Here is a 54,738-nt window from a genome sequence, read left to right on the forward strand (position 1 = left end):
GGGGCGAGCGCGCCACCCGGTCTGGCGCGGTTGGCGGCCGGACAAGTCACCGGGCGAGGTGGTGCGGGTTTAATGGCGGTGCGGGTTCAGAGGCGGGCGAGTAGGGCCGGCCAGCTGGTGGCGAAGCCCGGATGCAGCGGCAGCGCGTCGACCTCGTGGCGCGGTACCCAGCGCAACGCGATGCTCTCCTGGTCGCTGATCACGGGTTCGAAGCGCTTCGTGGCGCGCACCACGACCGTCGTGTACGACCAGAAACCGAGGTCGAGCACGGAGCTGAACTGCACGGAGACCAGCTCCGGGGGCACGCCGGCCTCTTCGCGGGCCTCCCGCAGAGCCGCTTCGAGCGCACTCTCGTGTTCGTGGCGCGCCCCGCCGGGCAGCCCCCAGGTGTCACCCTGGTGGCTCCAAAGCGCGCGGTGCTGCAGCAGCACCCCCAGCTCCTCGTGGTGCACGAGCAGGCCGGCCGCCCCGAAAAGACCCCAAAACTTGCGGCCGTCGGGCCCGTACACCCACCCGTCACCGTTTGTGCTCATGGCTCAAGCATGCGCCACGGTCCCGTGAATACGCACCGTGTTGAGTTGCATTCGACTCGCGGCGCAGGCTTTGGATGGTGGCGCACGGTAGGACGTGTGCCGGCTTTCGAAGGGTGCGCCACGACGAGCGAGCCGCGCCGAGTGGGTACCTGGGCGGGCTAGAGGGCGACGATGGCGTGCACAGGAGCGTCGCCGAGGCGCGTTCGGCCGACCAGTTCGGTCAGCTCCAGCACGACGCCGACGCCGGTCAGGCGGTAGCCGGCGCGCTCGATGAGCCGGGCGGTCGCGGCGATCGTGCCGCCGGTGGCCAGCACGTCGTCGACGACCAGCACGCGGGAACCCGGCGCGAGCTGGCCGATCTCGAGCTCGAGGCAGGCCGAGCCGTACTCGAGGTCGTACTCCTCGCTCAGCACCGATCCGGGGAGCTTGCCACCTTTGCGCACGACGAGCACGGCGACATCCGCCGCGTAGCCGATCGCCGCGGCCAGCAGGAAGCCGCGGGCCTCAATGCCGGCCACCGCGTCGAATTCACCCTGGAACCGGCCGGCGAGCTCGTCGATCAGCGCTCGAAAAGCGGCGGCGTCGGCGAACACCGGGTTGAGGTCGCGGAAGAGGATGCCCACTTGCGGAAAATCCTGGTACGAGGCGAGAAGGGCGTTGACATGGTCTGCAGCGGGGGTGGGCACCCCACGAGTTTAAGCGTGCGGCCGACGGATGCCGTGCGGGCCTCCCGACGCCCCTCAATGGACGGTTCGGACAGGGCCCCGTGCTAGCCTCGCATTTGGCTAATCAGATTAGGTATTTTTCCGGTATCTTGACTGAATCACCCGAAGGGATGGCTAATGCGGCCGGTCGAAGTGCTCGAAGAACTCGTGGTCCTGCTGGACGAGTCCGGCCGCGAAATCGGCACGGCCCCGAAGCTCAGTGTGCACGACACAGACACCGCGCTCCACCTCGCTTTCTCCTGCCACGTGCTCAATCCGGCCGGCGAGGTTCTCGTCACCCGACGCGCCCTGTCGAAGAGAACCTGGCCGGGCGTCTGGACCAATTCCTTTTGCGGCCATCCGCTCCCGGGCGAGGAATTTCCCGCTGCCATCGAGCGGCGCGCGCTATTCGAGCTCGGACTCTCGATTGCGCACCTGACGGTCACCCTGCCTGACTTCCGCTACCGCGCCGTCGACAGCAGCGGCATCGTCGAGAACGAGATCTGCCCCGTCTACCTGGCCCGCGCCACCGGCGAACCCGTACCCAACCCGGACGAGGTCATGGAATTTGCCTGGGTGGAGCCGGCCGCCCTGCAGCGCTCGGTGCGGGACGCCCCGTGGGCGTTCAGCCCCTGGTTGGGGCTGCAGCTCCAGGAATTGACCAGTTTCGATGCATGAAATCCAGGCGCTCGGGGTAGGGACGGAGTTGCAGCGTTTTTTCGCCGCCGCCCGCCTGCGTGCCAGCGACTACGGCGAACACTATGTCGCGCTCTGGGACTCTCTCGAGCAGGCCAGCAGCGGCGGCAAGCGTGTGCGCCCCGCACTGGTGCTGGCTGCGTTCACCGGCCTCGGCGGCACCGACCTCACACTGGCCACTCCGGTCGCGGTCAGCTTCGAACTGTTGCACACGGCCTTCGTGATCCACGACGACGTGATCGACCACGACCTCGCCCGCCGCGGCGTGGCCAACATCGCCGGGCAGTTCACCGAGCGCGCCCTCGCCCACGGAGCCGGCGACCAGGCCGGGGCGTGGGCCGCGACGGCCGCGATCCTGGCCGGCGACCTGGCGCTGAGCGAGGCCCACCGCGCCCTCGCGATGCTGCCGGTCGAGCTCGAACTGCGCGGCCGCCTGCTCGACCTGCTCGATCGAGCGGTGTTCGTCTCCGCTGCCGGGGAACTGGCGGACGTCACCAACGCCGCGTCGAAGCATCCGCTCACGGTGGCCCAGGTCATCTCCACCCTGGAGCAGAAGACGGCGGTCTACTCGTTCGAGGCTCCCCTGCAGGCCGGCGCCATCCTGGCCGGCGGCTCGGCCGAGGCGATCGACGTGCTCGGCGCCTACGGCCGCCTGATCGGCGTGGCCTTCCAGCTGACCGACGACGTTCTCGGGGTCTTCGGCAACCCGGAGAAGACCGGCAAAAGCGTGCTCACCGACCTGCGGGAAGGCAAGCAGACGACCCTGATCGCCCACGCGGGCACCACCCGCGGCTGGCCAGAGATCGCCCCCTTCATCGGCAAGGCCGACCTCACCGAGGCGGAAGCGGACACCGTGCGCGGCCTGCTTCGTGACTGCGGTGCCCTGCAGGCAACGGATGAGCTGGCCACCGACCACTGCACTCGCGCCGTGGCCGCGCTCGACACGGCCGCCGTACCGGCGCCCCTGCGCGCGCTGCTCACCACCCTGGCAGGCACCGCCGTGAATCGCAGCCGATGAAACGTGACAGCCCCGAAGACCACACCGGCATCGCGAAGTACAACGCCGCGGCCCGGGCCAGCTCCGCCACGGTCATCGGCCACTATTCCACCTCGTTCGGCCTCGCGGCCCGTCTCCTCGAGCCGCGCGTGCGCAGCCAGGTGCGCACCATCTACGCCCTGGTCCGGGTCGCCGATGAGATCGTGGACGGCGCCGCAAGCCAGGCCGGCGTGAACGTGGACGGCCAGCGCGACCTGCTGGACGCGCTCGAACGGGAGACCAGCCAGGCGATGGGGTCGGGCTTCAGCACCAATCTGGTCGTGCACGCCTTCGCGGCGACCGCCCGGGAAGCCGGAATCGACACCAGCCTGACCACACCCTTCTTCGCCTCGATGCGCCGGGACCTCGACCCGTCGCCGTTCGACGCGGCCGGAGTGGCCGAGTACATCTACGGTTCGGCCGAGGTGATCGGGCTGATGTGTCTGCGCTGCTTCGTGCAGGACACGCGGTGCACGACCGATGAGCTCCAGGTTCTCGAGGCCGGTGCCCGGAGCCTCGGCGCGGCCTTCCAGAAGGTCAACTTCCTGCGCGACCTCGCCGCCGACCGGGACGCCCTCGGCCGCAACTACTTTCCCGGTGTGAACCTGCTGACCATGACCGAAACACAGAAGAACGAACTCCTCGACGACATGGACGCCGACCTCGACGCGGCGGCCCGCGTGTTGCCCATGCTCCCGGTGGGGAGCCGCCGCGCGGTCACCGCTGCACACCACCTCTTCGCCCGCTTGTCGGCGAAGCTGCGAGTCACCCCCGCGCGAGAACTGATGAGCGCCCGGGTACGGGTGCCGGATCCGGAGAAAATCATGATTGCACTCACCGCATCGTTCGGACCGGGAGCGTGGAAGCGATGAGCGCACCGACCAGGCACACCGTTGTCATCGGCGGCGGCATCGCCGGACTGGCCAGCGCCGCGCTGCTGGCCCGGGACGGCCACCAGGTCACCCTGCTCGAGGCGCAGGCCACCCTCGGCGGCCGGGCCGGCTTCTGGGACGTCGACGGCTTCCGGTTCGAGACCGGGCCGTCCTGGTACCTGATGCCGCAGGTGTTCGACCACTTCTACCGGCTGTTCGGCACATCCTCCGCGGAACAGCTCGACCTGACCCGCCTCGACCCGGGCTACCGGGTCTTCTTCGAGGGCACGACGGAGCCGGTGGACATCGCGACCGAGCGGGCCGACAACATCCGTCTGTTCGAAAGCCTCGAACCCGGTGCGGGCGCGGCCCTCGACCGCTACCTCGTCTCGGCCAAAGAGACATATGACATGGCAGTCAAACGGTTCCTGTATACAAGCTTCGCCTCCTTCACACCCCTGCTGGTTCCGGATGTCCTGAAGCGGCTCGGTCGGTTGGCCCGACTGCTGCTGCAGCCGCTGGACAAGTTCGTGGCCGGCTATGTGAAGGACCACCGTTTGCGCCAGATCCTCGGCTACCCAGCCGTGTTTCTCGGCTCCTCGCCCGACCAGACCCCGTCGATGTACCACCTGATGAGCCACCTCGACATGGCCGACGGCGTGCTCTACCCGCAGGGTGGGTTCACTCGGCTGATCGACAGCATCGCCGACATCGCGAAAGCTCAGGGCGTGACCGTGATCACCGAGGCGACTGTGACGGCGATCCACACCACCCCGGGCGCCGCAACCGCCGTCGCCGGGGTCAGCTATCGCACGGGCGACGGCACCAGTGTCACCCTCGACGCCGACACGGTCGTCTCGGCCGCCGACCTGCACCACACGGAGACCGAGCTGCTGCCGGCATCCGCGCAGACCTACCCCGAGCGCTGGTGGCGGAAACGCGTCTCCGGTCCGGGCGCCGTGCTCGTGATGCTCGGCGTCAAGGGAGACCTGCCCGAGCTGAAACATCACAGCCTGTTCTTCACCAGGGACTGGGCCGAGAACTTCGGCCGTATCTTCGGCAAGAAGACCAGCGTGCCCTCGCCGGCCTCCTTCTACGCCTGTATGCCCAGTGCCACCGACCCGGGAGTCGCCCCTGAGGGCTACACGAACATGTTCCTGCTGGTGCCGATCCCCGCCGACCCGGGCCTCGGCCACGGCGGGATCAACGGCCAAGGCTCGGCCGCGATCGAGAAGATCGCGGATGACACCGTCAAACAGCTCAGCGACTGGGCCGGCATTCCCGACCTGGCGGAGCGGATCGTGGTGCGCCGCACGGTGGGACCCGGCGACTTCGCCGACGACCTCAACTCCTGGCGCGGCGGGGCCCTCGGCCCGGCGCACACCCTGCGGCAGAGCGCATTCCTGCGCGGCTCCAACGCCTCCGCGAAGGTCGACGGTCTGTTCTACGCCGGCGGAACCACTATCCCGGGCATCGGACTTCCGATGTGCTTGATCAGCGCTGAAATTCTCCTCAAGCGGATCAACTCGGACACGAGCACGGGACCGCTCCCGGAACCGCTGCCGAACTCCGTGCGGGCGCCGCTGCCGGAAGCCCAGTGACTTCGGCAGCACAGTGAATCCGGTAGTGCTGTGACGTTCGCGTACCTGCTGACCCTGCTTCTCAGCCTGGGGGCGATGGTGCTGCTCGACCGTCGCTTCCGGCTGTTCTTCTGGCGGAACCCGGTGCGAGCTGCCATCGTGCTCGGCGTCGGGTTGGTGTACTTCCTCGTCTGGGACCTCTTCGGAATCGGCCTGGGCATCTTCTACCGGGGCGAGACGACCCTGATGACCGGTCTGCAGCTGGCCCCGGAGCTGCCCGTGGAGGAGTTCTTCTTCCTCACCTTCCTCTGCTACCTCACCATGAACGCCGTGCAGGGGGCGCGCCTGCTGCTCGCCTCCCGGGCCGAACGGGCCGGCGTCGACGAGGGGAGCGACGGGTGACCTACCTGCTCCTGAACACCGTCTTCCTTCTGCTCGCCACGGCTGTGTTCCTCACGGCCGTGCGCCGCGGCAGGCTCTCCCGGCACAGCATCCGTGCCGCCGGGATCGCCATGGCCGCCGTGCTCGTGCTCACGGCCGTTTTCGACAGCATTATGATCGGGGTCGGACTGGTCGACTACGATCCCAGCCGCATCTTTGGATTGCGGATCGGCCTGGCCCCGATCGAAGACTTCGCCTATCCCGTTGCGGCAGCACTCCTGCTGCCCGCGCTCTGGGCTCTGCTGGAAAGAAAACCGAATGACTGAGACTCGCACCCCACCGCTCTGGAAGACCCGGCAGGTGCTGCTCTCGTCACGGCCGCTGAGCTGGATCAACACGGCGTTCCCGTTTGCCGCCGCGTATGTGGTGACGACCGGCCGGGTGGACGCCTTGCTGCTGGTGGGCACCCTCTTCTTCCTCATTCCGTACAACCTGCTGATGTACGGAATCAACGACGTCTTCGACTACGAGTCCGACCTGCGCAACCCGCGCAAGGGCGGCGTCGAGGGAGCCATGCTGGACCCGGTCCTTCACCGCACGGTGCTCGTCTCCGGAATCGTGACGGCTGTGCCCATGCTGGTGGCGATGCTCGTCCTGGCCGGCGCGGAGCATCCATGGTCATGGTTCATTCTGGCCGTGAGCCTGTTCGCGGTGGCCGCGTACTCCGTTCCGGGACTGCGGTTCAAGGAGCGCCCGATGGTGGACTCGATCACCTCGAGCACCCACTTCGTCAGCCCCGCCGTCTACGGTCTCGTGGTGGCCGGCGCCGTCGTGACGCCCGGCCTGGTTGCCCTGCTCGCCGCGTTCTTCCTTTGGGGCATGGCCAGCCACGCGTTCGGCGCCGTGCAGGACGTCGTGCCCGACCGGGAAGGCGGCATCGCCTCGATCGCAACCGCGCTCGGCGCCGCGCGGACCGTGCGCCTCGCGATCGCATTCTGGGCCCTGGCCGGACTGCTCATGCTTGTGACCGGCTGGCCCGGGCTGCTGGCCTCGGTGCTCGCGGTGCCCTACATTCTCGCGGCCTGGCCGTTCCGGTCAGTGTCGGACGAGCGGTCCGAGACCGCGAACGCCGGCTGGACGCGTTTTCTCTGGCTCAACTTCCTGACCGGATTCCTGGTGACCATGCTGCTGATCGCCTGGGGGAAGCTCGGGCCTTTCTAGGGTGCGGGCCGTTCGGGCCTGCGCGCCGTAGAGTCGAGGGATGGAGCCTCTGACCACCGCCCGTGTCGACAGCTGGACCTGGGCCGTGCGGATGTTCAAGACCCGTTCCCAGGCCACGGCCGCCTGCCGAGCCGGTCACGTCAAGGTGAACGGCGAGCGGGCCAAGTCCGCGCAGACCGTGCGGATCGGCGACGAGGTGCGGGTGCGCATCAGCGGTTTCGACCGCATCCTGGTCGTGTCGAAGATCATGGTCAAACGGGTCAGCGCGCCAGTCGCGGCGGAGTGCTTCGTCGACCAGACTCCCCCGCCGCCCCCGCGCGAGGAGGTGGCGCTCCTCCCGATGCGGGACCGGGGCGCCGGCCGTCCCACCAAGCGCGAACGCCGCGAGATCGACAAGCTTCGGGCGCCCGAGGTGCTGCCGCCTGGCCCCGACGACGAGTAGCAGCGTCCCGGCTCAGTCGTGGGTCAGGCCCGGCCGAGCTCGCGTGTCGCCGGATGTGCCAGATCACCGCCGGTGCAGCCGGGCGGTGCGGTTCGGACATTCACCCCTCGTTCTGGCTCTCCGCCGAAACGACGGTGGAATCGCAGCCAGACGGGCGCGACCAGGGTGGCGGCCTACCTGCCGTTCATGCCGCGCACGGCCGGGCCCGGCGGGGTGGAGGCCGAGCAGAGGTAGAGCCAAGGAACCGGCGTCTTCCAAGATGCCGTCGACGATGCTCAGCTTCTCCGTGCGCTGGGCGCCGGCGGGCCGGCTTTCCCGCTCGGTGACGTGCACGCTCAGCCCGGTCCGGGCCAGGACGAGCGCCGCCTCCGGCCCGTGGGCCCGGCTCCAACCACGTCGACGTCAGGCACGGGACCTCCAGGCCAGGGTGATGGGGGCCACGAGCAGGCCGACCTCCGAGCGCACCCACCACTCTCGGGTCTCTCGGCGTTCGTCCGGAGTGGAGTAGCGGTAGCGGTAGACCCGGGCGCGCACGTAGCGGGGCGGGGCCTGCGGGAACGGGTTGACCCGCACCATCCGCAGCGTGGGTCGGTCGCCCTCGAGGAGGCGGGCCAGGAACATCTCGAACCAGCGGGTGCCCGGGTCGCCGAGCGCCAGGAACCACATCAGCCAGTCCAGGCGCAGGTGGTACGGCGCGAACTGGCGGGGCCGGTGCTCGGGGTCGCCGGGCTTGCCGCGGAATTCGTAGGCGCGCCAGCCCGTCTCGTCAGTCGGGTCGGCGGCGTCGCTGCCCTCGACGACCACCTCGTGGCGCTGCCGGGTGACCGTGCCGAACGCACCGTAGGCGTTCACCAGGTGGTACCGGTTGAAGCTCGCATTCATCAGTTGCCGGCGGGCGACCAGGTTGCGAAGCGGCCAGTAGCTGAGCACCAGGAGCAGGGAGGTGGCCAGGCTGACCACGATCACGAACCAGAGCGGGCCATCCGGTGCGGCCTCCCCGGCCGGCAGCCACGGCAGCACCGCGCGCAGCGTGGCGTCGTCGACGGCAGAGAAGGCCAGCACGATGGTGATCCAGTTCAGCCAGGCGAAGTTGCCGGTGAGCACCAGCCAGAACTGGCTGAGGATCACGATCAGGGCCGCGACGGATGCGACGGGCTGGGGCGCAAAGAGGAAGAACGGCACGACCAGCTGCGCGAAGTGGTTGCCAATCACCTCCCCGCGGTGGAACCACGGGGGCAGATGGTGTGCGAACCAACTGAGCGGGTTCGGCATCGGCTGCGTTTCATGGTGGTAGTAGAGGGCGGTCAGGTCTCGCCACTCCCGGCCGCCGCGGATCTTAATCAGGCCGGCGCCGAATTCCAGCCGGAAGAGCAGCCAGCGGCAGAACAGGATCACGAAGAGCGGAGGGGCCACCTGCTCGGAGCCGAGGAAGGCCACCACGAAACCGGCCTCCAGCAGCAGACTCTCCCAGCCGAACGAGTAGAAGGATTGGCCGACGTTGACGATCGACAGGTAGCCCACGAAGAGCAGGAGGAAAGCGACCATCGGCAGCCAGGGCGGCCCGAGCTGCGGCAGGCCGGCCACGAGCGTGGCCGCCACGGCGGCGCCGGACCAGGCGAGGGAACGCAGCATCCGGTCGGAGTAATGCCAGTGGAAAATACTCGGCGACGCGCTGAACCTCACGCGGGCCACAAAACGGGCCACCGGGAGCAGGCCATGGTCGCCGAGCAGCGCGGGGAATTGGTTGACGGCCGAAACGAAGGCGATCAGGTAGCAGGCAGCCACCCCGCGCTGCAGCACCTGCCGCGCGATCTCGTATTCTCCGGCCCCGAACCAGTCCATTTGCGCACAATCTAGGCCTTCCCCGGCCTGGGTTCAATCGGACCGGCTGTAATCGGAGCCGCCCCCTTGACGGGGGAAACTAAACCGGTATAGCCTTTCTAAACCGGTTCAGGTTGGGTCGGCTGTCAATGAGGAGGCCCAGAAACGTGCCTGCGAACATTCCTGCCACCACCACCGTGAAGCCCACCGCTCAGTCCACCACGAAGTCCGCCGCGAAGTCGGTCGCGAACCCCCCAAAGGTCACCATCGAGGTGGTCGCCAAGCGGGCCGGCGTCAGCAAGGGCCTCGTCTCCTTCGCCCTCAACAACCGGCCCGGAGTCGCCCCCGAGACCCGGGTGCGCATCCTTCAGGTCGCCAAGGAGCTGGGCTGGAAGCCGTCCCTCCGCGCCCGGTCGCTCTCCACGCAGCGGTCCTACGCGCTCGGCCTCGTGATCGCCCGCAACCCGGACGTGCTTGCCTCCGACCCGTTCTTTCCCTCCTTCATCGCGGGCGTCGAGAGCATCCTTGCCCCGGAAGGTCGTGCCCTCGTGCTCAGCGTCGTTCCCGACGAGGAGACCGAGTTGAAGACCTACCGCTCACTCGTGGCAGACGGGCGCGTCGACGGGGTCTTCCTCAGCGACCTCCGCCACGGCGACCCGCGCATCCCGCTCCTCGCCGAGCTGGGTCTGCCGGCGGTCACGCTCGGACGCCCCGACGGGCCCAGCCCCTTCCCCGCGGTGACCGTGGACGACACACCGGGTGTGATGGCATCCGTCGCTCACCTCGCCACCCTCGGCCACCGCCGCATCGCGCACGTCGCAGGCAGCTCGACGCTGCTGCACGGCAGCCGCCGGCGCGCGGCCTTCGCCGCCGCCCTGCGCGAGGCGGGCCTGCCGGAGGGGCAGACCGTCGAGACCGATTTCTCCGTGGGCGCCGGGTCAGATGCCACTCGGCGCCTCCTGACCCAGGACACGCCCCCGACTGCGATCGTCTACGCCAACGACCCGATGGCCATCGCCGGTCTCGGCATGGCGCACGAGCTGGGCGTGCGGGTCCCCGACGACCTCTCGATCACGGGCTACGACGACATCGACTTCTGCCGTTACGTGTACCCGCCCCTGACCACCGTCAGCGCAGCACCGATGGCGTGGGGGCGCGCGGCGGCGAGCACGCTTTTGGCCCTGATGGAGAACGGCTCGGCGGACGACGTGGACCTCCCGGCGGCCCGGCTCGTGGTGCGCGGGTCGACCGCCCCGCCCCACGGCTGACCCACAGCGCTGACACATGTTTACCGCAGCAAGGCTGCTGCGGGTTTCGAGAAATGGAGCACCACATGCACAGCAATGGAATGGCCAAGCGGATTCTCACCGTTACGGCGGCATCCGCCACAGTGGCCCTGGCACTGAGCGCTTGCGCGTCCGGGGGGACGACGGGTGACGCGGCCACCAGCCGCGGGCCGATCACGATCTGGTACTCGAACAACGAAACCGAGATCGCCTGGGGCAAGCAGATGGTGGAGGCCTGGAACGCCGAGAACCCGGATGAAAAGGTGAAGGCGCAGGAAATCCCGGCCGGTAAGAGCAGCGAGGAGGTCATCGGTGCCGCCATCACGGCCGGCAACGCCCCCTGCCTCGTATTCAATACGGCCCCGGTCGCGGTGCCGCAGTTCGAGAAGCAGGGTGGTCTCGTCGACCTCTCCAGCTTTGAGGACGGCGCCGCCTACATCGAGGCACGCAGCGGCGACACGGCCGAGCAGTACCAGGGCGCCGACGCGAAGTACTTCCAGATGCCGTGGAAGTCCAACCCCGTCATGATCTTCTACAACAAGGACATGTTCACCGCCGCCGGACTCGACGCCGAGAACCCCCAGTTGGCCACCTACGACGAATTCCTCGCCACCTCGCGCACCCTCGTCGAGAGCGGCGCCGCGCCGAACGCCATCTACCCGGCCCCGACCAGTCAGTTCTTCCAGAGCTGGTTCGACTTCTACCCGCTCTACGCCGCCGAAACCGGTGGCACGCAGTTGATCGAAGACGGTGAGGCCACCTTCAACGACGAGGACGGCGCGAAGGTCGCGGAGTTCTGGAAGACCCTGTACGCCGAGGGTCTCGCCGGCAAAGAGCAGTACCAGGGCGACTCGTTCGCCGATGGCCAGGCCGCGATGTCCATCGTCGGCCCGTGGGCCGTGTCGGTGTACAAGGACGCCGTGAACTGGGGTGCGGTTCCCGTTCCCACCAGCGAGGGCACTCCGGCCGAGGAAACCTACACGTTCAGTGACGCGAAGAACGTCGGAATGTTCACGGCCTGCGAGAACCAGGCCACCGCCTGGGATGTGCTGAAATTCGCCACCAGCGAGGACCAGGACGGACAGCTTCTCGAGCTGACCGGCCAGATGCCGCTCCGCGAGGACCTCCCAACGGTGTACCCGGAGTACTTCGCGGCCAACCCGGCCTACGAGCAGTTCGGCGACCAGGCATCCCGCATGGTCGAGGTTCCCAACGTCTCCAGCTCGGTCGCCGCCTGGCAGGCCTTCCGCGACGCGTACACGAAGTCGGTCATCACCGGCGAGGGTGAGATCCCCGCCGCCCTCGACTCCGCCGCCGAGAAGATCAAAACCCTGATCTCCAAGCCGTAACGGATGTCCCAGTCAACCGCGAGTCGGACCGTCGCCGGGAGGAGCACAACTCCTCCCGGCGGGGGCCCCCGCCGCCGCAAACACCCCCTTCTGGGCAAGAACCCATTCGGGCTCCTGCTCAGCGCCCCCTACCTCATCTTCGTTCTGGCCGTCTTCGCCTACCCGCTGGTCTTCGCCTTCTGGATGTCGTTCCACGACTACTTCTTCGCTGCACCCGGCGCCGCTGTGGACCGGCCATTCGTCGGCCTGGACAATTTTCGGGAAGTGCTAGCCGACCCGGCCATCATCCGTTCCTTCGGCAACGTGGGAGTCTTCCTGCTGATCAACGTGCCGTTGACGGTCATCCTCTCGCTCATGCTCGCCACCGCCTTGAACAAGGCCGTGCGGTTCCGCACCTTCCTGCGCGTTGCCTACTACGTGCCCTACGTGACCGCGAGCGTCGCCGTCGTCGGCGTCTGGATCTTCCTGTTCAGCGGCAACGGCCTCGTGAACCAGATTCTCGGGCCGCTCGCGCCCGATCCGGCGTGGCTGATCAACGAGGACTGGGCCATGCCCACCATCGCGATCTTCGTGACCTGGAAGGGCCTCGGATTCTTCATTCTGCTCTACCTGGCCGCCCTGCAGAACGTGTCGGAGGAACTGTACGAGGCCGCTTCAACGGATGGCGCGGGCAGGATCCGAAGTTTCTTCTCGGTCACCGTGCCGGGCGTACGCCCGGCGACTGTGCTCGTGCTGCTGCTCTCGACGGTCACCGGCGCCAACCTCTTCACGGAGCCGTACCTGCTCACCGGCGGCGGCGGCCCGAACGGGGCATCCTCGTCACCCGTGCTGATGATGTACCAGCGCGGGATCGAACAGGGGTCGCCCGACACGGCGGCCGCGATCGGCGTCATCCTCGTGATCGGAGTTCTCATCCTCGCGTTCATCCAGCGCAAGCTTGCAGGCGGTGACGAATCATGAGCCGCGGGCAGAACATCCTGCGGGGTGTGGTGCTCACGGTCGGGGCGCTTGTGTTCCTGTTCCCCTTCTACTACATGGTCATCGGCTCGCTCCAGAAGGAACCGGACCCGACTGTCGCCGGCGCATTCCCGAACCCCGCCAACCTGACGCTCGACAACTACGGTGACATCAACAGCCGGATCAACCTGCTGCAGGGGCTGCTCAACTCGGGGATCTTCACGGGTGGCGTCATTCTCTTCACCGTGGTTTTCGGTGTTCTAGTGGGCTACGCCCTCGCCCAGCTGCAGTGGCGCGGACGCGGTGTCACCTTCGCTCTCGCACTGCTCGTGCAGGTCGTGCCGTTCCAGCTGCTGATGATCCCGCTCTACGTGATGATCGCCCGGGACTACGGACTGGCCGACAACTATCTGGGCATGATCCTGCCGTTCGCCATCAACTCGACTGCCGTGATCATCTTCCGGCAGTACTTCCTGCAGATTCCGAAGGATCTGTTCGATGCCGCCCGCATCGACGGCGCCGGCGAACTGCGGATCCTGCGGCGGATCGCCCTGCCTCTGGTGCGGCCGGCCCTGCTGACCGTCGTGCTGCTGACCTTCATCGGACCGTGGAACGAATTCCTCTGGCCGTTCCTGATCACCAAGGAAGCGTCCCTCCAGCCTCTCGCCGTGTCACTCGCCAACTACCTCAGCAATATCGCCGCCACAGCGGCGAACCCGTTCGGGGCGGTTCTCGCCGGGGCCTGCGTCCTGGCCGCCCCTGCTGTGATCCTGTTCCTCCTCTTCCAACGGCACTTCGTGTCGAACAATATCGGCTCCGGCGTGAAAGGTTAGAAATGCCCAACCCCACTGAATTCCCCTACACCCTGACCCGAATGGGCGTCATCATGACGCCCGAAGCGGGCAACGACCTCGAGGCCGAGGGGGTGCTGAACCCCGGCACGGGGCACTCTGCCGACGGAACTCTGTATCTGCTCCCCCGACTGGTCGCCACCGGAAACGTCTCCCGCGTCGGACTCGCAAAGGTCATCATCACCGACGGCGTACCCACGGGCGTCGAACGCGAGGGTGTCGTTCTTGCACCGGACCGCGGCTGGGAGCGCGGCGCGAACAACGCCGGAGTGGAAGATCCCAGGATCACCTTCGTTCCCCGGCTCGGCCTACACGTGATGACCTACGTCGCCTACGGCCCCCTCGGCCCGCGCACGGCCGTTGCCGTGTCCTCGGACCTGCGCGAGTGGCGCCGGCTCGGTCCGGCGCTGTTCGCCTTCGACGACACGCTGGACATGGACCTGAACCTGTTCCACAACAAAGACACCGTGTTCTTCCCGGAGCCGGTCGCCGGCCCGAATGGAGTCGAGTGCTTCGCCGTGCTGCACCGCCCGATGTGGGATCTGGGCGAGGTCAAGCCGGGTGAGGGCATCCGTGTTCCCGCCGGCGTCACCGACACCCGGCAGAGCATCTGGATCAGCTATCTGCCGGTCGCGGATGTGCTCGCCGACATCTCGAAGCTCACCTTCTGGAGCGGCCACCGTTTCCTGGCCGGGCCGGAGTTCGCGTTCGAAGAGCTGAAGATCGGCGGCGGCCCTGCCCCGTTGCGGGTGCCGGAGGGCTGGCTGCTGATGCACCACGGCGTCACCGGAACCATCGACGGCGCGTTCTCGCAGCAGCAGAAGGTGAACTACTCGGCCGGAGCGATGATTCTCGACGCGGACGACCCGACCATCGTGCTGAAGCGCACGTCGGAGCCGCTGCTCAAGGCGGAGACGCCCGATGAGATCAGCGGCATCGTGCCGAACGTGGTGTTTCCGACCGCGATCGAGGAGATCGCGGGGCAGCTGTTCGTGTTCTACGGCATGGCCGACTCGAAGATCGGCGTGGCGCGCCTGGATCGCGTGGGCTCGTAGGGGCTCAGGTGCTGGCGCTGGCGTGTTGAGCGCTTGAGCGCTTGTCCGTTGATGGCGGTCTCGGCGGGGCTCATCCCCGGGAGGCCGCCTTCGGCTTTCGTGGCGCAGGGTGTGGAAGCAGGCTCACCGCTGACGCTGCAAACGATCATCGGTGGCGCCGCGCGGCCAAACAGCCGGGCGGTTGAACAAAGATACGAAACTTTTATCCACAAAAGATGAGTGACACTCGACTACGTGTGCTCCTTAAGTTATCCTCATAACATGACGAACTCGCGGATGACCTCAGGCAGGCGGCCGACGCCGTCGCCCTGCTGGGCTCCTCGAGCGCCGACCTCGCGACTCTTCCCGACGCCGAGGCTTTGGCCGGCCAGAAGCGGATGGCCGGCGCGCGCCGTCTGCTCGACACCTATGCCGCGTTGATGGCCGCAACCATCGCCCGCCGGTCCCGCCCGGAACTCGGCCACTCGGGGCTGGCCGCGCAGCAGGGGTTCCTCTCGCCCGAGGCCCTGATCCAGAACTGGACCGGCTCATCCAAAGGTGACGCGTACAAGCTCGTCGCGGTCGGCACGATGATGGCCGACACCAAGGCGGCCGACAAGCTGGTCGAATAGGCACTCTCGACGCTCTCGACGCCCGACGCCGACGCCGACGCCGATGCTGTCGACGTCGCGGCGTTCACCGCGAGGGTGCCCTGGCAGGCGCCGATCGCCCGGGGCGTCACCGCCGGCACGCTCTCGGTTGACGCGGCCGAGGCGATCCGGGCCGGGCTCGGCCAGATCGACGCGGCAGTCACCGCGGAGAAGCTCCGGGTGGCCCTCGCGGCGCTCCTCACCGAGGCACCGTCACTGAATGCCGACGAGGTCTTCAAACGGGCCCGCCGGATGCGCGACCGGCTCGATCAGGCCGGCATCACCGCCCGCGAGAAGCAGGCCCACGACGACCGCTACCTGAAGGTCTACCGGCTGAGCAATGGCAACGTGCGCCTGAACGGGCTCTTCGCCCCCGAAGACGGCGAGTTCGTGCTCTCCACCTTCGACTCCATCACCAGCCCCCGCCGCGGCGGAGTGCGCTTCGTCGACCCGGAACGCGCCGTCTGGGCCCAAAAAAAGCAGGACGACCCGCGCAGCACCGAGCAGGTCAACGCGGACGCTGCCCGGCGGTGCGCGTGATCGTGACCGAGAAAGTCCTCACAGCCGAACCCGCCGCGCCGGGTGCCGCCGAACCCGCCGCTCACGGGCAGATCGAAGGCAACCCGGTCCCCATCTCGCAGGAAACCATCGACCGGTTGCTCTGCGACACCGGCACCCGCGGCATCAAGTTCGACGACATCGGCCAAATCATCAACGTCGGCCGTGACGAACGACTCTTCACCGAGAAACAACGCGCCGCGATGGGAGTGCGCGACGGCGGATGCCGGTGGGTCGACTGCGACCGATCACCAGCCTGGACCGAAGCCCACCACATCAACGACTGGCTCACCGACAGCGGAGACACCAACCTCGCCGACGGAGTACTGCTCTGCCACCCGCACCACCTACTGCTACACAACCAGCACTGGAAGATCACCCGCACCGGAACGCAACACTGGCTGCGGCCACCGGTGGAGAACGACCCGGAACAGACACTGATCGCACTGCCGAGCAAGGCGGTGGGGCTGTAGGGCTGTAGGGCTGTAGGGCTGTAGGGCTGTAGGGCTGTAGGGCTGTAGGGCATGACTCTCGTCCCGGGTCTTGACAGGCTCGACCACCGGGGGGGGCGGCGGCGGGGCGCGGCGGGGCGTGCTATTCGGCGGGCGGCGCGGTGGGAAGGAGGGCGAGGGTGGCCTTGAGGCGGGCCTCGGCGTCGTCGTCACCCTGACCCGCGAGACTCGCCGCGATGTTCGCCTCGGTCACGGCGCGGAGCACCTCGTCCCGCTGGATGCGCACGCCCCGGGGAGCGTCGACGCCGATCCGGATGCTGTCACCGCGCACGTCGAGAACGGTGATGACGATGTCGTCACCGATGAGGATCTTCTCCCCCTGTTTGCGTGTTAGAACCAGCACTCGTCCAGCCTAGCTTGACCGGTCGGGCCGGCCCGCGAGCCGTCGCCGCATTCCGGCCACGGTGCTGGCCTCGGCGGGGGCGCCGTCGACCCAACCGATGGGGATCTGCAGCTCATCGACGGTCTCAGGCGAGACGGTGTCGCCATAGCCCGTCACCGCGATCGCGTCGACGTGCACGCTCTGGGCAACCTCAGCCGCCCACCGGGCGGTGTCTGCGGGCTTGCGGCCGGCATCGACGACCAGCCAGACCTGCTCGGCACCGAGCGCGGCCACCAATGCGGCGTAGATGTCCGCCGTGGCCGGGTCGGCACCCAGACCGAAGGCCAGAATTCCGGTCTGTCCGAGCTTGACTCCCCTGGCCCGTGCCTCCAGCGCCGTGCGCCGGTCGAGGATGCGCGCGAGCCCGGCCGCGGCAGGCGCTCCGACGTCGATCGCGCCGGCCACGAGGACCTCAGCCGAACCATGCGCCACGGCCAGCTCCCGCGCAATCCGCACCGCGGCATCCTGCCACCCGACGACGAGAACGAGGTTTCCGACACCCGGGAGCGGCCGCGGCACCGCCGCTTCGGCGGCCGCCTGCTCGCTCTCTCTCAGCCGGGCGTCCCTGCGCCTGCCGCCCCCCTGGGCGGCCGCCGGGGCGGGGGCGGGCGGCGCGGGAGTGGGCAGCACCGGCGGGATGGGTTCCTGGGTGGCGAAGGTGAGTTCGTCCATCAGGCGGGCGAAGCCGTCCGTCGCGGTCGACAGGGGCGGGGAGGAGACGGGTGCCGCGGCCCGGGGAAAACCCGCTTCCGCCGCGTCGGCATCGTCGAGAAGCGCGGCGATGCCGAGCCGGGCCTGCACGTCGAGTCGGGAGTGGGCCGCGCGCCGCCGCCGCTCCGGCACCTCGACCGTGACCTCGATGTGCCGGCGGGCGAAGAAGCCCTTGATGCCGCCGACGGTGACCCGTTCGGCGGCCACGATGCGCGCATCCGCACCGTGCTCGGCGAGGATGCGTGCCTTCAGCTCCTGGAGGGATGAACCCTCAAGCTGAAATCGACTCGGTTCCACGTACCACTCCCACCGTTTCGATGGCCACGTTCGCCGAGGTGACCTCCTGATAGGACAGCACGGAGATACCGCCGGACTGCGCCGACACTAGTCGACGGATGGCCGGGCGCAGCGCCGGCGCGCAGACCAGCACCGCGGAGAGTCCGGCCGCTTCCACGTTGCCCAGCGCCTCCTTCAGCGACCCGAGAATGGCGTCGACCCGGTTCGGCTCCAACATGATCTGGGTGCCCTGGTCGGAGGGACGCATCCCCTCGAGCATGGACTGCTCCAAGGCAGGCTCGATCATGATCACCCGGAGCAGCCCGTCGTCGAGATACTGCGCTGTGAGAGCCGGGCCCAGCGCCTGACGGGCCGTCTCGATCAGGCCCTCCGGGTCATTCGACACCTTGGCGCGCAGGGAGAGGGACTCGTAGATGCGGGGCAGGTCGTTGATCGGGATCTGCTCCGCGAGCAGACCCTGCAGCACGCGCTGCACCTCGGCGAGGGAGAGCAGTCCGGGGATCAGATCCTCCACGGCGGACGGATTGACCAGCCGCACCCCCTCGGTGAGCACCCGCACGTCCTCGCGGGTGAGGAGCCTCGCCGCGTTGCCGGTGATGATCGAGGACAGGTGGGTGATGAGCACCGACACCCGGTCGATGACCGTGGCCCCGGTCATCTCCGCGCTGTGCCGCATCTCGCTGGGCACCCACTTGCCGGTGAGGCCGAACACGGGCTCCACCGTGGCCTGGCCCGGCAACGAGTCGAGGGCGTCGCCGAGGGCGAGCACCTTGCCGGCCGGGGCGACCCCGCGGCCGGCCTCCACGCCGGCGATCCGGATCGAATAGGTGGAGGAGGGCAGGTCCATGCTGTCGCGGGTGCGCACGGGCGGCACCACCACGCCGAGGTCGATGGCAACCTTGCGGCGCAGGGCACGCACGCGAGCCAGGAGGTCGTCCTGGGCTCCGGAGACAAGGTCGACGAGGTCAGGGGCCAGCAGGATCTCCAGGGCGTGCACCCGCATGGTTTCGATCAGGTCTTCTGGTGTGTCAGAGCGGGGCGCCATCGCCTCGGCGGCGACACCGGCATCCCGGCCCGCCTGGTCGCGGCTCTCCCCTGCCTTGATCCGGCGGGCGAAGAGGATCAGACCCAGCCCGATCACCACGAACGGGATGATCGGCATGCCCGGGATCAGGGCCATCAGGAGGGCCGCGCAGCCCGCGATCATCAGTGCGTTGCGGGACTGGGTGAGCTGGCCGGAGGCTGCCTCGCCGATGTCGGACTCCGCGTTGGAGCGGGTCACGATCATGCCGGTCGAGACCGCCATCAGCAGGGCCGGGATCTGCGTCACGAGGCCGTCGCCGATGGTGAGCAGGGAGTAGGTGCTCATGGCCTCGGTGACGGATAGTCCGAGCGAAATCATGCCGATCGCGATGCCGCCGACCAGGTTGATGATGATGATGACGATGCCGGCGATCGCGTCACCCTTGACGAATTTCGACGCGCCGTCCATGGCACCGTAAAAGTCCGCCTCGGCGGAGACCTCGGCCCGGCGTTCCCTGGCCTGCACGTCGGTGATCAGGCCGGCATTCAGGTCGGCGTCGATGGCCATCTGTTTGCCGGGCATGGCGTCGAGGGTGAACCGCGCACCGACTTCGGCGACGCGTTCGGCACCCTTGGTGACCACCACGAATTGGATCACGACGAGGATCAGGAAGATCACAGCGCCGATGATGAGCGACCCGCCCACGGCGACGTCGCCGAACGCGGCAATCACCTGCCCGGCGTAGCCGTCGCTGAGCACGAGCCGGGTCGAGGCCACGTTCAGGCCCAGCCGGAACAGGGTCGCGACGAGCAACAGCGACGGGAAAACGGAGAAATCGAGGGGCTTTTTGACAAACATCGTGGTCAGCAGTGTGACCAGCGCCAGGAGGATGTTGACGATGATCAGCACGTCGAGCAGCACGGCGGGCACCGGCACGACGAGCAGCAGGATGATACCGACAACCCCGACCGGCACCGCGAGTTTGGCGAGATTGCTGTTCATCGGTGGCCTCCGGCCGTCAGGACACGATCGTTGAGGGTGTGCACGCGGGAACCGCGGCCGGTGCGTTCGCCGGCTCCAGAGCCGCGAGACTTCAGCGCGAGCACGAAGGCGAGCACCTGCGCGACGGCGTTGTAGAGCTCCACCGGGATCTCGTCACCCAGCTGGCAGGCGCTGTGCAGTGCACGGGTGAGCGGGATGTCCCGCACGATGGGGACCCGGTCGGTCTCCGCCTGTTCCCGGATGCGCGCCGCGATCACTCCCGCTCCCGTGGCCACGACCCGGGGGGCGGACTTGCCCGGCTCGTAGCGGAGAGCGACGGCGAAGTGGGTGGGGTTGACCAGCACGACGTCGGACGTGGCGACGGCGGCGATCATGCGGTTGCGACTCATGGCGAGCTGCCGGGCCCGGCGCTGCGACTTCACCATCGGGTCACCCTCGGAACTCTTGTTCTCATCAGTGACTTCCTTCTTCGTCATGCGGGTGCGCTTGCGGTTGCGCTTCATCACGACGAACACATCCGCGGCGGCGAGTACCAGGCCGGCGATGACAGCCGACTGCACAAGAGCGGTCGCGCCGTCACTGGCCGCTCCGATCAGCACGGAGACGGGCAGTCCCCCGGCCGTCATCAGGATGGGAGCGAGCCCCTGCACCACGAGCACCAGCACGAGACCCACGGCGATGGTCTTGAGCAGCGCCGTGACGCCCTGCCAGACGGCCTGGCCGCCGAAGGTGCGACCGAGGCCGGTCACCAGGTTGAACTGCTCGTATTTTCCGGCGACCTTCTTGAAGTGCACGCCGCCCTGCGCCACAGCGCCCACGAGGACGACCACGAAGACCGTCGCGAGCATCGGGGTGAGGATGGTTCCCATCGAGGCCAGCGAGTCCACCAGCATCTGCACGGCGAGGTCCGGCTGCGGGTTGGCGACCAGGCTGCGAATACGGATCATCTGGTCGGTTCCGGCGTCCGCGGCCAGACCGATGGTGACGGGGGCCATGGCGGCGGCCGCGCCGATGCCGATCCACGCGGTCAGGTCCTGGGACTTGGAGAGCTGGCCCTTGGACCGCACCTCGCGCATCCGTTTGTCGGTGGCTTGTTCGGTCTTCTCACCGGAGTCGGACAGCTATCTCACCCCCAGCATGGTGGCGACGGCGTCGTCGGTCAGCGACGCGACGATGCGCGGCAGGGCCACGAACCCGGCGGCGCCCAGCGTGAACGTGATCAAAATCTTGAGCGGGAACCCGAGCGCGAACGCGTTGAGGGCCGGGGCCACCCGGGTGAGCAGGCCGAGGCCGACGTCGGCGAGGAACAGGACGACGATCAGCGGTCCGGCGATCTGCACGGCGGAGAGCAGCATTTGGCCGACCGCGACTGTGATGGTCTGCATCGGCACCGCGAGGTCGATGCCGCCCCCGATCGGCAGGGCCGCGAACGTACGCGTGATGCCGCCAAGGATCAGCTGATAGCCGCCCGAGGCGAATAGGAGCGCCAGCGCGGTCATCTGGTACAGCCGCGTGAACTGGGCACCGTTGACCATGGCCTGCGGGTCGAAGCCCTGAGCGAGCTGGAAGCCGCCGAACATGTCGATCAGGTTGCCGGCGGACTGGATGGCGGAGAAGACCACGAGCACGAGGAAGCCGAGCAGGCCGCCGACCACGATCTCGAGGAGCAGGGCGGCGAAGAAACCGCCGGTGTCGGGCGAGACCCAGCCCGGCGTGACCCGAGGCGAAACCGCCAGGGCCAGGCCGAGGGCGAGCATGCCCTTGATCCGCAGGGGGAACGCGTTGTAGGAGAACGGCGGCGCCACGATGAGGAACGCCACCATCCGCACGCCCGCGAGCATGGTGGCTTCGATCCAGGCGAAGTCAAGGGTGATGTTCATCAGCCGCCACCGATGAGGCCGGGGATCTTGGCGAAGAGCATCTCCGTGAAGGACACCATCTCGGAGATCATCCAGTGCCCGGAGATGATCAGCGCCACAGCCACGGCGATGGCCTTGGGCACGAACGACAGCGTCACCTCCTGGATCTGGGTGATCGACTGCAGCAGGGAAATGGCGAAACCAACGACCAGGGCGGTGATCAGGATCGGCGCGGACAGTTTGCCGGCGATCAGGATGCCCTGCAGTCCGATGTCGAGGACGGCGTTGGTATCCATCAGCCACCCCGGTAACTGGAGACGAGGGTCGTGATGATCAGACCCCAGCCGTCGACGAGTACGAACAGGAGGATCTTGAACGGCAGCGAGATCATCACCGGCGGCAGCATCATCATGCCCATCGACATCAGCGCCGCGGACACGACGAGGTCGATCACCAGGAACGGCACGAAGATGACGAACCCGATGATGAACGCGGCACGCAGCTCGGAGATCATGAACGCCGGGATCAGCGTGAGCAGCGACACGGCCTCGCGGGTCTCCGGGTTCGGCTGATCTGCGGCCCGGGTCATCAGGGCGAGGTCCTCCTCCCGGGTGTGCGCGAGCATGAACGTGCGTAGCGGCTTCGAGCCGAGTGTGACGGCGTCGTCGAAGGACATGGTGCCGTTCAGGTACGGCTGCAGGGCGCCGTCGTTGATGTCGGTGAGGATGGGCGACATGATGAACAGCGACAGGAACAGGGCCAGGCCGGCCAGCACCTGGTTCGGCGGGATCGACGGCAGCGCGAGCGCGTTGCGGGTCATCGCGAGCACAACGAAGATCTTCGTGAAGCTGGTCATCATCAGCAGCAGGGCCGGCGCGACCGACAGCAGGGTGATCCCGATCAGGGTCACGATCGCCGAGGACGGTTCGCCGTTCGGGCCGTTGATCTGCACGTTGAGCCCGCCGCCGCCCGGTTCCGTCGGGGTGACCGGGTCGGTCGGCGTGACCGGATCGGTCGGGGCGGCATGGCCCGCCGGCGCCACGAGCAGCACGAACGCCACGACGATCACGAGCACGAGGGCCGCCATCATCAGGTACCGGGCGATGTCCCGGCTTCGATCCGGGCGCACGGCCGCGAGTGTCACCGGCCCTGCCGGAGGGCGGCAGCGGTCTGCTGCCAGGTGGCGGGAGACAGGATCGACCCGCCGATCCGGCCCGGAATGGCGCGGTCCCGGCGCCGCCGGAGGATGAGCGGCGGCGTGAGTTCCTCGCCGTCGTGAGTGGCGCCGGCGTGCGCGGCGTGCGTTGCCTGGTCGAGCTCGCGGGCGAAGTCGGCCGCGGCGTGGTGCGCGCGGCGTCCGGGAAGGGTAGCGGTGAGGGGCGCCGGGAGGGGCGCCGCGGCATCCGTCGGCGCCTGACCGTCGTGCAGCACGCTGACCGACTGCTCGGTCACGCCGAGCACGAACCGGCGGCCCTCGATGTCGACGACGACGACGGATGCCTTCTGGCCGACGCCCTGCCGGCCCACCACGGTGACCAGGTTCGGGGTGCGGCCACCGAGGGAGCCCTTCGTCAGCTTGCGCTGGAGCACCCAGAGCAGCCCCAGCACGGCGGCCAGGGACAGCGCCACCCGGAGCGCGACCAGGGTGGTTTCCACCTAGGTCAGGCTCTCGGCCACATCGAGGATCTGGGTGATCCGCACCGCGTAGTCCTGGTCGACGACCACAATCTCGCCGTGCGCGATCAGCCGGCCGTTGAGCAGGATGTCCGCGGGAGCCCCGGCGGACCGGTCGAGTTCGATGACGGCACCCGGTTCGAGTGAGAGCACGTCGCGCACCGACATGCGGGTACGCCCGATTTCCACGGTCAACGACATCTGCACGCTGTTGATCCGGCCGAGCTTGCCGGACACGGACTGGTTGGACCTGGCCGCACCGTTGGAGACGCCGTTGTCACGCAGCCGCACGGCGAACCAGCCGGTGATCTGGCCGTCGCCGGACAGCTCGAAGACGCTGGTGGCGGGATCCGCGAACAGGGCCGTGGCGTCGTCGGACCGGGTGTCCCCCAGGACCCCGATCCCGAAGACGCCGGACGCGCTCTCCAACGCCGGGCGCAGCACGTCCTGACGGGAGATCAGCGAGGAATCGAGGCCGGACGCGGAGTCGAGGGCGGCCGGGTCCGCAAGCACGACGGCGAGATCCGCGGAGGTGACGCCGACGAAGGAGGCGACCGCGGCGGTGCCGAGCCGGCCGGCGAGGGCGGCACCGGAGCAGGACTCGGCCCGGAGCCGCGTCACGGTGGGGAGCACGTCCAGCAGGGCCTCGACGGCCGCCGTCTGCACGGCGATGGGGATGACGGTCATGGGGTGGACTCCTCGGTGTCGATGACGATGCAGGCCAGTCGGGAGCCGTTGGAACCGACGGCGGCGCGGGCGAGCGTGTGGCCGTCGACGACCACGTCGAGCGGGCGGTGCTGGGGGTGCGGAAGGGGCAGCACATCATTCACGGCAAGACCCAGCACGATGCTGGGCAGAACCAGCGCGGGCGTCAGCTGCAAGGAGACATCCACCGGAACCTGGGCCAGCTGGCCGCGCAGCAGCTCGGCCGGGTCAGCACTTCCGGTCTCCGGAGCCGACTCGACGAGTTGAGGCAACAGTGCCTCCGCCGGAAGGGCGACCGTGGCGGCGCAGGATGCGTCGCCGATGCGCATCGTGAAGCTGGCGACGATCATCAGGTCGGCGGTGGCCGCGGCCTGGGCGAACTGGGAGTTGTACTGGATGCCGCCGACGGTGATCGTGTGCACGAGCAGGGAACCCAGCGAGTAACGCAGGTCCTCGAGGGCGTCGTCCATGAGCCGGCGCACCAGGGCCAGCTCGATCTGGGTGAACGCCCGTTCCGGCGGCATGGTGACCGCGGTTCCGCCCAGCATGTGGCTCACCCAGGACAGGGCCGCGGAGGTCGGGAACTGCACGACGGCTTTCGCGGGGATGCCACTCACTGGGCAGAGCACCATGGCGGTCGTGGCAGGCAGCGACGACGCGTATTCGTCGTAGGTGCGCATGAGCACGTGGTCGCATTTCACCTGGGACATGACGCGCACCTTGGCGGTGAGCTGGGTGCCCCACTGGCGCGCGAAGGTTTCGAAGGCGAGTTCGAGCACCCGGGAGTGCTCGCGGGCGAGCGTTGTCGGGCGACGAAAGTCGTACACCTCGACCGTGCGCTTCGCCGAAGCGGGCACACCAATCACTGCTTGTTCCTGGACCGTCACGGTGAGGACTATCGGTCAGGGCAAACGGATGGTTAGCAGCTCAGTGTGCTTTTTCCGCGTCTTTGTCGACGTCGGTTCCCGCGGTCTTCGTGGTTTTCGTCTTTTCCGTGGTATCCACGGTTTCCGTGGTTCCCGTGTCTTCAGCAGGTTCCGTGCCGGCGGCGGTGAAACCCGAGACGATGTCGGGGATCAGCGTGCGCACCGCCTCCGGCTGGCTGGAGAGGAGCACCACGTCGACCCGTCGGTTCTGCGCCTGGGCCGCCAGATCGGCTCCCTCCGCGACCGGCCGGGCCGAGCCGTAGCCGACGGCGGAGACCCGTTCCTGACCCACGCCGCCGAACTCGACCAGGCGGCGGAGTACGGCGGTCGCCCGGCCGGCGGATAGCTCCCAGTCGGTGGGGTAGTTGGTGGTGACGCCGTGCCGGTCGGCGTGGCCCTCCACTTTCACCTCGCGGGTGTTGGCGGAGAGGATCGGCGCCACGGCGTCGAGGACCTGCACGGCCTGGCGGCTCAGGTTGGCGAGGTTGGGTTCGAAAAACGCCTCGGAGCCGATCAGCCCGATGACCAGGCCGCGGTCGTCAATGGTGAACTGCACCTCCTGGGCCACGCCCTGGGCATCCACTGCGGCCTGCAGGGCATCCCTCACCGCGGTGAGGTCCGTGACCTCTGCCGCCGCGAGGTCGATGTCGGTGAACCCGGTCACCTCGGACTGGGCGACCTTGTCCTTGGTCACGACCACGCCCTTGGCCGTGTCGACCTTACCGACGTCGGTGGCCCCGAACCCGGTCGCGAGCGAGTTCTTCAGCTGCAGAAACTTCTCCTGGTCGACGGAAGACATCGCGAACAGCACGATGAACATGCACATCAGCACGGTGACCATATCCATGTACGACGCCATCCACCGCTCGTCGACGTGCTCGACGTGCTCCTCCTCGAGGCCCCGCCTGCGGCCGTGCCCGCGTCCGTGCCCGCTCATGCGGCCTTCGGCAGGGACGTGTCCGCCTTGTCCGCCTTGGGGCCCTTGCCGGGTTTGCCCGGTTTGCCTGGTTTGCCTGGTTTACCTGCCCTGGCGGAGGCCGGCGCGGGCACCATGGCGCGCAGTCTCTCGCCGAGGAGCCGAGGCTGGCTGCCTGCCTGCACGGCCAGCGCACCCTCCAGGAGCAGGGTCATCCGTTCGACTTCGATGTCGCTGAGGCGCTTGAGCCGGCTGCCGATCGGCAGCCAGAGGAAGTTGGCCGTGAGCAGGCCCCACAGGGTCGCGACGAACGCGGCCGCGATCATCGGGCCGAGGGTGGACGGGGTGTCGAGGTTCTCAAGCACGTGCGTGAGCGAGACGACGGTTCCGATGATGCCGACCGTGGGCGCGTAGCCGCCGAGGCTGGTGAAGAACTTGGCAGCGTTGCGGCTCTCCTTGGTAGCGGTCGCGAGCTCGTCTTCCAGCAGGATGCGCAGTTCATCGCCGTCGGTGCCGTCGGCGATGTTCTGCAGGGCGCCACGCAGGAACGGGTCGGCGACGTTGTCAGCCTCCTGCTCGAGGGCGAGCAGACCGGAACTGCGCGCCTTCTCGGCCAAGCCGACGACCTGGTCGATGACCTGCTGCGGCGGGGTGGTCTTGCCGATGAAGGCGGCGGGCACGGCTTTGAACGCGGAGATCGCGTCCCTGATCGTGCCGCCGGCGATGCCGACCGCGATGGTGGCGCCGAACACGAGAATCATCGGTGCCGGCAGGAGGATCGAGTGCAGGCTGCTGCCCTCGAGGGTGATCATGGCGAAAAGTGAGCCGAAGGCGATGGCGATTCCGACCAGGGTTGCCGGATCCATCAGAGCCTCCGCGGGCGGGCGGGAACAGTGCTGCCCGATTCGATGATTTCCTCGATCGCGTGCGGCCCCTCGACGATTTCGAGCGAACGGATACCCGGCCGGTAGTCGGCATCCGGCGTCAGGTAGGCCAGCGAGATCACATGGGCCCGGAACCGGGCGATCTTCTCGATGACGTCGTCGAGGGTCTCCGTGACGATGAACTTGGCGCCGTCGACCATGACCAGGGTCGTGTCAGGGCTCGCGTGGATGCGCTCGATCAGGTCCGGGTTGATCGCGAACTGGCTGTTGTTCAGCCGCGTCACAACGATCATGATGTCCACCCCGGGTTCAGAACGGTTCCAGCAACCGTTACGCCTCACTGTCGGCCGCCCGGCCGGGCGCGTTAGCTGCCGGCCGCATCGAGCCCGTGACCCGACCTGGAAAGCCGCACGACCACATCCGTCGCCGATTGTGGCCAACTCAGGAGATCCGTCTGGCCGAGCCGGAAATCCGGTCTGCTTCCGCACAGGTCCGCGGCGGACGGTCAACCCGGCCGCCGGATGTCCTGAGTTGGCCGCACACACGGGCTCCGCCGGGGCGGCACACACAGAAGAGTGTGGGGAGCCAGAATCTCCATCGAACTGATTCGACGGAGATTCTGCCCAAAACGCACTCAAAGACGAGAAAACCGCGCTCTGTCGCAAAAATCTCCGTCGAAATGGTTACGCCGCGCGCACCAGGATCTCGCCGGGCGCGGCCGCATCGCTGCCGAAGATCAGGTGTCGGGTGGCGATCTTGTCGGTGAAGAACCGGTCGTGGCTGACCACCACCACAGCCCCCGGAAAGTGGATGAGGGCGCGCTCCATCACCTGGGTGCTGGCCAGGTCGAGGTGGTTCGTCGGTTCGTCGAGCAGGAGCACAGCGGCCCCCGACAGCAAGCACTGTGCCATGGCGACGCGGGCCCGCTGCCCACCGGAGAGGTTGCCGATCTTCTGCTTGAGGTCGGCCTCGGAGAATTGAAACATCGCGAGGAACCGGTTGACCGACTTGCGGGTCGCTGTGAAGGCGAGACTGCCCGGCATCGCGTTCACGGAGTGGCTGACGGTGTCATCGTCGTCAAGGCCGTCGAGCACCTGGTTGTAGGAGACCACGGCGGCGCCGGAGGCCCAGGCCACCTCGCCGAAATCGGCCTTCTCCTCCCCCGCCAGAACCCGTAGCAGGGTGGTCTTGCCGCTGCCGTTGGAGCCCAGGACCACGATGCGGTTGCCGCGCCGGATCTCGAAGGTGAGGTCGGTGAACAGCGCCTTCTCGCCGTAGGACTTGCTGAGCGACTCGATGCGGCAGAGCGAGTCCTTCACGTGCAGCCCGCCGTAGATCTCGGTGATGATCGTGTCGACGGGCCGCGGGCTGCGGGTCTTCTTGATGTGCGCGAGTTGGCTGTCGAGGGTGCGGCTGGCAGCCTTTGCGGCCTCGCGGCGGTCGCTGATCCCCTCCGCCTCGAAAGCGAGCAGTTCCGACTCGTGCAGGAACTGCAGCTCGAGGGTTTTCAGGCGAAACTGCTTCTGCACCACGTAGTCGCCGAAGTTGCCGGGGTACTCGTGCAGGTGGTAGTTCTCGACCTCAATGATGCGGGTGACGACCCCGTCAAGGAACCGGCGATCGTGCGAGACGATGATGGCCGCACCGCGGAATGAGCGGAACCAGGCCTCGAGCCACTCGACGCCGGCGACGTCCAGGTAGTTGGTTGGTTCGTCCAGGAGCAGCACGTCGGGCCGCTCGAGCAGGATCTTCGCCAGCGCCGCCCGGTTGCGCCAACCGCCGGAAAGCAAATCGATGGCGCAGACGCGGTGGGCCTCGTCGAACCCGAGGGTGGTCAGCGCGGCGTCGATACGCCGCGGGTAGTCCCAACCATCGAGGCGGTCCATGTCTTCGAACAGCTCGGCCTGGCGGTGGATCAGCCGGTCGAGTTCGGCGCTCTGCGCAGAATCCGCCGCGATCCGGGCGTCGATCGACGCGAGCTCGGCCTCGAGGGCCTTGATCGGGGCGAACAGGCCGTCGAGCACCTCGGTGATCGTGGATTCGCCGTTCAGTTCGGAGAACTGGGAGAAGTAGCCCACCCGGGTGCCGGCCTCGAGGGTGACGGTGCCGGCATCCGCGCTCACCTGGCCGAGGACCAGCTTGAGAATCGTCGACTTACCTGACCCGTTGCGGCCGATCAGTCCAACCCGGTCGCCTGGTTCCAGTCGGAAGAAGGCCTCACGCAGAATCTGGGTGTTCTCGAAACGGATGCTGACGTCGTTCAGCCTGATCAGGCTCACTGTGGCCGTCCTCTCGGGTTCGGTTCAGCCCCCGGGCGAGGCGGACGGCCAACTTTACCGTGTCAGGCAGGCGGTTCAGGGCGTGTGGTCGTCACCCATGGCGGATGCGCCCTTGTGGTCGTCCATGCGACCGAACGTGGTCTCGAGCACGCTGGCCAGCTTGTGCAGCGCACCGCTGACGGCCCCGGTCATCGTGGAGGAATGGTCGGTTGCCGCGAGGGGGTTGCCCCCGGCGGGACGCACCTCGAGCAGGCAACGGATGTCCTCGGTCGTCGCCCTGCCTGCGCTCTCGTCGCTGAGGTGGACCTCGACCCGCGTCAACCGGGAGCTGAACCGGGCCAGAACAGTTTCGACCGAGGACTCCACCTCCGCCACGACTGCGTCCGTACCCGCGATGTTGTTGTCGGTGTTGACCAGGATTTGCATCTTTGCTCCTCAGTTGAAACGTCGGTCATTCCAGTATGGCGCGCAAAAATGTGCGGCCTGACGACCCGCCGACGCCGGTTATCGGCGTAGGCGCTACCGCTTCAGGTTGGTGAGCTCCTGAAGCACCTCGTCGGAGGTGGTGATGATGCGCGCATTCGCCTGGAAGCCGCGCTGGGCGACGATCAGGTTGGTGAACTCCTGCGACAGGTCGACGTTGGACATTTCGAGGGTGCCGCCGCTGAGCGAGCCGAGGCCGCCGTCACCGGGGGCGCCGAGAGCCGCCTGGCCCGAGTTGAAGGTGGCGCGGTAGGCCGAGGAACCGGACTTCTCGAGGCCGCTCGGGTTGGTGAAGGTGGCCAGGGCGATGCGGGCGATGGCTGTCTGGCTGCCGTTGCTGAACAGGCCCACCAGGGTTCCGTCCTTGCCGAGGGTGAAGGACTGGAGGGAACCCGCCGTGGAACCGTCCTGGCTGCTGATCGTGGCCGTGCTCAGGCCAGCCTGCCCGGTCAGGGCGGTCAGATTCACCTTGACGTCGTTCACGATGAACGGACCGGTTGCCGTGAGCACACCTTCTGCGTCGAGGGTCAAGGCCGTGGAGCCGGTACCCACTGCGTCGGTGCCGCTCGCGGTCCAGCCGGTGGTCGTACGCGCGAAGGTGACCGACAGGGTACGGGCGGCACCCAGCGCGTCGTAGACCTTGACGTCGCGCACGATGGCGGAGCCTGCCGCCGCATCCGCCGGCAGGTTTCCGACCATGGTGACGCCACCGGTTGCCTTCGCCGGGATCATGGCCTGCAGCGGCAGGGTGATGTTGCCCACCGGGCCACCCTCGTTGATCTGCCCGTTGGCGCCGTTCCAGCCTTGCACGATCGCACCGTCCGGGGAGACCAGGCGACCCTCGGCGTCAAAGTCGAAGGCACCCGCACGGCTATAGAGCGTCTCGCCGGCCAGTTGGGTGACGAAGAACCCGTCGCCGGAGATCGCCATGTCGGTGGCCCGCCCGGTGGACTGCGCGGAGCCCTGGGAGAAGTTCGTGGCGATCCCGGCCACCTGCACGCCGAGCCCGACCTGGGCCGGGTTCGTGCCGCCCACCTGCTCCTGGGGGCCACCCGCACCCTGCTTCAGCTGCGAAAGGGTGTCCTGGAACTGTACGGCCGACGCCTTGAACGCGGTGGTGTTGACGTTGGCGATGTTGTTGCCGGTGACGTCGAGCATGGTCTGGTGCGAGCGAAGGCCGGAGATGCCGGAGTACAGGGAGCGAAGCATGGGGTGCTGCCTTTCGGTGGGAAACGAGAACGAGAACGGATGTGAGGTGTGGGTCAGGCGGAGAGGCCGGGAGTGGTGCCGGCGGCGGCGCTCGCGCCCGAGGTGACGCCGGTCACCAGGTCGAGGGCGACGAGGGTCCCGTCGACGGTGACCTGGGGAACGGCCCCGGCGTAGGAGACGCTCGAGGCGGTACCGGTGCCCACGGTGCCGTCGGCCCGCGTGAAGGTGACGTCCTGTCCGACCAGGGCCGCTGCGGCGACGCGCATCTGCAGGGAGAAGTTCTCGTCGGCGGTCGTTGAGAGCGCCGCGAGCTTCTCCATCATGGCCAGCTGCGTGGTCTGAGAGATCATCTGGTTGGTGTCCATGGGCGAACTGGGATCCTGGTTGCGCAGCTGAGTGACCAGCAACGACATGAACGCCTCGGAATCCAGGGTCTGTTTCGGGGCGCGCACGGGGGCGGTCGAGTACATCCCGGCCGGGGCGGCTGCTGCCACTGCGTCGATGGTCAAAGGGTCTCTTTTCTGGGATGGTGGGGTCTGTGTCGGTGGGGTCTGAGGTGGCAGCAGGTCAGGCGAGAACGTCGATGGTGGTGTGTGAGCCGGCGGCGCGCAGGGAAGACAGTCTGAGGTCGGCGGCACGGTCGGCGGCACGGTCAGCGGCACGGTCGGCGGCAGGGCCGGCCGCACGGTCGCCTCGGGTCGCCCTGTCGTCTTCGGCCGGCCACTCCTGGCGGGCGTCGGGTCCGCCCTGTCGGGAGGCCGAGGGGTCCGAGGCGCGGGCGTCGGCCGACAGGGTGAGCTGCGCGTTCAGCCCGCCGCCCGACAGGTCCCGGCGCAGGTCGGGCAGGATGGCCCGAAGCGCCTCTCGGGCCAGGTCCGTGGGCGCGAACAGCTCGACCCGAATGTGCTCCCCGCGCACGTGAGCCCGCACGGTGACCGGGCCCAGATTGTCGGGACTCACGCTGATGGTCAGCACGTGGTCGCCGTTGGCGGCGCCCACCAGGGTGAACAGGGGTCGGGACACCTGGCCGGCCAGTGGCGCGGGCGGTGCTGCCGGGGCGCCGGACGGCACAAGGGGGGCGGTGGCCGGGGTGGCCGCCGTGGCCGGCGTGCCGAGCGGCACGAGCAGGGCGGCGGGCGCCGAGGCTTCGGCCTGGTTCAGGTTCACGGTGGCCGCGCGGTCACCGGCGACGGATGTCCCTGCGGCCGCGCCGAGGCCGGTGGGCGCCGTGAGGCCCGTGGGCGCCGTGCCCGCGACAGTCGCTCCGGCGGAAGATGCCGTCCCGGCTACGGGCCCTGCGGTGGCACCGGGCCCTGCGGCGGTGACGGGCGCGGCGGTGACGGGCGCTACGGCGGCGGGTGCTACGGTGGCGGGTGCTACGGTGGCGGGTGCCGGTGGCACCGGCATCGGGGCAGCGAGAGTCCCGGCCGGAAGCGCGGTACCGCCAGCGGCGTTCGCTGCGGTGAAAGTGTTGGAGTCTGCGGCGGACGTCTCCGTGGAGTCTGAGCCGGCTTCGGATTCGGTGGCGGCGATGGTGGAAGTCTCGGCGGTGCCGGCGGTGCCGGCGGCGGCGGTCGGGATGGTCACGGCCTCGGTCCCGACGGAGTCGGCGAGGGCAGCACTGTCGGCTCCGGTGGCTTTCGCACCGGTCGGCAGTGGCGAGAGGCTGAACCCGGCGGCGGTCGGGGTGGCGCTCGGCTGCTGGTGCTCCGGGGCCGGCGCCGCGCCGGTCAGGGCGTTCCTCAGATCAGTGGTCGGTCCGGAGGCCGGTTCGGCGGTGCGCTCCGAGGTCGGCTCGGGAGCCCGGGATGAGGTTGACGCGGAACCCGGCGGAGACGCGATCGTGGAGGTGCGCGGGCCCACGAGGGTGCCCTGCAGCACGGACGCGAATGAGCCGGCACCCGGGCGGGCACCCAGCGGGCCACGCGAAGCCGAGGGGGAGGCGGCGGCGGAGGAGGCGGATGAGGACGCGGCAGCGGATGAGGACGCGGATGCCAGCGCCTGCGCCGCGGTGTGGGGCGCCGGCGCCAGCCGGACGGACGTGGCGCTCATCGGGAGGCTCCGTTCATGAATGAGGCCAGTGCGGCGCTGAGCTGGCTGCCGGCGGCTGACGAAGCGGAGGCCGTGCTCGAGGACGCCGGGCTCGCGGTGGCGGCCGGGGCATCCGGAATCACACGGCGGATGGTGTCGATCTCGGAGTCGTCCATGTAGGCCTCGACCAGTGAGACCGTGCGGCCCTCGTAGGGCGCGTGGATGACCTTGTTGTCGCCGGCGTAGATCAGGATGTGCTCGCCGCCGCCGGTGACGATCAGGTCACCGGGCTTGGCCTCGGCGAGGGAACCGACCTCGGTGCCGATCTTCATCTGGCCCGACACGAGGCGCGGCACGTCTATGCCCATTTCGGCATACACGGTTTGCACCAACCCGGAACAGTCCATGCCGCTGGCGTCTTCACCGCCGAAGACGTAGGGCACGCCCAGGTACTTCTTCGCGGCGTCGACCACGTCGGCGCCGGTGGCCCCACCCGGGTTCGGTGCGGCCGGGCCGACCGCGGCGGCGCCCGACGCCGACGCGAGGGCGTCGGCGAAGGTGTTCGCCGAGGTGCTCGCGCCCGCCCCGATGGTGGCGCTGCCGGCTGCGGCAGTGGCCTGCGCCTTCTGGGCGTTCGCCCCGGCCGAGAGCTGAACGAGTGTCGCCTGGATCTCGCTGACCCGGCTCATCGCCGCGATCATGGTCATCGCGGGTCACCGCCCGCGCCCCGGTTGCGGTGCCAGCCGGTCGACGCAATCTCGTCGAGGATGGTCTGTTCGCGGTGCAGGTCGTCGGCCGCGACCAGGGCTCCGTGCCTGCCCTCGAGCTTCTCCAACCGCACCGTATCGGCACGGGTCGCTTCGAAGGCGACCTGCGCCTCGCCGACGGCAACCTGGTAGTTGCGGCCGAGGGCCTCCATGTCGGCCAACATGCTGTGCGCCGAGGCGCGGGCGGAGGCGATCGCCGACAGCGTGTCAGCCCCGCTGGCCAGACTCGGCGCGTGCCGCAGAGTGGCCCTGGTCGCGGCCCGGCGAGCCGCGTTCGCCTGAACGACGGCGTTGGCCTGGGCCAGGTCGCCGGCGGCCTGGTCCTGCTGCAGGTGCCGTAGCCGGAGGAGCCCGGCCAAAGCGAAAGTGCGTTTCATCAGAGCGCCCCCAGCGTTCGAGTAAGTGTCGTGAGTTGGTCCCAAGCGAGCGGGGCCGAGGTCTGGTCGTCCATGCGCTGCTGGAGGAACGCGTTGATGGCGCCCTCGTTGTCGACGGCGGCGTCGACAAGCGGGTTCGTGCCCCGCCGGTACGCGCCGACGTCGAGCAGGTCCTGCGCGGTGCGGCGTGCGGCGAGCACCCGGCGCAACAGGCCGGCGACCTGGTTCTGCTCGGGGCTGTTGACCCGGGAGGCGACACGGGAGATCGAGGAGAGCGCGTCGACAGCGGGGAAATGGCCGAGGACAGCCAGTTTGCGGTCGAGTACGACGTGTCCGTCGAGGATCGAGCGGGCGGCATCCGCAATCGGTTCATTGTGGTCGTCGCCGTCGACGAGCACCGTGTAGACGCCCGTGATCGACCCGGTTTCGTCGGTGCCGGCCCGCTCGAGTAGGCGGGCGAGCAGGGAGAAGGTCGAGGGCGGATAACCGCGGGTGGCAGGGGGTTCGCCGACCGAGAGGCCGATCTCGCGCTGGGCCATCGCCACCCGGGTGAGTGAATCCATCATCAGCATCACGTCGGCTCCCTCGTCACGGAACGACTCGGCGATCCGGGTGGCCAGGAAGGCGGCGCGCAGCCGCATCATGGCCGGTTCGTCGGAGGTGGACACGACCACGATCGAACGGGCGAGCCCCTCGGGTCCGAGGTCGTCTTCAAGGAATTCGCGCACCTCGCGGCCGCGCTCCCCCACCAGGGCGATGACCGAGACCTCCGCGTCGGTGCCGCGGGCGATCATCGAAAGCAGCGAGGACTTGCCGACGCCGGAGCCGGCGAACAGGCCCATCCGCTGTCCCTTCCCGACGGTGGTGAGGGTGTCGAGCACGCGCACACCCAACTGGAGCGGCGTCTGGATGCGGGAGCGGGCCATCGCGGAGGGGCTGTCGTGATCGAGGCCGACGAACCGGGCACCGGAGAGAGGGCCTTTGCCATCGATGGGCCGGCCGAGGCCGTCGATGACGCGCCCGAACAGGCCGGCGCCGGTGGGCACGAGGTGCGGGGTTCCGTCCGAGCGCACGGGCGCGCCGATCCGAATTCCGGTCATCCGGCCGAGCGGCATGCACCGGATGCCGCCCTGCGTCGTGGCGACCACCTCGGCGTCGATCTCCCCGCCGTCGCCGACCGTGACCAGATCGCCGATCGCGGAATTGAGCCCGCGCACCTCCAGACCGAGACCGACGATCGAAGAGACGACGCCCACCCGCTGGGGCCGCGCGGCGTCGAGGGCGGAGCGGATCTTTCCCGCGCGCGGACGCCAGGCGGGGGCCTGCGCCAGGGTCACGACCGGGCTCCGGTGAGGGCGGCCTTCGCGCGGGTAAGCGCGGTGCCGATCCGGGCGTCAAGGAATCCATCGGGGAACTCGGCGATCGCGTCGCCACGGGCGAGGTCGGCGTCCGCCGTGAAGTCCACGCCGGCATCCGCGCGGGTGATCAGGTCGATCAGAGCAAGGTCGGCGGGGTTCATCCGCACGGAGTGCGGGCGAATGGTACCGAGTGCGCCGGTGGTGACGGTCGCACCGGTCACTCCGGTCGCGAGGGCGCGGCCCAGTGCGGCCCGCGCCGAGGCGTCGGCGTCGCCGAGTGAGTAGCCGAGGATCGCTTCGGCCAGCTCCAGCGCGGTCGCGACAAGGGTGTCCTCCGCCTCCTGGATCACCGGAACGGTGCGCTCGTGCAGCGCGGCGGCGGCGGCACCCAGCAGCGCGACCGCCCGGTCGATCCGCGCCTGGCCGATGGCACCGGCGGCGGCCTGCTCGGCGTCGAGCCGCGCGATCCGGGCATCCACCTCGGCGGCGGCCGCCCGGAGTCCCGCGGTGTAGCCGGCGGCGTGCCCCCGGGCCCGGGAGGCGTCGCCGCCTGCGTCCCGCTCGCCCTGCAGGCTGGGGAAGGTCACGGCGGAGAAGTTCGACCGGGCGGTCGCTGCGTCAAACAACATAGTCGTCCTCCTCGGCACGTTGCACGGTGATGCTCCCCTGCGCCTCGAGGTCGCGGATGGCCCGCACGATCGTGGCGCGCGCTTCCTCGACCTGCGACACCCGCACGGGCGCCATGGCTTTGACCTCGTCGTCGAGGATCTCCCGGTTGCGCTCGGACAGGTTGGTGCGAATGATCGAGACCACAGCGTCCGCGGAGCCCTTCATGGCGATGGCGAGGATGCCCGCGTCGATGCCGCGGAGCACCTGCTGTACGTCTCGGTTTTCGAGCTTGACGATGTCGGCGAAGGTCAGCATCCGTGACCGGACCTCTTCGGCCAGGGCCGGATCGCGCGCATCGAGGGCTTCGAGAAGGGCGCGTTCGGTGGCCACATCGGCCCGGTTGATGATCTCGACGAGCGGCTGGATGCCGCCGACGATCTCCACCGAGTCGCGGGAGGAGGCGACGGCGCCGACCCGGGCCTTGAGGGTCTCGGTGACCACGCGCACGGCCTCGGGGGTGGCCGTACCCATGCCGGCGATGCACTGCGCCACCTCCGCGCGCAGGTCGGCGTCGAGGCCGCCGAGCACGGCGGAGGCGTGCCCGGGGCGCAGGTGCGCGAGCACGAGCGCGATGGTCTGGGGCAATTCGCCGTCAAGCAGGGTGAGGATCTGCAACGGCTCGGCGGCGTCGAGAAACTCGAAGGCCTTGCCGGCCATCGACGAGGCCACCTTGACCATGACGCCGGCCGCTCGTTCCGCGCCGAAGGATGCCTCAAGCAGGCCGATCGCGTAGGCGTGACCGCCGCGCCGGGTATGGGCACCCTTGACCGTGAGTTCGTGGAACTCCAGAACGGTGGTTTCGGTCACCTCCGGGTCGACCCGGCGCAACTGCACCATCTCCGCGGCGATATCGGCCGCCTCGGCCTCGGTGAACTGCTTCATCACTTCGGTGGCGCGCTGGTGCTCCATGCTCATCAGCACCACGGCGACCTTCTGCGTGCCGGTCAGGGCCGGCTGGGCGTCGATCATGCGGGCTGCCGGTCATCCATCAGGCCGCGGAGGTATTCCGCGGTCTTCGCAGGGTCACGCTGAGCGAGTGCGTCGATCTCCACCCGCATCCGGTCGGAGGCCGGCGGCAGATAGGCCACGGTCGGGGTGGGGTCGATCATGATCGGCGCGATCGGGGCGCTCAGCGGGAACGGCACCTCCGGCACGGACAGCGCGGGCCGGACCTCCATCATTTCGTCAAGCTCGATGGACTCGCGGCTCTGGCGGCGCGAACGACGCGCGTAGAGGATGAGCCCCAGCACGAAAGTGATGACAATCCCCGCGGTGATGATGGCGATGCGCATGATCTCTGCGAACCGGTCGGCGGCGGCCGCCGCTTCGGTCGCCGCGAGGGCCGCGGCGGCATCCTCTGCCGCGCCGCCGTTGAAGCTGACTACCTCCACGGTGACCGCGTCGCCGCGCTGCACGTCGATGCCGGCGGCCGAGGCCACCAGCGAGGTGACGTCGGCGACGTTGAGCTGACCCACGACGTCGGCGTTCACGGCCACCGAGACCGTCTGCCGGTTGATCTCCCCGGCCGGGATGGTGCGGGTCTCGGTGACCTTGTTGACCGCGTTGTTCTTGGTGGTGTCCTCGGAGGTGAAGGTTCCATCGCCCTCGGTGCCCGCCGGGACGGCGATGTTGTCCGGGCCGAGGACGCCGGCCGCGGAGCCGCCGGCGCCCGTGTACGACTCGGTTTTGACGGCCTCGTTGAGGGCCGGGGCATCCGTCGGGGTGGTGAACGATTCCTCGACCCGCTGGGCCGACTGGTAGCTCATGTCGGCGGCCACGACGACGGTGGCGTTGCCGGGCCCGACGACCTTGTCCAGCATGGCCTGCACGGCCCCCCGCACGCGGTCCTCGTAGGCGCCGGCCTGCTGGTCGGCGGATCCGGTCGCTCCCACGCCGACCGCCGAGAGCACGACACCCGTGGAGTCGATGACGGCCACGTCGGTGGGTGCCATCCCGGCGATGGAGGCCGAGGTGAGGTGCACGATGGACTGCACCTGGTCGGCGTTCAGGGTGCTGCCGGTGGCCGTCTCCACGAAGACGGATGCCGTGGGGTCGCTCTGCTCCGACGCGAACACGGTCTCTTCGGGGATCGCCAGGCGCACCGAGGCGTTCTTGACGCCCTTCATGGCCTTGACGGTGTTGGCGAGTTCGCCCTCGAGCGCCCGCTTGTAGGTGACCGACTGCTGGAACTCGCTGGAAGTGACACCCATGGTGTCGAGCAGCCCGTAGCCGCCCGTGCTGGAGGACGGCAGGCCGGCTGCGGCGGCCTTGAGGCGCTCGTCGTAGACGTTCTGCTGCGGCACCAGGATCGTCGCGCCACCGTCGCTGAGCTCGTAGGCGACGCCGTCGGTGCGAAGCTGCTCGACGATGGTATTCGCGTCGGAACCGCTCAGCCCGGAGAACAGGGGCGTGAAGGCCGGCTTGGTGGCCCACATGCTCAGGGCGGCGATGCCCAGGGCAAGCACGGCGACGCCGATGATGGCGACCGTGCGCTGGGCGACGGAGAAGGACCGGATGCTCTGGCCGAGGCGTGCGAAGGCCGACGTGATCGGGCGCGGCATCAGGCCTGCATCCTCATGATCTCGTTGAACGCGTCGACACCCTTATTGCGCACGGCGGCCACGAGTTCGAGGGTGACCTGGGCGCGAGTCGAGGCCAGGGTGGCCGAGTGGATGTCGGTCAGGTTTCCGGTTACGGCCTGCACCGTGAGGGTGTTGGAGGTGGCCTGCAGCTGCTGCAGATTGTCGACGGCGCCGACCAGGGCGCTGCCGAAGGCCGAACCGTCGGCGCCCTGGCTCCCCGGGGTTCCCTGCACACCCTGCAGGCCCTGCACGCCGGAGAGGTATCCCGTGCCGGTCACGGACTGGATCGGGTTGATCGAACCGATGGTCATCAGGAGCGTCCAATCTGGAGTGCGGCTTCGTAGGTCGTCTTGGCACGGTCGACGACGGCGGCGTTGGCCTGGTAGCCGCGCTGCGCCATGATCAGCGCGCCCATCTGCTCGGCCATGTCGACGTCCGGGCGGCGCACGTAGCCGGCCTCGTCGGCGAGTGGGTTGCTCGGGTCGAAGGTCAGAATTCCCTCGGCGTCGCCGAGTGCCGTCCCGGCCGCATAGGCTCCGGTGGTGCCTTGGCCGGCCTGGGCGACGATGTAGCGCGCCTGGAAGGCGTCACCGTCGGTGGCGGTGACCGTGTTGGCGTTGGCGATGTTGTCCGCGACGGCGTCGAGCCATTTGCGGTGCAGGGTGAGGCCGCTGCCGGCAATCCCGATGGCGTCGAGGGTCATCAGCTGGTTCGCATCGCGGAGCGCATGGCCGTGAACGGTCCGTTGACGGCCTGCGCCGCGAACTGGTACCGCAGCACGGTGTCGATGTTGGAGAGGGTCTCGGTGTCGAGGTTGACGTTGTTGCCGTCGAGGCGGGTGGGCTCGAGGGAACTGGCGGTGGTGGCGACAGTGCTGCCGCTGCCGGCCTGCACAGACTGCGCCAGGGCATCCTCGAACGCCACACGCTTGGCGTGGTAGTTCGGCGTGTTCACGTTCGCGATGTTGTTCGCGATGGTGCGCTGGCGCAGGGCCAGCCCGTCCAGCGCGCTGGAGAGCGCCGTCATGGTCACGGATTCAAACACGGATACCCGATTCGTCGGCAAAACGAGGGCGGCCGATCCGTGGCCTGTGGTCGAGCAATCCCTGCTCGCTCCTAGCTATCGGCCGGTGGCCGAGGCGCGTAAGGAGTTGTCGCGGAACTTCTTTCCTCACGTTTTCGAGCGGAACCCCGCAACTGTTGTCGAAACGGACAACTGTTGCCCGCGCACGGGCAACAAATGTCCGAGCGGGCAACAGTTGGCCCGCAGCGGCGGTAGCCGGCAACGGGCGAGAGGTGGGCGGGCAGTCAGCCGGCTATGTCGAGGTAGACGGCCTGGTCGGTGTGCTGGGCCGAGATGATGGTGCGCACGGCGGCGAGGTGCACGCCGGCGGAGCGCCGGGCATCCTCGATCTCGCTGATCAGTTCGAGCTGGCCGGAGAGCAGGCGCCGGGCGCGCGTCTCGAGGTCGGCGGGCAGCTGGCCCAGGTGTGCGGGCGCACGCCACTGCACGCCGGTAGAGAAGCGCTCCCCCGGGCCGGCCAGCACGGCGTCGCGCGCGCCCGAGCCGAGGCTCGACTCGAGCTGGTCGAGCACATCCAGCCACTCCTGGCGGTCGTTGGCAGATTCGTGGGTGTCGAGCAGAACCCTAGGCAAGACCGTACTCCCCGCCGGCACGCGCCGCGCTCTGGGCCGGCAGCAGCTCGGCCGCTTCGTGCCAGGTCTGCCGCAGCGGCTCGAGCAGGGCGATGGCCTCCCGGGTACGGGCGACATCCCGATGGATGTTGGCGCTCATCAACGCGTTGGACACGTAGGTGTACAGGGCGAACAGACCCTCGCCGCCCTCCCAGGCCTCCACGTTGAGCGAGGTCGACAGTTCGGAGACGATCGCCTGGGCGTGCAGGAGGTGCTCCGAGGCGACGGCCCAGTCCTCGATATTCTGGGCGATCTCGGCGCGGCCGAGATCGAGCAGCAACCGGTCGTAGAGCATCGTGAGCAGGCGCACCGGCGTGGCCGAGAGCACCGCTTCGCGGTTCAACTGTGCGCGCCGGGCCTGTGCCCCACCCATCATGCTCATAACAGCCATCATCATCCTGTGCTCGAGGTCGGGAGCCCGGCAACCTGGGCACTCAGCCACGAGGACTGTGCTTTCAGGGCGCTGAGCTGGGTTTCCAGTGCGGTGTAGGTGCTCTGCAGGGTCGCCCGGCGGGTGGCCAGGCTGCGGTCCCAGTCGGCGATGCGGTCGCCTAAGTTCTTGACCGTGGACTGCTGACCGGTGATCTTCGCGGTGATCTGACCGTCGTATTTGTCCGAGGCCGATGACGCCGCTGCTGCGACGCGGGTCGCGATCTCCTGCACTGCTGCTTTGACGGTTACCGGGTCCTTGGCGAGGGCCGCGGCGAACTTGGCCGCGTCGAACTCCATGGTGCCGGATCGGGTGATGCTGATGCCGTACTCCGACGGCGAGTGCCCGTTGATCGGTGCCGAGGCGGCCGTGAGAATGCGCTGCTTGACGTCGCGCACGGTGCTGTCGCTGGTGAAGATGCCGGCCGACAACACGGCGGCCCCCGACGCGTTGGTGCTGTTGACGACCGCGGACTTGGTGGAGATCAGCGCGAAGACGCCGTTCAGGGAGCTGACCAGACCCGAGGCCAGGGAGCCGATCTGCGCGTCGTCACGAGCGACCTTGATGGTGACGGGGTCAACGGAGACGGCGGATACCGTGATCGCGACGCCGGGCAGCAGGTTCGCGAACGTGTTGGTGGCCGAGGTGATCGTCTGGGCGGCGGTGCTACCGGCCCACAGGGTGACGCTGGCGTCCTGGGCGGTGCGGATGACGGCGGCACCCGCGGCGGCCAGCAAATCGGGCGCGCTGTTCGCCGTGACCTCGGCGGCGGTGCCCTGATAGACACTGAAGGCCTTGGCCGAACCGGAGTCATTCCCGGTGAACTGGAGCCGGTACTGAGCGACGCCGCCGGCATCCACTCCGGACGCGACCTTCGTGGCGGTAACTCCGGTGTTGGCGGCGTTGATGGCCGTGGCGACGGCGTCGAGAGAGGTCGAGCTGACGGAGATCTCGGTCGTGACACCGCCGGAGACGATGGTCAGCACGGCCGGGTCGGCGGGCCAGGCGGTCATGGCCGCGGAGACGCCGACCTGGCTGCGAGCGAGGTTGGTGACGACGACGTCGAGTTGCCCGGCGCTGGCGTTGGCCGAGACCGCCGTCGTGACGGTGGGAGAGGTACTGGTGGCCGAATAGAGGTCGAGTGCGGCCGGCTTCGCGGCCTTGCCGGCCAGATCGGCCAGGCCGGCGATCTGGGTGTTGAGGCCCTGCAGCGCCGAGATCAGGTTCTGCGACGAGGAGACCTTGGCCTTCAGCAGCGTCTGCGGAACGGCTTCGACCTGCATCAGGGAGTTGATCAGGGAGGTGGTGTCGAGCCCGGAGACGAGTCCGTCGATGGCGTTCGTCATGTCTTCCCCTCCTTACGTTTCTGCGATCAAGCTGGATGGTGCGGGTGTAAACGTGAATGGCTGGCGGCGACCGAGGGATGAGGTCCAGTTCATCTCTTAGGTCACCACCAGCCATAGTTCACCGTGCGGTTTCCCGAAAGGTTCAGCTACTCAGGGTTAGCGGAGCAGCGACAGCACGCCCTGAGCGGACTGGTTGGCCTGCGCGAGCATGGCGGTACCGGCCTGCGAGAGGATGCTGGAACGGGTGTACTTGACCATTTCCTCGGCCATGTCGGTGTCGCGGATGCGCGAGCCGGCAGCGGTGAGGTTCTCCTTGGAGACGGCCAGGTTCTTGATGACGCTCTCGAACCGGTTCTGGTTCGCGCCAAGCTCGGCGCGTGACGTGGACACGGCCTTGATGTTCAGGTCCAGTGCGGCGATGGTGGACAGGGCCGTTGCTGCGTCCTTGAAACCGTCAGTCGCTGCAGTTCCCAGCACCTCAATGGCGGCACCGATAGTAGACACGTTCGTGAGATTCACAACAATCTGGTCGGTTGCAGCGACGCTGCCAGCGCCGACCTGGAAGGTCAGCGACGCCTTGACGCCGTCGAGCAGGGCCGTACCGTTGAAGTTGGTCGAGGCCCCGATACGGGTAAGTTCCTTGCCCAGGGCAAGAACCTCGGTCGTGATCGCGGTACGCGAATCGGTGTTGTTCGAGTCGTTGCCGGCCTGGACTGCGAGGTCACGAACGCGCTGCAGGATCGAGGTGACCTCGTTCAAGGAGCCCTCAGCGGTCTGGATGACCGAGATGCCGTCCTGGGCGTTGCGGCTGGCGACCGTGAGGCCACCGACCTGCGACTTGAGGCCCTCGGAGATGGCCAGGCCGGCCGCGTCATCCGCTGCGCGGTTGATGCGGAGGCCGCTGGAGAGCTTCTCCAGGGACTTGGACATGTCGTTCTGCGTGGCGGCCAGGTTGCGGTACGTGTTGTTGGCCGCGAGGTTGGTGTTGATCTGCATACCCATGATGAAATCCTCCGTGATTGGGTGGTGAACGCCAGGCCATCCATGGCCTGACACAGTGAGCTATCGGCCTCTGCTGAGACCGCGTTAGCCGTTGATCGAAAAAACTTCCCGGGTGTCTGAACCGGCAGGATCGGCAGCATCCGTCGACCCGGCGGCGTACGCCACCCCGCTCGCGGTGGCGAGGCCGAGCATGGCCTGGTCGGCGAGGCGGGCGAGGTAGGCGCTGCGGCGGGCCGGCGCAATGCGGGACTCGGGAACGTATTCCACCTCGGCGTCGTCGGAGTAGTGCGTGCCCAGGCCGTCGCGGAGCAGACGGATGGCCTCCGCCCGCTGCTGAGACACCGCCGAGTGGGTGATTCCGAGCTCGACCGCGATCTCCTTGACCGAGCGGTCGTCGAAGTAGACCTGCTGAACGATCACGCGCATCTTATCCGGCAGTGCCGCGATGGCGGCGTGCAGGTAGGCCAGGCGCTCGGCGGAGAGCAGCGAGTCGCCGGGGAGTTCGGTTCCGGAAACCAGGAACTCGGCGGTGGCGTCATCGAGGGTCGAGACGGTGCGCTCGGAGTCGGACAGGCCGGCGATCGCGGTATCCCGGTCGACGCCGAGGGCGGCGGCGACCTCGTCGACGGATGCCGCGCGGCCGAGGGCGCCGGCCAGCGTCTGCTGAACGGCACGGGTCTCCTTGATGCGGCGGCGGGCCATCCGAGTGGCCCAGTCATTGGAGCGCATCTCGTCAGCGAAGGCGCCGATGATGCGGCGCCGTGCGAACGCTCCGAACGGAACGCCGAGGTCGGCGTTGAAGGCATCCGCCGAGGTGATCAGGGCGAGAGCTCCGGCCGAGGCCAGGTCGTCGCGGGAGAGGTGCCGGGCCTTGGCCCAGGTTTCGGAAACGAGGTAGCCGACGAGCGGGAGGTTGTCGATCACCAACTGGTTGCGTTCTGCACGATTCACACGGAACTCCCTGAGTGCTTGACACCTGAATTGTCCCGATCGATCAGGCAAGGGCCTGGTCGAACGAGTGGCCGGGTAGGCACGGGGACGTTGCGAGAAAGCGGGGATGTGACGCAGGGGTTCGGGGCCCAGGCCACAGAACTTCGCGGCCATGATTAAAACGTAAAGGCGCGGTCGGTGGCCGAATGCGCAACGGTGCCCCCACAACGGGGCCAGGCACCCCCACATCGGGGCGGATCACCCCGCAACGGGGGCCAGGCATCCGGTGTCTGCCGGAATCGTGTCCTCCCTTTAGTGGACACCTTCAGTCTCGGCTGGCAGTCTGAATCCACACCGTGGCTAACCGGGGGCCGTCACCTGCCGATAGTCGTAGTAACAAGCCGTTGACCTGCGCGATTTTGCGCGGACCGGCCGCACCAGACGACAGGCAGTTGGAGGAGACGTGGGCGCCAATGAACTATCAGCGTTGCTGTGGCGCGAGCGGGAGCTCCTCGAACTGCTCGTCTTCAAACTCGACGAGGAACAGCTGCTGCTGACCAACGGCAAGACCCGCTGGCTGCAGCAGGGCACCCGTGAGGTAGAGCAGGTGCTCGGCCACGTTCGGGATGCCGGCCTCGCCCGCTCGGTCGAGGTTGCCGCCGTCGCCCTCGATTGGGGAACGGCCGAAGACGCCACCCTGCGCGAGCTCGTGGCTCACGCCCCCGCCGGCCCGTGGTCCGAGATCATGGCCGCGCACCTCAAGGCGATGGGTGAACTGACCACCCAGATCAAGGAACTGCGCGACGCCAACGAGCAGCTGCTGCGCTCCGCCGCCCGCTCCAGCCAGGAGACCCTGGCCGACGTGCGCGCGAACACTCAGACGTATGACGCCACCGGGGCCGCCGGTGCGCGCCCCACCGGCTCCCGACTTTTCGACCAGATTCTGTGAGGGTGCCGCGATGAGCACCTTCGGAGGACTCAACACCGCCTACACCGGCCTGGTCGCCGCCCGGCAGGGTCTCGACGTCGTGGGCCAGAACATCGCCAACGCGAACACGGAGGGGTACACCCGGCAGCGGGTGACGACCTCCGCGGTAGACGCGTCGACCCGTGTGGGCCTGATGAATTCCGGGGTGCGCCCCGGCCAGGGTGTCAGCGTCGACGGAATCGCCCGCCTCGGCAGCGCGTCGCTGGACGCCCAGGTGCGCGGCACCGCCGCGGTCGCCGGCTACTCCGCGGTGCGGGCGAACGCGTTGAGCGCCGTCGAGGCCTCGCTGAAGGAGCCCGGCGAGAACGGGCTCTCCGCCCAGCTGCAGGAGTTCTGGGCCGGCTGGCACGACGTGGCCAACGCCGCCGGTGAGACCGCGCCCGCCGGGGTGCTGCTGGGCCAGGCCGGCGCCGTCACCACCCAGATCAGGCAGGGGTACCAGGCGGTCGCCGCGAAGTGGTCGTCGGAACGCGGAAGCGTGGACACCATGGTCGCCGAGATCAACGGCGCGGCCGCCCAGGTGGCCGAGCTGAACGCGCGCATCCGTCAGTCGATTGCTGGCGGCGGAAACGCCAACGAGCTGATCGACCAGCGCAGCGGTCTCACCACGACCCTGGCCGCCCTCACCGGCGGCACCGTCGTCAACCGCCCCGACGGCACCGTCGACGTGCTCGTGGGCGGCAACGCGCTGGTCACCGGCGACACCGCCCGCCCACTCGTTGCGCTCGGTGCCCGCACCCTCGACGGTCCGAACGGCCTCACCGACCCGGTCGGCACCGCCGGGCCCGTGCGCGTGGAGTGGGCCGACCGCACCGGCGCGATCCCCGTCGACGGCGGCGAGCTCGCCGGCGCGCTCTCCCTGCTCACGAAAACGGATGCCGCCGGCACCGGCGGCGCCCTCGCCGAAGCCGCCGCGGCGTACAACTCCTTCGCCACGGGCCTGGCCGCGAAGGTCAACGCGATCTATTCCACCGGCGACAACTCGACCCGCCCCGGCCCCTTCTTCGGCTCGGCGGGCACGGGACCGGCCGCGCTCGGCCTGTCCGTCCTGCCGACGAACGCCGCCGAGCTCTCAACCGGGCTCACCGCGAACGGCGCCCTCGACGGCTCCATCGCCGACAGGATCGCCCAGCTCGGCGCCGGCACGGTCGTGGACGCCGCGGGAAACCCGGTGCGGTCCCCCAGCACCGACTGGTCGAACATTGTCACCTCGCTGGCCGTGACCACGAAGAACGCGCTGCGCCAGGCATCCCTCGCCGACCTCACCTCGACCGCCGCGGTGGGCGCTCAGCTCTCGAACTCCTCCGTCGATCTCGACGAGGAGAACGTCAACCTGCTTATGTTCCAGCACGCGTACCAGGGCGCCGCCCGGGTGCTGACCGCCGTGGACGAAATGCTCGACACCCTGATCAATCGCACCGGACTGGTGGGAAGGTAACCCATGATCGCCCGCGTCACCTCCCAGACCCAGATGCGCTCCGCACAGACCAATCTGCAGGCCAACCTCGCCCGGATGGCGCAGTTGCAGGAGCAGGCCACCTCGCTCAAGGCCATCGCCCGCCCCTCCGACGACCCCGCTCGGGCAGCCGATTCCCTCACCGTGCGCGCCGAGCAGCGCGCGGTCACGCAGTACGCCCGCAACGCCGACAACGGCGACGGCTGGCTCACCACCGCCAGCATGGCACTGGCCGAGGCCACGAACCTGCTGAACCAGGTGCGCGACCTGACCGTGCAGGGTGCCAACGACGGCGCTCTCTCCCCCGCCGCGAAGGAGGCCATCGCGGCCCGCCTCGACGGCCTCACCCAGAACCTGCTCGCGCAGGCGAACGCCGACTACCTGGGCCGCAGCGTCTTCGCCGGAAATTCGGATGCCGGGCTCGCCTTCCGGGACGACCCCGACTTCACCTTCACGGGCACCGCGACCGCAAGCGTCGACCGCCGCATCGGCGCGGACACCACCGTGAGGGTCGACGCCGACGGCGCCGCCATCTTCGGCACGGCTACGAATTCGATTTTTGCTCTGATCGGCACCATCGCCGACGACTTGCGCACCGGCACGAACGTGGGTGCCCACCTCACAGCCATAGACTTGGCAATGAAGACCGTGCTCACGGCGCAGACCGATGTCGGTGTGCGTCAGGCCCAGATCCAGAAAGCCGGGGAAGCACTCGTGCAGCACAAGGGAAATCTCGAGGCCCAGCGGGCCGGAATCGAGGATGTCGACCTCGGCCAGGCCATCCTCGACCTGAAACTGCAGGAGGTCACCTACCAGGCGGCCCTGTCGGTCACCGCCCGGGTGCTCCAGCCGACGCTGATGGACTTCCTTCGATGAGCGCCGTTTCGACCGCCGGCACCGTGACCGCCGCCCTGAGCTTCGTGTCCCCGCCGCCCGGGCTGGACCCGCTGACCGAGTTCAGCCTGACCGAGATTCCCGGCGCCGACGGCCTGTTCTCGCTGCAGTCCGCAGCGGACCAGCGAACCCGTCTGTTCGTGCTCGACGCATCCGTCTACTTGCCCGACTACTCCCCCGTGATCAGCGACGAGCACGCGGCATCGCTCGGCCTGACCGGGCCGGATGACGCGCTGCTGCTTGTGGTGACGAACCCCGGCGAGGACGGAACGACCGTGAACCTGATGGCGCCGATCGTCGTCAATGCCGCCACCGGTCGCTCGGCGCAGATCATCCTCGATGGCCAGGACTGGCCGCTCCGCGCCGAGCTGGGCGCCCGCTCGGCCTGAGCGGACGGCTCACCCTGCCGGCTTGACGACCGAGTGGCTGCACCGCTGGGTGTCGCCCGGCGGATAGCCTTCGGATATGACCCAGGGCATCGATCTGCATTCCGGCGCACACCACCTCCCCGCAGCACTCGACGTTGAGACGCTCCTGGCCGGCTGGATGCCGGTCGACCCGGCCCAGGCCCGGTTGCGAAGCGAATATATCGACTTCGTGCGGGCGGGCCGCGGTTCTGCGCTCGACCGCGACGGCGGCGCCGAGCATCTGACCGCGAGTTGCTTCGTCTTCACTCCGGACCTGAGTCGCGTGCTGCTCTGCTTCCATAAAAAGGGCCGGTTCTGGGTGCAACTCGGCGGGCACATCGAGGCATCCGACCTCTCCGTGGCCGCGGCCGCCCTGCGCGAGGCCCGCGAAGAGGGCGGCATCGCCGAACTCAGTCCTCTCGACGGCCGACTCGTCGCCGGGACCGGCGACCCGTTGCCGGTCGACGTGCACCGGCACGCGCTCAGTTCGCGGTTCGGGCTCTGCACCACGCACTGGGACATCGGTTTCGCGGCTGTCGCACGGGCCGATGCGATGCCCGTGACGAGCCACGAGAGCGAAGACGTCGCCTGGTGGCCGACGGATGCCCTGCCGCAGCAGGTCCCGCAGGGTTTCGGCGACCGCCTGGCCGTGGTGCTTCGCGAGTTGGCACACCGGCTGGGCGCGCACTGAGTACGCGCCGAGCACGCACCGGGCACGCGCCGAGCACGCGCCGAGCACGCGCCGAGCACGCACCGGGCACGCGCCGAGCATGCGCCGGGCACGCACTGAGCACGCGCCGAGCACGCGCCGAGCATGACGGCCAAGCGAGGGACCGGGCGGCGCCTCCGCGCCGCCCGGGATCGGTGAGTGGGGTGACTGGGGTGGCTAGATCGTCTGCGAGATGCAGATGAAGTTGCCTTCGGTGTCGCGGAACCAGGCCGATTTTATGTCTTCGGCCGTGACGACCCCGTTCACCGTCTTCATGCCGGGGATGTCGAATTCCTCGAAGACGACTCCGCGTTCGCGGAGCGTGCTCATCTCGGTGTCGAGGTCATCCGTGATCCAGCCCATCTGGGCGTTCTGGGCCGTGCCGGCATTACTGGTCTCGTAGATCTCGAAGACCGATCCCGACCCGACGTGATACACGAGGACTCCCTCGTTGGTTTCGTCGGGGTCGAGGACAAGCGCGTCGTGGTAGAACGACTGGGCTCGTTTGAGTTCCGCCGCCGGTAACACGGTGTGCAGTTCTTTCATCATTGTGAAACGCCTCCTTGGTGGTGCAGGTGATTCGTGGCGCGTGTGGAGGGGTAGACGTTGAAGCCGCCGCGTATCGGGCATCCCGCGCCGCACTGGATGTCGATCAGGGCGTGCTTCCGAGGCGGAGAGCCGACTGTCGGTGAAGCGGTGAGCGCGAATCGTGGCCGGAACTCCTCGCCCAGCAGGGGTAGGTTGACCACCCCGGCGGGCGTTGACTTTTCGCTTTTTCCACCTCAAACATACGCCGAAGGCCCGCCCGAGTGAAGAGCCGTTTCCGATGGCCAGCCCCGGTGGTCGGCCCGGTGGTCGGCCCGGTGGTCGAGCTTGTCGAGACCCGGTGCGTCGACCTCCAGAGGTTCGCCGGGGCATCCGTCGCGGTCGAATTCGCTGACCTCGGAGATTCTCGCGACACGCCGGGCAACCGGCGACCACAACCGGTGTTTTGCCAGAAATCTCCGCGTTTACGTGACAACGGATGCGTGCCGCCGGCCCAGTAGCGGATGCCCGCAGCGGGCCCTGGGCGCATTGCTCTACTCCTCCACAATACGGGTGCGATCAGGTTATCCACAGGGTACTGACGGGTGCCGATCTGGCCCCACGAATGTCAGTGGCCGCCCGTAACGTGTGACTCATGAAGCCCTCCTACCGTGAGCAGCTAGAACGCCTGGGTCGTCACTTCGATGCGATCCGGGAGACGCAGGCGGAGTCCGCCCGGGTCGACGCCCGCCTGGCCGAGCAGGTCGATCAGGCCCGCCGGTTCGCCGAGGTACTGGCCCTGGACGCGGTCCAGGCAGCCAAAGACAAGGCTCGGGAAGGTCCTCCGGCCATATCCGGGGTCACGGCCGGGGTGCCTCGTGCCCGGTGGGATGCCGCCATGGTCGCCAAACGGGAGTTCGTCACCGAGCTGGCGTGCACCCTGCGGCTGCCGGTGCGCTCGACCGAGACCCTGATCGCCGAAAGCCAGACCCTGATGAATGAGCTGCCCGCCACCCGGGCCGCGCTGCAGGACGGGTCGATCACGTACCGGCACGCGCAGGCGATCATGAACCAGGCCTGGTCACTCCCCGCCGAGGCACTGGCCGGGTTCGAAGAGGCGCTGTTGAAATCCGCTCCGCACCTGACCGTGGCCAACCTGAAGTACAAGGCACGCGTCATGCGGGAACGGCAGCACCCGGAGTCGATCACAGCCCGGCACCAGAAATCGGTGGCCGACCGCAAAGTGGTCTTCGAGCCGGAGCCCGACGGGATGGCGTCGCTGTACTGGTTCGACTCGGCGGAGAAGGTGAAGGCCGGGTACGACCGCCTCACCGTGATGGGGATGAGCCTGCAGGGCCCGAACGAGACCCGCGCGTTGACGCAGCTGCGGGCGGACGTCTTCGAAGACCTCATCCTCGACGGGGTCACCGCCTCCGGGGTGGGCAAGGGAATCCGGGGCTCGGTGCACGTGACCGTCCCGGTGATGACGCTCCTCGGCCACTCCGAGGAACCCGGGCACCTCAAGGGATACGGACCGATCGCCCCCGACACCGCACGCGAGATCGCGGCTCGGGCACCCGGCTTCATCCGAGTCCTGATCCACCCGGAGACGGGAGTGGTGCTCTCGGTCGGGCGCACCCGCTACAAGGTGCCGAAGGAACTGCGACGGTACCTCCGGGTGCGAGACGAAACCTGCCGGTGGCCGGGCTGCCGCCGGGCGGCGACACAGTGCGACATCGACCACACCCTCGACTGGCAGTTCGACGGGCTGACGGAGCACGGCAACCTGGCGCATCTGTGTCCGGCCGACCATGCGCTGAAGTCAGAGACCCGGTGGACCTACATGCACCTGTCGGACGGCACGCTGAAGTGGACATCGCCGACCGGGCGCACGTTCATCAGTGAGCCGGCCACGATCATCCGTGCGCCGGAGCGTCGACCGAAGCCGGGGCCGCATCCGCCGCCGAGGCCTTCATCTGACGCGAGGTCTCGGCCACCCGAAGCGGACGAGCCGCCACCGTTCTGATGTTCCACCGTTTTGATGCCCTGATGCTCGCAGCGTCGGACGCGCTCAGCGACCGACTCAGTGCGCGGCGTCGACGAATTTCAACCCGACGACGCACCCCACCAGGCCGAGGATGAGCACAATCTTCAGCAGGGAGGCCGGCTCGGCGCCGAAGACCATGGCGTAGAGCACGGTGAGCGCCGCGCCGATCCCGACCCAGACGGCATACGCGGTCCCGGTCGAGATGTCCCGCATGGCAAAGGCCAGCCCGCCCATGCTGAGCACGAGCGCCACCGCGAACACGACGGATGGCCACAGTCGGGTGAACCCGGCCGACTTACCGAGCGCCGTGGCCCAAACGGCTTCCAGGACCCCGGACACAATGAGGATGATCCACGACATGACAACAGCTCCCGTGGCCAGTCTTGTCGCGTGCCGGGTACTGAACCGTCGTCCGGAGCCGCGTCGCGCGGCCTCCGACCACCCTAGCCTCCGAGCCTGCGCGATCCCTGCGCAGACCCACACAAGCCCTACACGAGCCCTACCCCGCGAGCAGAGCCGCCTCGAACGCCACCCACGGCAGCATCGCGCACTTGACGCGGGCCGGGTAGCGGGAGACGCCGGCGAAGGCGGCAGCGTCACCGAGCACCTCCTCGTCGGGCTCGATCGTGCCGCGCGAGCGCAGCATCTCGCGGAAGGTATTCAGCACGGCCCGCGCGGTGGCGACGTTCTCGCCCCGCACGATGTCGTGCAGCACGGATGCCGAGGCCATCGAAATCGAGCATCCGTCGCCGGCCCAGGCGAACTCCTCGATCACGACATCGTCGGCAGGCTCGCCGGCCGACGCGGGCGAGCCCCCGGATTCACCGGCACGCCAGCCGATGCGCACGGTCACCTCGTCCCCGCAGGTCGTGTTCACCTGGTGCGACTCCGTCACGCGCAACCCGGAACCCGCACCGGCAGGAGAAGCAGCGCCAAGAGAAGCACCGGCAGCAGTCCCGGCTGCCTCGAGCGGTGGCAGCCCCTCCGCCGAGGCACCGTTCCGGGACTTGGCGTGGTCGAGGATGATCTGCTGGTAGAGCTGCTGCATGGCACTTTGGGTCATGACTTCACTCCGAAGAACGGGGCAACCTCGGCCAGGGTCGCCAGGAACCGGTCCACCTCGTCGGTGGTCGTGTACAGGTAGGTGCTCGCCCGCGTCGACGCGGTCACGCCGAGCCGGCGGTGCAGCGGCTGGGCGCAATGGTGCCCGACGCGCACCGCGATACCGGCCTCGTCGAGGTACTGACCGACATCGTGGGCGTGCACCCCGGCCAGGTCGAAACTGGCCAGACCAATGCGGTCGACTCCGGCCGGCGGCCCGAGCAGACGCACCCCGGGGATGCCGACGAGCCCAGCCACGAGGCGCTGCCCCAGTTCGGCCTCGCGCGCGGCGATGCGTTCCATCCCGGTCTCGGTCAGGTACTCCACCGCGGCGGCCAGGGCGATCGCCTGGGAGATGCGCTGGGTACCGGCCTCGAACCGCTGCGGCGGGGCGAGGAACTCGGCGGTGTGCATGTCCACGGTGGTGATCATGGATCCGCCGGTGAGGAACGGCGGCATGCCCGCGAGCAGCTCGGCCTTGCCGTAGAGCACACCGATGCCGGTCGGGCCGAGCATCTTGTGCCCGGAGAAGACGGCGAAGTCCACGTCGAGGGCGGCGACATCCACAGGAAGATGCGGCACCGACTGGCAGGCGTCCAGCAGCACCAGCGCGCCCACCGAGCGGGCCAGAGCTACGAGCTCGGCGACCGGGTTGATCGTGCCCACCACGTTGGAGGCGTGCGTGAGCGCGAGCAGGCGGGTGCGGGCTCCGATGACTGCCGCCGCCGCGGCCAGGTCGAGCGTGCCGTCATCTAGAACCGGGATGAACCGCAGGGTCGCGCCGGTACGCAACGCGAGCTGCTGCCACGGAATCAGGTTGGCGTGGTGCTCCATCTCGGTGACGACGATCTCGTCGCCGGCGCCGAGTGAGAATCGTGTCGCCGCGGGGCCGCCGAGGCCGAGCGACGCGTTGGAAAAGGCGTAGGCGACGAGGTTGATGCCCTCGGTCGCGTTCGACGTCCAGACGATCTCGTCGGCCTTCGCCCCGATGAACGCGGCCACGGTCGCCCGGGCTGCCTCGAACGTCTCGGTGGCTCCGAACGCGAGCGTGTGGGCCCCGCGGTGCACGGCTGCATTGCGCTGCTCGTAGAACTCCTGCTCGGCCTCCATGACGCTGAGCGGGTTCTGCGAGGTAGCGCCCGAGTCGAGGTAATTGAGCGGATGCCCATTGACCAGTTGATCGAGGATCGGGAAGTCGTTGCGGATGCGGTCGACTTCCTCGTCCGTCAGCGGGCGAGCCATCGCACGGGTGGACGGTGAAGCGGAAGACGTCATATCATCCAGCGTATTCCCTCCCCCGGGCAATGCACACCGAACTCTGACAGGGGTATCACGGCGAGGCAGACAGGTCGAGCCCGAACGTCAGGGCCCGGGTGAACTCGGCCTGCGGGTGCGCGAACACCGAACGGGTCGGCCCCTCCTCGATGATGCGCCCGCCCTGCAGCACAATCACCCGGTCGGCCAGCGCGAGGGCGTCGAGCGGGTCGTGGGTGACCAGGATGACGGACCGATCGAGCAGTACCCGGTGCAGCAACTGGCGCTGGGCGGGCACCGCCGCCACATCGAGCGCGGTCATGGGCTCGTCGAGCAGCAGCAGCCGCGGACTGGCCGCGAGAGCCCGGGCCACCGCGACCCGCTGGGCCTGGCCGCCGGACAGCATCCCGGGCCGCCGGTCGGCGAAGTCGGACACCTCGGCGGCGGCGAGCCACTCGTCGGCGAGAAGTCGTGACGCAGCCCGGGATTCCCCCGCGCTGCGCGGCCCGAACGCCACATTGTCGCGCACGTTCAGGTGCGGGAAGAGCAGCGGCTCCTGGGCGAGCAGCACCGTGCGTCGGGCGTGCGGCGGTGTGAAGATGCCCGGCCGCCTACCATCGGCACGGTCTGCACCGCCGGCACGGTCTGCACCGCCGGCCGCCAGATCGAAGAAGACCTGCCCGTCGAGGGTGGCCTTACCCGAGTCGGGCCGCAGCAGACCCGCGCAGAGCTCGAGAATGGTGGACTTGCCGGCCCCGTTGGAGCCGAGCAGCGCCACCGTCTCGCCCGGCGACACGGTGAAGGCGACCTCCAGTCCGCGCCGGCGCATCACGGCGGCCAGTTCGAAGGTCACGAGAGTCCGCGCGGCCGGTGGGTGGCGACCATCACGATCAGGGCGACGGCCACGAGGAGGAGAGCCAGGGCGACGGCCGCATCCGCATCCGTTTCCCGCTGTAGGTAGATCTCGAGCGGCAGCGTGCGGGTGACCCCCTGCAGGCTGCCGGCGAACGTGAGGGTCGCCCCGAACTCACCGAGCGCGCGCGCGAACGCGAGCACCGCGCCGGAGAGCAGACCGGGCAGCACCAGCGGTAGCGTCACCCGCCGGAAGACCGTGCCGGGGGTGGCGCCGAGCGTGGCGGCGACCGCCTCGAAGCGCGCGCCGGAGGCCCGCAGGGTCGCCTCCACGCTCAGCACCAGGAACGGCAGCGCCACGAAGGTCTGCGCGAGCACGACGGCGGTGGTCGAGAACGCGATCTGGATGCCGAGCACCTCGAAAGTCTCGCCGAGCAGGCCGCGGCGCCCGAAGGTCGACAGCAGGGCGATACCGCCCACAACGG

The 54,738-nt window shown here is 68.6% G+C and carries 64 protein-coding genes and 1 riboswitch (2 of these 65 only partly in view); of the genes, 23 read left to right on the forward strand and 41 right to left on the reverse strand.

Translation table 11 applies throughout. From position 1 onward, the window contains the following. A protein-coding gene (locus E3O47_RS01905) for an ATP-dependent DNA ligase (protein ID WP_134419390.1) crosses the window boundary here: on the forward strand, positions 1-73 show its 3' end. The gene continues 2,426 nt to the left of window position 1, outside the view; the window shows 73 of its 2,499 coding nt (coding positions 2,427-2,499); its start codon lies beyond the left edge, outside the window; it ends in the stop codon at positions 71-73. A gap of 13 nt (positions 74-86) precedes the next feature. Here the strand turns inward: E3O47_RS01905 and E3O47_RS01910 are convergent, their stop codons facing one another. Beyond that, positions 87-533, reverse strand: coding sequence for an NUDIX hydrolase (locus E3O47_RS01910; protein ID WP_104099545.1), 447 nt, complete (start codon positions 531-533; stop codon positions 87-89). Between the two features lie 158 nt (positions 534-691). Continuing rightward, positions 692-1,219, reverse strand: coding sequence for an adenine phosphoribosyltransferase (locus E3O47_RS01915; RefSeq protein WP_104099329.1), 528 nt, complete (start codon positions 1,217-1,219; stop codon positions 692-694). 156 nt (positions 1,220-1,375) lie between these two features. Here E3O47_RS01915 and idi point away from each other — a divergent pair, with 156 nt between their 5' ends. The 8 genes from idi to E3O47_RS01955 are packed head-to-tail and all read left to right on the forward strand — an operon-like array spanning position 1,376 to position 7,465. Then, entirely contained in the window at positions 1,376-1,915 is a 540-nt protein-coding gene (gene idi, locus E3O47_RS01920) for an isopentenyl-diphosphate Delta-isomerase (RefSeq protein WP_134419391.1), read from the forward strand. Then, positions 1,908-2,951, forward strand: coding sequence for a polyprenyl synthetase family protein (locus tag E3O47_RS01925; RefSeq protein ID WP_104099327.1), 1,044 nt, complete (start codon positions 1,908-1,910; stop codon positions 2,949-2,951). The genes idi and E3O47_RS01925 overlap by 8 nt, the downstream gene beginning before the upstream one ends. Continuing rightward, complete coding sequence (locus E3O47_RS01930; protein WP_134419392.1) at positions 2,948-3,841, forward strand: squalene/phytoene synthase family protein; 894 nt, start codon at positions 2,948-2,950, stop codon at positions 3,839-3,841. Before E3O47_RS01925 ends, E3O47_RS01930 begins: the two co-directional genes overlap by 4 nt. Next, entirely contained in the window at positions 3,838-5,442 is a 1,605-nt protein-coding gene (crtI, locus tag E3O47_RS01935) for a phytoene desaturase family protein (protein WP_134419393.1), read from the forward strand. The genes E3O47_RS01930 and crtI overlap by 4 nt, the downstream gene beginning before the upstream one ends. Positions 5,443-5,472: 30 nt before the next feature. Next, entirely contained in the window at positions 5,473-5,823 is a 351-nt protein-coding gene (locus tag E3O47_RS01940) for a lycopene cyclase domain-containing protein (protein ID WP_134400873.1), read from the forward strand. Beyond that, positions 5,820-6,128 carry a lycopene cyclase domain-containing protein gene (locus tag E3O47_RS01945; RefSeq protein ID WP_104099323.1) on the forward strand — a complete coding sequence of 103 codons (309 nt, stop codon included), beginning with the start codon at positions 5,820-5,822 and terminating at the stop codon, positions 6,126-6,128. Before E3O47_RS01940 ends, E3O47_RS01945 begins: the two co-directional genes overlap by 4 nt. Then, positions 6,121-7,023 carry a prenyltransferase gene (locus E3O47_RS01950; protein WP_134400872.1) on the forward strand — a complete coding sequence of 301 codons (903 nt, stop codon included), beginning with the start codon at positions 6,121-6,123 and terminating at the stop codon, positions 7,021-7,023. The genes E3O47_RS01945 and E3O47_RS01950 overlap by 8 nt, the downstream gene beginning before the upstream one ends. A 40-nt stretch (positions 7,024-7,063) precedes the next feature. Further along, complete coding sequence (locus E3O47_RS01955) at positions 7,064-7,465, forward strand: RNA-binding S4 domain-containing protein (protein WP_104099321.1); 402 nt, start codon at positions 7,064-7,066, stop codon at positions 7,463-7,465. Positions 7,466-7,867: 402 nt separating this feature from the next. On the opposite strand, the gene E3O47_RS01960 is transcribed toward E3O47_RS01955, so the two are convergent. Next, positions 7,868-9,307, reverse strand: a complete 1,440-nt coding sequence (locus tag E3O47_RS01960) for a lipase maturation factor family protein (RefSeq protein ID WP_104099320.1) — start codon at positions 9,305-9,307, stop codon at positions 7,868-7,870. A gap of 146 nt (positions 9,308-9,453) precedes the next feature. On the opposite strand from E3O47_RS01960, the gene E3O47_RS01965 reads away from it, so the two are divergent. From E3O47_RS01965 to E3O47_RS15795, 8 genes are all read left to right on the forward strand, one after another. Further along, the gene (locus tag E3O47_RS01965; RefSeq protein ID WP_241986047.1) at positions 9,454-10,554 is read left to right on the forward strand and encodes a LacI family DNA-binding transcriptional regulator; all 1,101 of its coding nucleotides are present in this window, start codon (positions 9,454-9,456) and stop codon (positions 10,552-10,554) included. 80 nt (positions 10,555-10,634) lie between these two features. After that, positions 10,635-11,921 (forward strand): extracellular solute-binding protein, encoded by a 1,287-nt coding sequence (locus E3O47_RS01970; RefSeq protein ID WP_134419449.1) that lies wholly within the window; start codon positions 10,635-10,637, stop codon positions 11,919-11,921. 3 nt (positions 11,922-11,924) lie between these two features. Then, a complete protein-coding gene (locus E3O47_RS01975; RefSeq protein ID WP_104099317.1) occupies positions 11,925-12,881 on the forward strand; it encodes a sugar ABC transporter permease in 957 nt (318 codons plus the stop codon). After that, positions 12,878-13,711, forward strand: a complete 834-nt coding sequence (locus E3O47_RS01980) for a carbohydrate ABC transporter permease (RefSeq protein ID WP_104099316.1) — start codon at positions 12,878-12,880, stop codon at positions 13,709-13,711. Before E3O47_RS01975 ends, E3O47_RS01980 begins: the two co-directional genes overlap by 4 nt. A 2-nt stretch (positions 13,712-13,713) precedes the next feature. Continuing rightward, the gene (locus E3O47_RS01985) at positions 13,714-14,784 is read left to right on the forward strand and encodes a glycosidase (protein WP_104099315.1); all 1,071 of its coding nucleotides are present in this window, start codon (positions 13,714-13,716) and stop codon (positions 14,782-14,784) included. 359 nt (positions 14,785-15,143) lie between these two features. Beyond that, positions 15,144-15,395, forward strand: coding sequence for a hypothetical protein (locus E3O47_RS01990; RefSeq protein WP_134419396.1), 252 nt, complete (start codon positions 15,144-15,146; stop codon positions 15,393-15,395). A gap of 75 nt (positions 15,396-15,470) precedes the next feature. After that, a complete protein-coding gene (locus E3O47_RS01995) occupies positions 15,471-15,953 on the forward strand; it encodes a DUF222 domain-containing protein (RefSeq protein WP_134419397.1) in 483 nt (160 codons plus the stop codon). Positions 15,954-15,955: 2 nt separating this feature from the next. After that, on the forward strand, positions 15,956-16,444 hold the full coding sequence (locus E3O47_RS15795) for a hypothetical protein (protein WP_166785305.1): 489 nt from the start codon (positions 15,956-15,958) through the stop codon (positions 16,442-16,444). A gap of 121 nt (positions 16,445-16,565) precedes the next feature. Here the strand turns inward: E3O47_RS15795 and csrA are convergent, their stop codons facing one another. From csrA to E3O47_RS02160, 32 genes are all read right to left on the reverse strand, one after another. After that, positions 16,566-16,826, reverse strand: a complete 261-nt coding sequence (gene csrA, locus E3O47_RS02005; RefSeq protein ID WP_104099312.1) for a carbon storage regulator CsrA — start codon at positions 16,824-16,826, stop codon at positions 16,566-16,568. A gap of 9 nt (positions 16,827-16,835) precedes the next feature. Next, positions 16,836-17,873: a hypothetical protein gene (locus E3O47_RS02010; protein WP_104099311.1), complete on the reverse strand. Its 1,038-nt coding sequence runs from the start codon at positions 17,871-17,873 to the stop codon at positions 16,836-16,838. Beyond that, positions 17,848-19,899: a flagellar biosynthesis protein FlhA gene (locus E3O47_RS02015; protein WP_104099310.1), complete on the reverse strand. Its 2,052-nt coding sequence runs from the start codon at positions 19,897-19,899 to the stop codon at positions 17,848-17,850. The genes E3O47_RS02010 and E3O47_RS02015 overlap by 26 nt, the downstream gene beginning before the upstream one ends. Then, positions 19,896-21,020, reverse strand: a complete 1,125-nt coding sequence (locus E3O47_RS02020; RefSeq protein ID WP_104099309.1) for an EscU/YscU/HrcU family type III secretion system export apparatus switch protein — start codon at positions 21,018-21,020, stop codon at positions 19,896-19,898. The genes E3O47_RS02015 and E3O47_RS02020 overlap by 4 nt, the downstream gene beginning before the upstream one ends. Continuing rightward, the gene (locus tag E3O47_RS02025; protein WP_104099308.1) at positions 21,021-21,779 is read right to left on the reverse strand and encodes a flagellar biosynthetic protein FliR; all 759 of its coding nucleotides are present in this window, start codon (positions 21,777-21,779) and stop codon (positions 21,021-21,023) included. Then, entirely contained in the window at positions 21,779-22,054 is a 276-nt protein-coding gene (fliQ, locus tag E3O47_RS02030; protein WP_104099307.1) for a flagellar biosynthesis protein FliQ, read from the reverse strand. Before fliQ ends, E3O47_RS02025 begins: the two co-directional genes overlap by 1 nt. Continuing rightward, complete coding sequence (gene fliP / locus E3O47_RS02035; RefSeq protein ID WP_174722128.1) at positions 22,054-22,848, reverse strand: flagellar type III secretion system pore protein FliP; 795 nt, start codon at positions 22,846-22,848, stop codon at positions 22,054-22,056. Before fliP ends, fliQ begins: the two co-directional genes overlap by 1 nt. Positions 22,849-22,898: 50 nt before the next feature. After that, positions 22,899-23,414, reverse strand: coding sequence for a flagellar biosynthetic protein FliO (locus E3O47_RS02040; RefSeq protein WP_134419400.1), 516 nt, complete (start codon positions 23,412-23,414; stop codon positions 22,899-22,901). Further along, positions 23,415-24,119: a flagellar motor switch protein FliN gene (gene fliN, locus E3O47_RS02045; protein WP_134419402.1), complete on the reverse strand. Its 705-nt coding sequence runs from the start codon at positions 24,117-24,119 to the stop codon at positions 23,415-23,417. After that, positions 24,116-25,003, reverse strand: coding sequence for a flagellar motor switch protein FliM (locus E3O47_RS02050; protein WP_104099303.1), 888 nt, complete (start codon positions 25,001-25,003; stop codon positions 24,116-24,118). Before E3O47_RS02050 ends, fliN begins: the two co-directional genes overlap by 4 nt. A 61-nt stretch (positions 25,004-25,064) precedes the next feature. Beyond that, on the reverse strand, positions 25,065-26,000 hold the full coding sequence (locus E3O47_RS02055) for a flagellar motor protein MotB (protein ID WP_134343327.1): 936 nt from the start codon (positions 25,998-26,000) through the stop codon (positions 25,065-25,067). Beyond that, positions 25,997-26,845 carry a MotA/TolQ/ExbB proton channel family protein gene (locus E3O47_RS02060; RefSeq protein WP_134372847.1) on the reverse strand — a complete coding sequence of 283 codons (849 nt, stop codon included), beginning with the start codon at positions 26,843-26,845 and terminating at the stop codon, positions 25,997-25,999. Before E3O47_RS02060 ends, E3O47_RS02055 begins: the two co-directional genes overlap by 4 nt. Next, on the reverse strand, positions 26,845-27,156 hold the full coding sequence (locus tag E3O47_RS02065) for a flagellar FlbD family protein (RefSeq protein ID WP_104099330.1): 312 nt from the start codon (positions 27,154-27,156) through the stop codon (positions 26,845-26,847). Before E3O47_RS02065 ends, E3O47_RS02060 begins: the two co-directional genes overlap by 1 nt. 390 nt (positions 27,157-27,546) lie before the next feature. Beyond that, the gene (locus E3O47_RS02070; RefSeq protein WP_104099146.1) at positions 27,547-29,142 is read right to left on the reverse strand and encodes an ABC-F family ATP-binding cassette domain-containing protein; all 1,596 of its coding nucleotides are present in this window, start codon (positions 29,140-29,142) and stop codon (positions 27,547-27,549) included. 75 nt (positions 29,143-29,217) lie between these two features. Next, the gene (locus tag E3O47_RS02075; protein WP_104099147.1) at positions 29,218-29,568 is read right to left on the reverse strand and encodes an HPF/RaiA family ribosome-associated protein; all 351 of its coding nucleotides are present in this window, start codon (positions 29,566-29,568) and stop codon (positions 29,218-29,220) included. Positions 29,569-29,661: 93 nt separating this feature from the next. Further along, on the reverse strand, positions 29,662-30,834 hold the full coding sequence (locus E3O47_RS02080; protein ID WP_104099148.1) for a flagellar hook protein FlgE: 1,173 nt from the start codon (positions 30,832-30,834) through the stop codon (positions 29,662-29,664). 53 nt (positions 30,835-30,887) lie between these two features. After that, complete coding sequence (locus E3O47_RS02085) at positions 30,888-31,304, reverse strand: flagellar hook capping FlgD N-terminal domain-containing protein (RefSeq protein WP_104099149.1); 417 nt, start codon at positions 31,302-31,304, stop codon at positions 30,888-30,890. Positions 31,305-31,401: 97 nt separating this feature from the next. Beyond that, entirely contained in the window at positions 31,402-32,886 is a 1,485-nt protein-coding gene (locus E3O47_RS02090) for a flagellar hook-length control protein FliK (protein WP_134419403.1), read from the reverse strand. Beyond that, positions 32,883-33,572 carry a C40 family peptidase gene (locus E3O47_RS02095; protein ID WP_134419404.1) on the reverse strand — a complete coding sequence of 230 codons (690 nt, stop codon included), beginning with the start codon at positions 33,570-33,572 and terminating at the stop codon, positions 32,883-32,885. Before E3O47_RS02095 ends, E3O47_RS02090 begins: the two co-directional genes overlap by 4 nt. Then, positions 33,569-34,009, reverse strand: a complete 441-nt coding sequence (locus E3O47_RS02100) for a hypothetical protein (protein ID WP_134342027.1) — start codon at positions 34,007-34,009, stop codon at positions 33,569-33,571. Before E3O47_RS02100 ends, E3O47_RS02095 begins: the two co-directional genes overlap by 4 nt. Then, positions 34,009-35,340 (reverse strand): FliI/YscN family ATPase, encoded by a 1,332-nt coding sequence (locus tag E3O47_RS02105; protein ID WP_134374482.1) that lies wholly within the window; start codon positions 35,338-35,340, stop codon positions 34,009-34,011. Before E3O47_RS02105 ends, E3O47_RS02100 begins: the two co-directional genes overlap by 1 nt. Positions 35,341-35,342: 2 nt before the next feature. Beyond that, the gene (locus tag E3O47_RS02110) at positions 35,343-35,996 is read right to left on the reverse strand and encodes a hypothetical protein (RefSeq protein ID WP_134419405.1); all 654 of its coding nucleotides are present in this window, start codon (positions 35,994-35,996) and stop codon (positions 35,343-35,345) included. Further along, entirely contained in the window at positions 35,986-37,005 is a 1,020-nt protein-coding gene (gene fliG / locus E3O47_RS02115) for a flagellar motor switch protein FliG (protein ID WP_104099360.1), read from the reverse strand. The genes E3O47_RS02110 and fliG overlap by 11 nt, the downstream gene beginning before the upstream one ends. Next, positions 37,002-38,597 (reverse strand): flagellar basal-body MS-ring/collar protein FliF, encoded by a 1,596-nt coding sequence (gene fliF, locus E3O47_RS02120; RefSeq protein WP_104099361.1) that lies wholly within the window; start codon positions 38,595-38,597, stop codon positions 37,002-37,004. Before fliF ends, fliG begins: the two co-directional genes overlap by 4 nt. Next, positions 38,597-38,929, reverse strand: coding sequence for a flagellar hook-basal body complex protein FliE (gene fliE / locus E3O47_RS02125; protein WP_104099362.1), 333 nt, complete (start codon positions 38,927-38,929; stop codon positions 38,597-38,599). Before fliE ends, fliF begins: the two co-directional genes overlap by 1 nt. After that, positions 38,929-39,321 carry a flagellar basal body rod C-terminal domain-containing protein gene (locus E3O47_RS02130; protein WP_104099363.1) on the reverse strand — a complete coding sequence of 131 codons (393 nt, stop codon included), beginning with the start codon at positions 39,319-39,321 and terminating at the stop codon, positions 38,929-38,931. Before E3O47_RS02130 ends, fliE begins: the two co-directional genes overlap by 1 nt. Further along, positions 39,321-39,662, reverse strand: coding sequence for a flagellar basal body protein (locus tag E3O47_RS02135; protein ID WP_104099364.1), 342 nt, complete (start codon positions 39,660-39,662; stop codon positions 39,321-39,323). Before E3O47_RS02135 ends, E3O47_RS02130 begins: the two co-directional genes overlap by 1 nt. A gap of 263 nt (positions 39,663-39,925) precedes the next feature. Continuing rightward, complete coding sequence (locus tag E3O47_RS02140) at positions 39,926-40,273, reverse strand: hypothetical protein (protein WP_134401499.1); 348 nt, start codon at positions 40,271-40,273, stop codon at positions 39,926-39,928. Continuing rightward, positions 40,266-40,694 (reverse strand): flagellar export chaperone FliS, encoded by a 429-nt coding sequence (fliS, locus tag E3O47_RS02145; protein ID WP_104171316.1) that lies wholly within the window; start codon positions 40,692-40,694, stop codon positions 40,266-40,268. Before fliS ends, E3O47_RS02140 begins: the two co-directional genes overlap by 8 nt. Before the next feature lie 11 nt (positions 40,695-40,705). Then, on the reverse strand, positions 40,706-42,088 hold the full coding sequence (fliD, locus tag E3O47_RS02150) for a flagellar filament capping protein FliD (protein ID WP_134419406.1): 1,383 nt from the start codon (positions 42,086-42,088) through the stop codon (positions 40,706-40,708). 156 nt (positions 42,089-42,244) lie between these two features. After that, a complete protein-coding gene (locus tag E3O47_RS02155) occupies positions 42,245-43,090 on the reverse strand; it encodes a flagellin (protein WP_194085914.1) in 846 nt (281 codons plus the stop codon). Positions 43,091-43,174: 84 nt separating this feature from the next. Beyond that, entirely contained in the window at positions 43,175-44,041 is an 867-nt protein-coding gene (locus tag E3O47_RS02160) for a sigma-70 family RNA polymerase sigma factor (protein ID WP_134419407.1), read from the reverse strand. 442 nt (positions 44,042-44,483) lie between these two features. On the opposite strand from E3O47_RS02160, the gene E3O47_RS02165 reads away from it, so the two are divergent. The 5 genes from E3O47_RS02165 (at position 44,484) to E3O47_RS02185 (ending at position 48,456) form a co-directional block, all read left to right on the forward strand. Further along, positions 44,484-44,969, forward strand: coding sequence for a flagellar protein FlgN (locus tag E3O47_RS02165; protein WP_104171319.1), 486 nt, complete (start codon positions 44,484-44,486; stop codon positions 44,967-44,969). 10 nt (positions 44,970-44,979) lie between these two features. Then, positions 44,980-46,446 (forward strand): flagellar hook-associated protein FlgK, encoded by a 1,467-nt coding sequence (gene flgK / locus E3O47_RS02170; protein ID WP_134342033.1) that lies wholly within the window; start codon positions 44,980-44,982, stop codon positions 46,444-46,446. 3 nt (positions 46,447-46,449) lie between these two features. Continuing rightward, positions 46,450-47,340, forward strand: a complete 891-nt coding sequence (gene flgL, locus E3O47_RS02175; protein ID WP_134419409.1) for a flagellar hook-associated protein FlgL — start codon at positions 46,450-46,452, stop codon at positions 47,338-47,340. Next, a complete protein-coding gene (locus E3O47_RS02180; RefSeq protein ID WP_134419410.1) occupies positions 47,337-47,747 on the forward strand; it encodes a flagellar assembly protein FliW in 411 nt (136 codons plus the stop codon). The genes flgL and E3O47_RS02180 overlap by 4 nt, the downstream gene beginning before the upstream one ends. Positions 47,748-47,823: 76 nt before the next feature. Then, entirely contained in the window at positions 47,824-48,456 is a 633-nt protein-coding gene (locus E3O47_RS02185) for an NUDIX domain-containing protein (RefSeq protein WP_241986049.1), read from the forward strand. A gap of 195 nt (positions 48,457-48,651) precedes the next feature. Here E3O47_RS02185 and E3O47_RS02190 read toward each other — a convergent pair whose 3' ends face one another. Then, positions 48,652-49,023, reverse strand: a complete 372-nt coding sequence (locus tag E3O47_RS02190) for a VOC family protein (protein ID WP_134401495.1) — start codon at positions 49,021-49,023, stop codon at positions 48,652-48,654. A 631-nt stretch (positions 49,024-49,654) separates the two neighbouring features. On the opposite strand from E3O47_RS02190, the gene E3O47_RS02195 reads away from it, so the two are divergent. Next, a complete protein-coding gene (locus E3O47_RS02195; RefSeq protein ID WP_134419411.1) occupies positions 49,655-51,025 on the forward strand; it encodes an HNH endonuclease signature motif containing protein in 1,371 nt (456 codons plus the stop codon). A 57-nt stretch (positions 51,026-51,082) separates the two neighbouring features. Here E3O47_RS02195 and E3O47_RS02200 read toward each other — a convergent pair whose 3' ends face one another. From E3O47_RS02200 to E3O47_RS02220, 5 genes are all read right to left on the reverse strand, one after another. Then, positions 51,083-51,406 carry a multidrug efflux SMR transporter gene (locus E3O47_RS02200; RefSeq protein ID WP_134342038.1) on the reverse strand — a complete coding sequence of 108 codons (324 nt, stop codon included), beginning with the start codon at positions 51,404-51,406 and terminating at the stop codon, positions 51,083-51,085. Positions 51,407-51,418: 12 nt separating this feature from the next. Continuing rightward, positions 51,419-51,482, reverse strand: a riboswitch (guanidine-III (ykkC-III) riboswitch). Positions 51,483-51,545: 63 nt separating this feature from the next. Then, on the reverse strand, positions 51,546-52,109 hold the full coding sequence (gene sufU / locus E3O47_RS02205) for a Fe-S cluster assembly sulfur transfer protein SufU (RefSeq protein ID WP_134342039.1): 564 nt from the start codon (positions 52,107-52,109) through the stop codon (positions 51,546-51,548). After that, positions 52,106-53,422, reverse strand: a complete 1,317-nt coding sequence (locus tag E3O47_RS02210; protein ID WP_134419412.1) for a cysteine desulfurase — start codon at positions 53,420-53,422, stop codon at positions 52,106-52,108. The genes sufU and E3O47_RS02210 overlap by 4 nt, the downstream gene beginning before the upstream one ends. A gap of 55 nt (positions 53,423-53,477) precedes the next feature. Continuing rightward, positions 53,478-54,254: an ATP-binding cassette domain-containing protein gene (locus tag E3O47_RS02215; protein ID WP_104099379.1), complete on the reverse strand. Its 777-nt coding sequence runs from the start codon at positions 54,252-54,254 to the stop codon at positions 53,478-53,480. Then, positions 54,251-54,738 carry the 3' portion of an ABC transporter permease gene (locus E3O47_RS02220; protein ID WP_241972988.1) on the reverse strand. Its footprint extends 331 nt past the window's final position, so only the last 488 of its 819 coding nucleotides appear in the window; its start codon lies beyond the right edge, outside the window — the gene reads right to left on this strand; the stop codon is at positions 54,251-54,253. The genes E3O47_RS02215 and E3O47_RS02220 overlap by 4 nt, the downstream gene beginning before the upstream one ends.

It is taken from the genome of Cryobacterium sp. TMT2-17-1 (assembly GCF_004402765.1).
GTDB classification, from domain to species: domain Bacteria; phylum Actinomycetota; class Actinomycetes; order Actinomycetales; family Microbacteriaceae; genus Cryobacterium; species Cryobacterium sandaracinum.

Bases quoted from the DNA above. Each gene is read 5' to 3' on its own strand.
- crtI (WP_134419393.1), top strand. From the start codon at position 3,838: ATGAGCGCACCGACCAGGCACACCGTTGTCATCGGCGGCGGCATCGCC.
- fliG (WP_104099360.1), bottom strand. From the start codon at position 37,005: ATGATCGACGCCCAGCCGGCCCTGACCGGCACGCAGAAGGTCGCCGTG.
- E3O47_RS02080 (WP_104099148.1), bottom strand. From the start codon at position 30,834: ATGCTTCGCTCCCTGTACTCCGGCATCTCCGGCCTTCGCTCGCACCAG.
- E3O47_RS02155 (WP_194085914.1), bottom strand. From the start codon at position 43,090: ATGGGTATGCAGATCAACACCAACCTCGCGGCCAACAACACGTACCGC.
- E3O47_RS01930 (WP_134419392.1), top strand. From the start codon at position 2,948: ATGAAACGTGACAGCCCCGAAGACCACACCGGCATCGCGAAGTACAAC.
- fliS (WP_104171316.1), bottom strand. From the start codon at position 40,694: ATGAGCATGATGGGTGGGGCACAGGCCCGGCGCGCACAGTTGAACCGC.
- flgL (WP_134419409.1), top strand. From the start codon at position 46,450: ATGATCGCCCGCGTCACCTCCCAGACCCAGATGCGCTCCGCACAGACC.
- fliE (WP_104099362.1), bottom strand. From the start codon at position 38,929: ATGACCATCGGTTCGATCAACCCGATCCAGTCCGTGACCGGCACGGGA.
- E3O47_RS01970 (WP_134419449.1), top strand. From the start codon at position 10,635: ATGGCCAAGCGGATTCTCACCGTTACGGCGGCATCCGCCACAGTGGCC.
- E3O47_RS02055 (WP_134343327.1), bottom strand. From the start codon at position 26,000: ATGAGCGGGCACGGACGCGGGCACGGCCGCAGGCGGGGCCTCGAGGAG.
- E3O47_RS02180 (WP_134419410.1), top strand. From the start codon at position 47,337: ATGAGCGCCGTTTCGACCGCCGGCACCGTGACCGCCGCCCTGAGCTTC.
- E3O47_RS02100 (WP_134342027.1), bottom strand. From the start codon at position 34,009: ATGAAACGCACTTTCGCTTTGGCCGGGCTCCTCCGGCTACGGCACCTG.
- E3O47_RS01925 (WP_104099327.1), top strand. From the start codon at position 1,908: ATGCATGAAATCCAGGCGCTCGGGGTAGGGACGGAGTTGCAGCGTTTT.
- E3O47_RS01950 (WP_134400872.1), top strand. From the start codon at position 6,121: ATGACTGAGACTCGCACCCCACCGCTCTGGAAGACCCGGCAGGTGCTG.
- E3O47_RS02090 (WP_134419403.1), bottom strand. From the start codon at position 32,886: ATGAGCGCCACGTCCGTCCGGCTGGCGCCGGCGCCCCACACCGCGGCG.
- E3O47_RS01955 (WP_104099321.1), top strand. From the start codon at position 7,064: ATGGAGCCTCTGACCACCGCCCGTGTCGACAGCTGGACCTGGGCCGTG.
- E3O47_RS02095 (WP_134419404.1), bottom strand. From the start codon at position 33,572: ATGACCATGATCGCGGCGATGAGCCGGGTCAGCGAGATCCAGGCGACA.
- E3O47_RS02200 (WP_134342038.1), bottom strand. From the start codon at position 51,406: ATGTCGTGGATCATCCTCATTGTGTCCGGGGTCCTGGAAGCCGTTTGG.
- fliQ (WP_104099307.1), bottom strand. From the start codon at position 22,054: ATGGATACCAACGCCGTCCTCGACATCGGACTGCAGGGCATCCTGATC.
- fliD (WP_134419406.1), bottom strand. From the start codon at position 42,088: ATGACGAACGCCATCGACGGACTCGTCTCCGGGCTCGACACCACCTCC.
- E3O47_RS02130 (WP_104099363.1), bottom strand. From the start codon at position 39,321: ATGACCCTCGACGCCATCGGGATTGCCGGCAGCGGCCTCACCCTGCAC.
- E3O47_RS01975 (WP_104099317.1), top strand. From the start codon at position 11,925: ATGTCCCAGTCAACCGCGAGTCGGACCGTCGCCGGGAGGAGCACAACT.
- E3O47_RS02210 (WP_134419412.1), bottom strand. From the start codon at position 53,422: ATGACGTCTTCCGCTTCACCGTCCACCCGTGCGATGGCTCGCCCGCTG.
- E3O47_RS02190 (WP_134401495.1), bottom strand. From the start codon at position 49,023: ATGATGAAAGAACTGCACACCGTGTTACCGGCGGCGGAACTCAAACGA.
- E3O47_RS02060 (WP_134372847.1), bottom strand. From the start codon at position 26,845: ATGGATCCGGCAACCCTGGTCGGAATCGCCATCGCCTTCGGCTCACTT.
- E3O47_RS02110 (WP_134419405.1), bottom strand. From the start codon at position 35,996: ATGTTGTTTGACGCAGCGACCGCCCGGTCGAACTTCTCCGCCGTGACC.
- flgK (WP_134342033.1), top strand. From the start codon at position 44,980: ATGAGCACCTTCGGAGGACTCAACACCGCCTACACCGGCCTGGTCGCC.
- E3O47_RS02075 (WP_104099147.1), bottom strand. From the start codon at position 29,568: ATGCAAATCCTGGTCAACACCGACAACAACATCGCGGGTACGGACGCA.
- E3O47_RS02065 (WP_104099330.1), bottom strand. From the start codon at position 27,156: ATGATCGTTGTGACGCGGCTGAACAACAGCCAGTTCGCGATCAACCCG.
- E3O47_RS02185 (WP_241986049.1), top strand. From the start codon at position 47,824: ATGACCCAGGGCATCGATCTGCATTCCGGCGCACACCACCTCCCCGCA.
- fliF (WP_104099361.1), bottom strand. From the start codon at position 38,597: ATGCCGCGCCCGATCACGTCGGCCTTCGCACGCCTCGGCCAGAGCATC.
- sufU (WP_134342039.1), bottom strand. From the start codon at position 52,109: ATGACCCAAAGTGCCATGCAGCAGCTCTACCAGCAGATCATCCTCGAC.
- E3O47_RS02025 (WP_104099308.1), bottom strand. From the start codon at position 21,779: ATGAACATCACCCTTGACTTCGCCTGGATCGAAGCCACCATGCTCGCG.
- E3O47_RS02195 (WP_134419411.1), top strand. From the start codon at position 49,655: ATGAAGCCCTCCTACCGTGAGCAGCTAGAACGCCTGGGTCGTCACTTC.
- E3O47_RS02085 (WP_104099149.1), bottom strand. From the start codon at position 31,304: ATGTACTCGACCGCCCCCGTGCGCGCCCCGAAACAGACCCTGGATTCC.
- E3O47_RS01910 (WP_104099545.1), bottom strand. From the start codon at position 533: ATGAGCACAAACGGTGACGGGTGGGTGTACGGGCCCGACGGCCGCAAG.
- fliN (WP_134419402.1), bottom strand. From the start codon at position 24,119: ATGACCGTCATCCCCATCGCCGTGCAGACGGCGGCCGTCGAGGCCCTG.
- E3O47_RS01985 (WP_104099315.1), top strand. From the start codon at position 13,714: ATGCCCAACCCCACTGAATTCCCCTACACCCTGACCCGAATGGGCGTC.
- E3O47_RS02015 (WP_104099310.1), bottom strand. From the start codon at position 19,899: ATGAACAGCAATCTCGCCAAACTCGCGGTGCCGGTCGGGGTTGTCGGT.
- E3O47_RS01980 (WP_104099316.1), top strand. From the start codon at position 12,878: ATGAGCCGCGGGCAGAACATCCTGCGGGGTGTGGTGCTCACGGTCGGG.
- fliP (WP_174722128.1), bottom strand. From the start codon at position 22,848: ATGATGGCGGCCCTCGTGCTCGTGATCGTCGTGGCGTTCGTGCTGCTC.
- idi (WP_134419391.1), top strand. From the start codon at position 1,376: ATGCGGCCGGTCGAAGTGCTCGAAGAACTCGTGGTCCTGCTGGACGAG.
- E3O47_RS01960 (WP_104099320.1), bottom strand. From the start codon at position 9,307: ATGGACTGGTTCGGGGCCGGAGAATACGAGATCGCGCGGCAGGTGCTG.